Consider the following 55,447-nt stretch of genomic DNA (forward strand, 5'->3'; position numbering starts at 1 on the left):
TTTCTAAGCTGCCTGTACGGCAGTGAACGTTTTTGCTGGGTCCACATCACCTGACCAAAGTTTCTAAGCTGCCTGTACGGCAGTGAACGATTATCACGTAACAGCAAAGGACAGGGAAGCTTTCTAAGCTGCCTGTACGGCAGTGAACACCCACGTTAAAAACGCGTTCCCGAGCTTTTCTTTCTAAGCTGCCTGTACGGCAGTGAACGTTTTTGCTGGGTCCACATCACCTGACCAAAGTTTCTAAGCTGCCTGTACGGCAGTGAACGATTATCACGTAACAGCAAAGGACAGGGAAGCTTTCTAAGCTGCCTGTACGGCAGTGAACACCCACGTTAAAAACGCGTTCCCGAGCTTTTCTTTCTAAGCTGCCTGTACGGCAGTGAACGTTTTTGCTGGGTCCACATCACCTGACCAAAGTTTCTAAGCTGCCTGTACGGCAGTGAACGATTATCACGTAACAGCAAAGGACAGGGAAGCTTTCTAAGCTGCCTGTACGGCAGTGAACACCCACGTTAAAAACGCGTTCCCGAGCTTTTCTTTCTAAGCTGCCTGTACGGCAGTGAACGTTACGCTGACAACTGAGCAGATTAGCGCGCAGTTTCTAAGCTGCCTGTACGGCAGTGAACGCGTATCAAGCGCCGGAGCTGATGAACCTCAATTTCTAAGCTGCCTGTACGGCAGTGAACATGCTCAACTATCCAGAACTGAACGAAATATGTTTCTAAGCTGCCTGTACGGCAGTGAACAGCTCACCGCGTCGTGGCGGATGACGTCCGTTTTTCTAAGCTGCCTGTACGGCAGTGAACGCAGTTGCGCCAGTTACGGGGTTACCACGAAATTTCTAAGCTGCCTGTACGGCAGTGAACGGATCCTGGGCAGCTCACTTGGCTTGATTCTCTTTCTAAGCTGCCTGTACGGCAGTGAACGGTTATAGATGAAATTAAACAACGACAGCGCCTTTCTAAGCTGCCTGTACGGCAGTGAACGCAATGAGGTGTACGGCGTGAGCCCTATCGATTTTCTAAGCTGCCTGTACGGCAGTGAACCGCAGAAACGGCTACGGCGACTGTAAGAGTGTTTTCTAAGCTGCCTGTACGGCAGTGAACTGGAACAATCTACACCTATCTTCTTGTGATATAAAGAAATCCCCCTAAAATTCTCCGTAACCCCTTTTTTCACCCCCTACAATTCACCGTTGTGAAATCAACTACTTAAAACTCACCAATAAAAAAGGGTCCGTAGACCCCTTCTCTCGGAACAGATTCCAACCCCTACCGCCACGCAGGCGCTTTCCCCAGCGCAAACCGCCCTGCGCCTAAAAACGCCACCGCCAGCGAGCCGATAAAGAAGTACACCAGGCTTTCAATCGCCCATGCGCCAACCTTATCAAGGGCGAGCGTTTCCCCCATTCCCACCATCAGCCATGCCACGATCATCGTAAACGCCAGCACCAGCGCGGCCGGGCGCGTAAAGAGCCCGACAATAATCAGGATCGGCGCCACCACTTCGCCAATCAACACGCCGTAGGCAATAAACCCCGGCAGCCCTTTCTCCACCAGCATGCCGCTGATAAAGCCCACCCCACCAAACAGCTTATGCAAACCGTGAAAGAGCATCAGCCCGCCGACGGCAAGTCGTAACAAGAGTTTGCCAAGATCGTCGCACGATAGCTTTTCATTAACAGCAATTAACAATGATTTAACCATTTGAAATGATTCCTGTTTTCACTGAGATATCACCAGATTATGCCGAATAATTACGCATGAAAAGCACCTTTTAATTGGGGGGATTTGACGGGCAATACGGAGACTTTCTTCTAAGCTTGTAAGCGTTATCACAAAAAGGAGACGGACAACCATGAAACAAACCGTGGCTGCATATATAGCGAAAACGCTCGAACAGGCTGGCGTAAAACGTATCTGGGGCGTTACCGGCGATTCCCTGAACGGACTCAGCGACAGCCTTAACAAGATGAAGACCATCGAATGGATGCCGACCCGCCATGAAGAGGTTGCCGCGTTCGCCGCAGGCGCTGAAGCGCAGCTTACCGGGGAACTGGCCGTCTGCGCCGGATCCTGCGGCCCAGGTAACCTGCACCTGATCAACGGTCTCTTCGACTGCCACCGCAATCACGTGCCGGTGCTGGCGATTGCCGCCCACATCCCCTCTTCCGAAATCGGCAGCGGTTATTTTCAGGAGACGCATCCGCAGGAGCTGTTCCGTGAATGCAGCCACTATTGCGAACTGGTTTCATCCCCGGAGCAGATCCCGCAGGTTCTGGCGATCGCCATGCGCAAGGCCGTGCTGAATCGCGGCGTTTCGGTGGTCGTTATTCCGGGCGATGTAGCCCTCAAGGCCGCGCCGGAAGGGGCCAGCACCCACTGGTATCACGCGCCGCAGCCGGTGGTGACGCCAGCCGAGGAGGAGCTGAAAAAGCTGGCGCAACTGCTGCGTTACGCCAGCAATATCGCCCTGATGTGCGGCAGCGGCTGCGCGGGCGCGCACAAGGAGCTGCTGGAATTTGCCGGTAAGCTGAAAGCGCCGATCGTCCACGCCCTGCGCGGCAAAGAGCACGTCGAATACGATAACCCGTACGACGTGGGCATGACCGGACTGATCGGTTTTTCTTCCGGCTTCCACACCATGATGAACGCCGACACGCTGATCCTGCTCGGCACCCAGTTCCCGTACCGCGCGTTCTACCCGACGGACGCCAAAATCATTCAGATTGATATCAACCCGGCCAGCATCGGCGCGCACAGCAAGGTCGATATGGCGCTGGTGGGCGACATCAAATCCACCCTTGCCGCCCTGCTGCCGCTGCTGGAAGAGAAAACCGATCGCAAGTTCCTCGATAAAGCGCTAAGCGACTATCGCGATGCCCGCAAGGGTCTGGACGATCTCGCCAAACCGAGCGACAAAGCCATTCACCCGCAGTATCTGGCGCAGCAGATCAGTCATTTCGCGGACGACGATGCCATCTTCACCTGCGACGTAGGCACGCCAACCGTCTGGGCGGCACGCTACCTGAAAATGAACGGCAAGCGCCGTCTGCTCGGCTCGTTCAACCACGGCTCGATGGCCAACGCCATGCCGCAGGCGCTGGGCGCAAAAGCGACAGCGCCGGAGCGCCAGGTGGTGGCGATGTGCGGCGACGGCGGGTTCAGCATGCTGATGGGCGATTTCCTGTCGGTGGTGCAGATGAAGCTTCCGCTGAAAATCGTGGTCTTCAACAACAGCGTGCTGGGCTTCGTGGCGATGGAGATGAAGGCCGGCGGCTATCTGACGGACGGCACCGAGCTACACGACACCAACTTTGCCCGCATCGCCGAGGCCTGCGGCATCACCGGCATCCGCGTGGAGAAAGCGTCCGAGGTGGATGAAGCCCTGCAGCGCGCCTTCTCCATCGACGGCCCGGTACTGGTGGATGTAGTCGTCGCCAAAGAGGAGCTGGCCATCCCGCCACAGCTCAAGCTGGAGCAGGCCAAAGGCTTTAGCCTGTACATGCTGCGCGCCATCATCAGCGGGCGCGGTGACGAGGTGATCGAACTGGCAAAAACCAACTGGCTCAGGTAAAACATCTGGCATCGCCTTTTTAAATATAAGGACATGCCATGATTGATTTACGCAGTGATACCGTTACCCGCCCGAGTCGCGCCATGCTCGAAGAGATGATGGCCGCCCCGGTCGGGGACGACGTCTACGGCGACGACCCGACGGTAAACGAACTGCAGCGCTATGCCGCAGAGCTGAGCGGAAAAGAGGCCGCCCTGTTCCTGCCCACCGGCACGCAGGCTAACCTCGTGGCGCTGCTCAGCCACTGCGAGCGCGGTGAAGAGTACATCGTCGGCCAGGGCGCGCATAACTACCTCTACGAAGCCGGCGGTGCTGCGGTGCTCGGCAGCATTCAGCCGCAGCCGATTGACGCCGCGCCGGACGGCACTCTGCCGCTCGACAAGGTCGCGGCGAAAATCAAAGCCGATGATATTCACTTTGCCCGCACCAGGCTGCTCAGCCTTGAAAACACCCACAACGGCAAAGTGCTGCCGCGCGAATACCTGAAAGCCGCATGGGAGTTTACCCGCGAACGCAGGCTGGGCCTGCACGTGGACGGCGCGCGCATCTTCAACGCCGTGGTGGCGTACGGCTGCGAGCTGAAAGAGATTACGCAATACTGCGACTCATTCACCATCTGCCTCTCTAAAGGGCTGGGCACCCCAGTGGGTTCCCTGCTCGTCGGCAATGCGGACTACATCAAGCGTGCCAACCGCTGGCGCAAAATGACCGGCGGCGGCATGCGTCAGGCGGGTATTCTGGCAGCTGCGGGGCTGTATGCCCTGAAAAACAACGTGGCGCGTCTGAAGGACGATCACGACAACGCCGCGTGGATGGCGGCGCAGCTGCGTGAAATTGGCGCCGACGTGATGCGCCACGACACTAACATGCTGTTCGTTCGCGTGGGCGATGACCACGCTGCTGCGCTTGGCGAGTTCATGAAAGCACGTGGCGTGCTGATCAACGCCTCGCCTGTCGTGCGTCTGGTCACGCATCTCGACGTCAGCCGCGAGCAGTTGACCGACGTGGTGAAACACTGGCAGGCGTTTTTACAGCGATAAGGAGCAGCACGTGCCGCAACGCATTCTGGTGCTCGGCGCCAGCGGGTATATCGGTCAGCATCTCACCGCGGCGTTAAGCCAGCAGGGGCACCAGGTGCTGGCTGCGGCACGCAACACCGAACGCCTGCAAAAACTCGGTTTAGCGGGCGTTACCTGTCACAACGTTGACCTCAACTGGCCAAAGTCGCTTCCCGCGCTGCTGGACGGGGTCGACACCCTTTACTACCTGGTACACAGCATGGGCGAAGGCGGGGATTTTATCGCCCACGAGCGTCAGGTGGCGATGAATGTCCGCGATGCCCTGCTGCAAACCCCGGTGAAGCAGGTGATTTTTCTCAGTTCACTCCAGGCACCTGAACACGAGCAGTCCGATCACCTGCGCGCCCGCCAGCTGACGGCGGACATCCTGCGGGGGGCAAATATCCCCGTCACCGAACTGCGCGCCGGGATCATCGTCGGCGCAGGCTCTGCCGCCTTCGAAGTGATGCGCGATATGGTCTACAACCTGCCGGTGCTCACGCCGCCGCGCTGGGTCCGTTCGCGCACCACGCCGATTGCGCTGGAGAATCTGCTGCATTATCTGGTGGCCCTGCTGGATCATCCGGCGGAGCAACACCGCGTGCTCGAGGCGGCAGGCCCGGATGTGCTGAGCTATCAGGAGCAGTTCGAACATTTCATGCGCGTCAGCGGACGCCGCCGCTGGCTGATCCCCATTCCCTTCCCGACCCGCTGGATTTCGGTGTGGTTTTTGAATGTCATCACCTCGGTGCCGCCGACGACCGCCAAAGCGCTTATTCAGGGGCTGAAGCATGATTTACTGGCCGACGATCGCGCGCTGCGCGCCTTAATTCCTCAGGACCTGATCCGCTTTGACGATGCCGTGCGCAACACGCTCAAGGAAGAAGAAAAGCTGGTGAACTCCAGCGACTGGGGTTACGACGCCCAGGCCTTTGCCCGCTGGCGGCCGGAGTATGGTTATTACCCGAAACAGGCGGGCTGTACGGTGAAAACCGGCGCCAGTCTGGCCGCGCTGTGGGAGGTGGTGAACCAGATTGGCGGCAAAGAACGGTATTTCTTCGGAAATCTCCTCTGGCAAACGCGCGGGGCAATGGACCTGCTGGTGGGCCACCGACTGGCAAAAGGCCGCCCGGCACGCCCGTATCTTGAGGTGGGTGACGCGGTTGACAGCTGGAAGGTGATTATTGTCGAGCCGGAAAAACAGCTGGCGCTGCTATTCGGCATGAAAGCCCCGGGGCTGGGCCGACTCTGCTTTACCCTGAAAGACAAAGGCGATCATCGTGAACTGGACGTCCGCGCATGGTGGCATCCGCACGGAATGCCGGGTCTGTTCTACTGGCTGTTGATGATCCCTGCCCACCTGTTTATCTTCCGGGGCATGGCGAAACGCATTGCGCAACGGGCAGAACAAAAGACGGAAAAGATCTAAATAAAACTCTCTTTCTTTCACCTTTCCCATTGCATAGCGCCGTAATTCACGAAAGAATGCGCACGAAATTCTTTTCAACACAGTGGATAGCTATGAAGGTACTGGTTACCGGGGCGACCAGCGGCTTAGGCCGAAATGCGGTCGAATTTCTGCGCAATAAAGGCATCAGCGTCAGGGCCACCGGTCGCAACGAAGCGATGGGTAAACTGCTGCAAAAAATGGGCGCAGAGTTCGTCCATGCCGACCTGACGGAGCTCGTCTCCTCGCAGGCGAAAGTGATGCTCGCCGGTATCGACACGCTATGGCACTGTTCCAGTTTTACCTCCCCGTGGGGGACCCAGGAAGCCTTCGATCTCGCCAACGTGCGGGCCACCCGCCGTCTGGGCGAATGGGCCGTTGCCTGGGGCGTGCGTAACTTTATTCATATCTCGTCACCGTCACTCTATTTCGACTATCACCACCATCGCGACGTGCAGGAAGATTTCCGCCCTGCCCGCTTTGCCTGTGAATTTGCCCGCAGCAAGGCGGCCAGCGAAGAGGTCATTGACCTGCTGGCGCAGTCAAACCCGCATACCCGCTTTACGGTCCTGCGTCCGCAGAGCCTGTTCGGGCCGCACGACAAGGTATTTATTCCCCGTCTGGCGCAGATGATGCACCACTACGGCAGCGTGCTGCTGCCGCGCGGCGGCGATGCGCTGGTGGATATGACCTATTACGAAAATGCCGTTCACGCCATGTGGCTGGCCAGCCAGCCGGACTGCGATAAGCTGATCTCCGGTCGCGCCTATAACATCACTAATGGCGAACCGTGCACGCTGCGCAGCATTGTGCAGCGGCTGATCGACGAGCTGCAGATCGACTGCCGTATCCGTTCTGTTCCCTATCCCATGCTGGATATGATTGCCCGCAGCATGGAGCGCTTTGGCAGCAAAACAGCCAAAGAGCCTGCGCTGACGCATTACGGCGTTTCTAAACTCAACTTTGACTTCACGCTGGATATTTCGCGGGCGGAGAATGAGCTGGGGTATAAACCGGTTGTGATGCTGGATGAAGGGATTATGCGCACGGCGGCGTGGTTACGGGATCACGGGAAGCTTCATCGCTAGCCTTTTTGCCCGGTGGCGGCTTCGCCTGACCGGCCCTACAACTGCTCCGTACTGCCCCATCGCTCCATTAGCCTCATGTACGAAAACGGCAACCCGAGGGTTGCCGTTTGCTTTTACAGAGCTGTCCAGGCATCTGCCCACGCCAGGCCAGCGCCTGGTTCGTAGTATGCCGGAGAGTTGTTACACCAGCCGCTGTACGGGAACGGTTTGCACTGGAACAGTTTACCGTGGTTGTTCACGATATCACCTGCGTTGTACTTGCTGTTCGCGCTCCACGCGGCGTAAGAGCCGGAAGTGCCTTCGTCCTTAGACGTGGCTTTCGCTTTCACGTTCAGCAGGTAAGACGTAGTGCTGGTCAGTTCGCCATCGCTGACGGTCAGGCCGATTTCGTACTGCTGAGCCGTTGCAGACTCTGGTGCCTTAAAGGTCACCACCGCCTTGTCCTGACCGGTCACGGTCTGGCCATCCTGGGAACGCCAGGTGTAGGTCAGCTTGTTACCGTCGGCGTCTGTGGAGCCTTCCGCGCTCAGGGAAACCTGCGCACCCGCTTCAACCGCCCCGATTGGGCCCGCAATCTGCGCCACAGGGGCGTGATTCACGGTTGCCGGTTCAACAGGGGTGGTATCTTCCGCTGGCGTGGTATCCGCTGGCGGCGTGGTGTCTGCCGGAGTTTTGTCTTCGCCTGGGGTCACTGCCGAGCCGTCATCGTTAATGATGTTCACGTTATAGAACTTCTTAACGCAGTTGGTGTAGTCACCCTCTTTGAACGCGCTGAACGGCGTCTGGTAACCCACCAGCTGGCAGGAGTAGGTCTTACCGTCCGGCGTATCCGGACTCCATCCCCAGTCCTGCTCCCAGTAGATCTTCAGCGCGCCGGAGCCGCCTTCATCGAACTGCTTCATGTTGGCGCAGCCCAGCACTTCATTCGCCGGAACTGGCACTTTCAGGTAGTTCGCGAACTCTTTGTAGTACTTGATGCGGTTTTCAGACTGGGCAATCTCAGTCGGGCCGCCGCACTCTACGCCACCGTTGATGATCTGGGTGGTCACGCCGAAGCCAGGAACCAGGCCGTTGGCTTTATCGTGATCGTTTGGCTGCCAGGTGCCATCGATAACCTGCAGCATGCTTGGTTTTGGCGGCTGCGGATAGGCGAAGAAGAAGATCGCACTCGCCAGGTTCAGCCAGGTATCCGCCACCAGCTCAGGCTTGTCGAGCAGGGTGCGGACGGTGCCAAACATCGCTTCCGAGAACGGACCGTAGTTGTAGTTGTAAGACAGCTGCTTCGCGCCGCGGCCAAAGTAGCTTACGAAGTCGCCGTCTTTGTCCTTACCGCATGGCCAGGTCTGCCCCTGCCAGATGTCAGGGTTACATTCGCCGTTATAGCCGCCTTTCTGGCCTTCAGTCCAGCCCATTTCACGAACGTGAACCAGGGCCTGACGCCATTCGGCTTCCGGACGCCAGCTTTCATGACCGCCGGTTTCCTGCGCAAAGTGGGCAAACATGGTCGCCAGCTCTTTGCGGCAGATGGCGTCGCTGTCGCGACCATCATTATAGGTCTTACACAGTGCCGGGAATTTACCAACAGCCTTCAGGAAGTTACTGTAGGTGTAAGACTGAGCGCGCAGCGGGAAGAGATATTCCCAGTCGCTGGCCTTCACGATCCCTTCAACGCGCTTGACGTTGTCAGGGTTCGACGCACGACCTGGCTCAATCTGCTCAACGAGGCTGTTGTCCAGAGTCGCAATGGTGTCTTTCACCGAAACCATCAGCGGGAAATTGGTCAGCTCTTTTTCCTTTTTCGCCAGATCGCTGGCTTTCATGGTGTACGGCTCGCTGCTGGCCGCCTGCAGTGATGCAGCCTGCGCCATAAAGGGTGCAATGCATGCTCCCGCCACGAGAACGCTCAGTAATGTCCTTTTCGTCATTTCAAATAATCCTGTATTTAAGCAACTAGGGTGAGTACATTCCCGGCTTATGTATTACTCCCTTAATAAATAAGCCTGAGAGTGTGGTTCTTTTTCATTTTCTGAAGAACACCAAAAGGAATTCTTCAAAAAACAAAAATGACGCTATCGTTATTTACCCGACTTTATTTGCTGATACTTCGCCCACACTTTATGGGCATAACGCATGCGCTGCGGATAATTTTCTTTTTTCAACCCGGCGTTATAGGCGCCTACCGCTTCCCAGTTATAGCCATACACTTTTATCATCCCGGACAGGATGGACGCGCCGACCATAATGGAGGTACAGGGCTCAGTTATAAGCTGGTTCTCATCAATCCCCTGACGCTCTAACTCGCTGAAGTGCGAGCTGTTAATCTGCATCAACCCGACGTCACGCGTGCCGTCGTGGTTCCAGCCTACCGCGTAAGGATTCATTCCGGATTCCACTTTGGCAATCGCATATAACAGCCACGGATCGACGTGATAATAATGTCCGGCGTTATCCCAACAGTTCGCAAATACGCTTTGACTAAACAGCAGTAAAAATAAAATCACGCGTTTCATGAGCACCTGCTCTTAAATACTGAACCTCTTCCTGCTCATAATTAGCGATCATTCTGAAGTGTTGGTCACACCCGAAGTGGGGTGTGACCAACCATTGCGGGTTGATATCATTCCCGCAATTCACGGTTCAGAAGGTTATTTGCAATCGGTTGATGCGCCTTCTTTCACCCATACGTCGCTGTTGGCCGGGTTATCACCCTGCGTCCACCATTTCGCACGGTAAACGTTGCCCTGGTAGGTCGTGGTATCGCCGCCGTTGTATGCCAGGTCAGAGCGCCAGTTCATCTTCACGTTGCTTACCATTTCCCATGCGTCCACGCCGAAGTCAGGCTGGTTGCCCTGCGTCCAGTATTTCGCTTTCCACACCAAATGGTCGAAGCTGACGGTATCGCCCGTGTTGTAGATTTTGCTGGATTCCCACGCCGGATATTTGCTGGCGTTGGCGTCAACAGGCTTATCGCAGCTGCCGGTCGCCGTACCTTCATCAGATGGCGGGGTCACCTCGTCTGACGGTGGCGTCACTTCATCCGCAGGCGGGGTGACGTCTTCTGCCGGAGGCGTCACTTCGTCAGCCGGTTTTGGCGTGACCACGACCTGGACGTTGGACTGAACGCTGGTCTTGCCATCGCTCACCACCACGCTCAGGGTATAGGACGACTCAGAGCTCACCTCAGGCGCGGTGATGTTCACGTTCGCGCTATCGGTACCGGTCGCGTGCATATCAGCCGGTACGCTCCAGGCGTAGGTCAGCGCATCACCGTCTGGATCCGCCGCCTGCGCGTGCAGGGCATAGGTTTCGCCTGCCTGCAGGGTGACGTTCTGCATTGGGTTAATCACCGGCGCCTGGTTCGCTTTTGGCGCTTTGTTAACGACCTGAACATCAGCGGAGTTGCTCAGCCCCTTCGCGTCGGTCACGGTCAGTCGGAACGCCAGCGTCTGGTTGCTGGTGACGGCCGCCACGTTGAAGGAAGCCTTCGCTTTGGTGCTGTTGGTGAGGGTCACCGATGGGCCAGAGATCTGGGTCCATTTGTAGGTAATGGCATCACCGTCTGGATCGGTTGAAGCCGAACCGTCCAGGGTCACGGTAGCCGGACCGGTTACCGTCTGGTCAACCGCGGTGGCAACCGGCGCATGGTTGGTCACGACCGGATCAACTGGCGCAGAGCCGCCCATCAGGCTTTCGTTCATCGCGTTCAGGATGTCGCCGGTATCGGAGTCGATAGACCAGGCGAAGAGGCCGCCCAGGTTTTTCGACAGCACGTACTTCCCTTTTGCCGTGGTAGAGCGTGCATCTTCATAGGAGATCAGATCCCCCGTTGCCTTATTGAAGACGTACGGCGCTTCGGCAGTCGCATCGTAGCCGGATTCCCAGCCTGGCTTGCCTTTGTACTCGTTCATAATCTGACGATAGTCCACTACGCCCGGTTCCCAGGTGCCTTTCACCATGCCGGTTGCGGTACCGGTGAACGGATTGTCGCCGGTGTAGCCATGCACGCCAGTCCAGCCGCGGCCATACATGCCCGCACCCACCACGATCTTGCCTGGCTGTACGCCCTGAGCAAGCAGCGCGTCCACGCCGTTCTCGGTGGTGTAGTTCGTGTCCGGACGCCATGACGGCGCGCGCAGCGCGGCCTGGTGGCCCAGCTCGGTGTTGCTCCAGCCGCCGTAGAAGTCGTAGCTCATCAGGAAGATATGGTCGAGGTCGCGCTGAGCGGTGGTGTAATCCACGTCTTCGATCTTGTCGCGGCCTGCACCCACGGCGCTGGTCAGCTCATAGGTACGACCCGTCTGCGCGGAGAGCTCGTTCAGCATGGTACGCAGATCGTGAATCAGCGCCGTGTAGGTGGCTTTATCCTGCTGCGGGTTGCCTTTGGTTTCAGTCACGCCGCCGCCGCCCGGGAATTCCCAGTCGATGTCCACGCCGTCAAAGAATTTCCAGGTCTGCAGGAACTCCTTCACGGAGGCCACGAAGCGAGAGCGGATTGCCGGGTCGCCCATGTGGTAGAACGGGTCGGACAGGGTCCAGCCGCCGATGGATGGCAGCACTTTCAGGTCAGGATGCGCTTTTTTCAGCGCCATCAGCTGGCCAAAGTTCCCTTTGTACGGGTCGTCCCAGTCGGCGACGCCCGCCTGCGGTTTTTGCAGAGCAGCCCACGGGTCATGGATGGCCACGGTAAAGTCCGGACGTCCGGCGCAGTCGCGCTGCAGCACGGAGAAGCTGTTGCCGCCCTCAACGGTTTTCAGGCCATCGTTAATGCCGTCGCCGCCACAGATTGGAATGAAGCCATAGAGGATGTGGTTAAGGTTTGCAGCCGGGATTTTATCAACCGGGAAGTTACGATCGTAAACGCCCCATTCAGGGAAGTACGCCGCAACCACTTTATCAGGATGTTTGGCGAACGTTTTGTTGTTCTCCTGCAGCGGTGCGTTCAGCGGCAGCAGATGGCTGCCGTCGGTGTCCGCCACGATGATCAGCTTGCTGGCGCTTTTGGTACAGCCGCTGGCGTTACAGGCTTCCACCTGTTCCTGATAACGTCCGCCTTTTTTCACCTTAAAGGTGGCTGAGCCGCTTGCACCGGCTGCACCGGTCCACACGGTTTGACCATCGAGCAGCACTTTTGCAGAGGTTGGCGCGTCGCCGCTCCACACGTTCCACTCGACTTTCACATCCACGCCGTCGTTATGCACCTTGACGAGGCTGTTGTAATCCTGCGCGGCCTGATCCACTTCCACCAGCGCAAATTTGTCATTGCCGTAGCCGATGGTCGGTGCACCTGGCGCAGCTGCGAATGCAGAACCGGTTGCCGCTGCAATAAAGAGCGCCAGATATTTAGGCTTAATAAATTTCATTTTTATTTCCTGATAAATTTATTCGTAAACGTAATTGACCCATGTCTTCCTTTAAAACATGGAATATTATTCACATAGTGCGTTTTTTAAATACGCAGACAGCCGTTACCCAAACCTTAAAGACGCGTTGTATTCCTCCATTAAAAGATACAAGCTAAAACTCCGTGTAGCTTATGCCTTTTACGATACACTGAGGATAAAAGGTCGTCCTTCTCTTTCCCCGTCGAAAAAATTGATAAAAAAACTTGACCCGGTTATTTAATATGTGAGCGAAAATAACTGGCTGGTATAGAGTGCTATTCCAGCAAAAGCCAGATAAGGTCCGAAAGCGATGGTGAGGTTATTTTTATTTAATTTATTTAAAAGCAAATACCCCACGATGCCGCTTAATGCGGCAATTAATTCAATCTCAGGCAGCGCCTGCCAGCCGCACCAGGCGCCCAGCGCCGCCAGCAGCTTAAAATCGCCGTAGCCCAGCCCTTCCCGGCGGGTGAGCAGACGAAACGCCCAGTACACCAGCCAGAGCGAAAGATAGCCCGCCACCGCGCCCAGCAGCGCATCGCGCAGGGGCAGTCCGTGGCTGAAGGCGTGGAACAGCAGCCCGGCCCACAGCAGCGGCTGCGTCAGGCAGTCGGGCAGCAGTTGGTGCTGTCTATCAATCATCGCCAACGGCAGCAGAAAGGCCGCCAGCACCCACAGCGAGAAAAGGGATGCTAAGCCCGGTATCCACCAGGCGGTGACGCCAAAGAACAGCGCCATCACCAGTTCGAGTAAAAATAACCGCAGCGGAATCGCCGACTGACAGCAGCGGCAGCGTCCCCGCAGCGCCAGCCAGCTCAGCAGCGGGATATTCTCCCAGGCGCGCAGCGCATGCTGGCAGACGGGACAGTGCGATGCAGGGAAAAGCAGGTTGCTGCGGCACGCCTCCTCCATCACCATCCCCGGCACGCGGTCCACCACGACGCCGAGAAAGCTCCCCAGGATCGCGCCGAGCACGCCGCTCATCGCGGCAAACCCGACGGGATAACTCTCCCGGACGAGCATCAGCCCGTTCATGCCACTTTTTTCCAGGTCAGCTGGATTTCGGCCTTCACGTCGCTCAGGTGATCCACCGGCGTGAGGTTTATTTTCTCGAGCCTGACGCCGGAGGCGAGGTTCATCTCACGCAGCCAGTTTTTTAATTCATAGACGTTGACCCGGTTCACCACAAAGGCCAGGGTCTGACCATCCTGGCGAATATCGGTCAAGGTCAGGTTAATTTCATGCGCGCTATTCTCCACCACGCTGCGTGGATTATCAGTTTTCACCTGTAGCACCGGCAGATGGTTTTTATCAATTTCTGTTTTCATCCAGTTTACCGTTTCCGTTTGTCGCGCCAGCGTCGCCTGGCTATTTTTTATCATGTTATCCAGGGGTATTACCCCCGCGTAATAGATGACGGCGCCGAATAAGGCTCCCGCGGCTATTTTTAAAATGCGTTGTTCTCTGACGCTGTATTGTTGATAACGAGATTTAAGCTGTGCAATTCGCCCTTTCATTTATATTTCCCTGTAATCATGGCCGTATACGGCGCGTCCTTTGAAATAAGCTGTAACGTAAAATCAAAATTCGCGCTGGCCTGATGAATGAAGTCCTGTAACGCCTGCTCGTTTTGCGCACTCACGCTTAACGTCAGGCCTCCCTGCGTGTCGTCATATTCAAGCAGCGTAATTTCCATTGACGGAACGGACTGACGGATTTTTTCCAGCTCGTCCATCTGCAAAAAAATGCCCTTAGGCTGCTTCTTGATGTTCTGCCCGAAGTGGTACTTGATGTTGGTCTGCTGGCGCATGCTAGGAAAATGGTGCTGATAGAGCTGGACCATCTCCTGCTGGACCTGATTTTCCTGATCGACCAGCATCCACGCCAGGGCGATGCGGGGGCCAAGCAGCAGGCCCAGAGAGAGAAGCCCCATCGCCGCGACGGCGGCCTTCATCCCTTTCGCCGCCCTCGCGCTGGTCGCCTTCGCGCTGAACGCGCCGTGCAGCAGGTTGACGCGGCACGCCTGCCACTGGGGCTGGATCAGCACCAGCGGATGTTCGCCCGCCAGCTGTTCGTCAACGTCAACGCCCGGCGGGATCTCCCCGTAGCAACGCACCTCGCCGTCTCCGGCTTTTTGCATCAGCAGCGGCAAGAGGCCCGCCTCAACGTTACAGGCGGTATGCGGGGATAAGCGCAGCCAGTAGTTCTCCTCCTGCGCGACCAGCGTGCTTCCGCCCGCCGTCACCGGCAGCAGCCAGGCGTCCGGTAGGGCCTGAATCACCTTCAGGCCCGCCTCGTGAAAGCGGGTCAGCCACTGCTGCAGGCGGGCGGTATCTATCGCCACCGCGTCCACCTCGGCGCCTTTTTTGTTCAGCACCGTCCAGTGGAGATCGTCCACCTCGCCGATCAGGGTCTCCTCCGCCATCCACGAGAAGGCGGTCGCCTGCGACGCGACTTTCTTCGGCAGCGTAAAGTGGCGGAAGATCATCTCGCTGGCGGGCAGCAGCAGACAGACACGCGCGGCCAGCGGATGATCGGCAAGGGTATGCAGCGCCTGCGGGGTGTCCAGGGTTGTAACCTGTTCGCTTCCCGACTCACACCACATGATTTTCCCGTCCTCACGGCTGTCGGGACGAACAAAAAGGACCTGTTTCATAGCGTTCTACTTTTCTTATTCAATCATTCGGTAACGACGTTGCCACGTCACAATTTCACCGGCTTCGTTATTCACCTGAAGCTGGCTCACCACGCGAAGCGTTAACTCATCGGTATTGCCGGTATAGTTGACGCGGAAATACCGACTGTTGATGGAGAGAACCTCAGCCACCTGCGGGAGATCGTCCTTAAGCTGCGGGAAGGCCTGTTCCAGCGCTTTGCTGAAGACTTCCATGCTTTCCCAGCCGCTCTCCGGCCGCGACGCAATCAGGCGAACGGCATCGTCCGCGGTCAGTTTTCCCGGGAACAGGGCTGCCAGTAAGGGAGCCTGCTCCGGCGTCAGGGTATTGACATCCACCTTGCTGGCGGAGTCCGGCAGCGCGCATAACAGCTTGCTCACCTTCGGGTACGCCGCAACAGGAAACGCCGGCAGCAGCTTTATCTCGGCAAGGGTGCGCATCATCTGATTCGCTGGCTGACGCGCCGGCACCACGCCAGCCCAGGCGTCCGTCTCCGCGCCCTCTTTCACCGTTGTGGTGTCGCCGTCGAGATAATCCATCAGTTGCTGATAGACCTCTTCCGCCGTCGTCTGGCTGACGCCGCCGTCCGTCAGGATCTGCTCGACAATCTTCTCTTTTCGCGGCTTTTCCGGCACGGCTGACGCAGTTTGATCCTGAGCCACTTTGTCTGCGGCCAGCAGGTTATTGACGTTGAAGCAGTCCTGCGCGTCCTCGACCTGACTGACCACCGTATAGTCTTCACCCTGCGTCTCCAGCGGCTGGTGCCAGTCGCCCTCCGGGTCGAGCGGTTTGCTCTCGCCGCTGGCGTCGCTCTGCAAGCGATCTTTCACCACCTTTTCCTGCGCCTGCATTGCCCAGCGCAGCTGCTGCTGGCTCACCTGATAGTGGGTTTTCTGCAAATTACGGCAGAACTGCTGGCTGATTTTGGCCGCCAGGGCCGACATCATGACCAACAGGATCAGCACAACCAGCAGGGCAACGCCGCGTTGTTGATGTATCCGGCTCATGGCTTCACGTCCGGCGCAGGCGCACGTTGCGGGGCGGGCGTATTTTCCGCCGCCGGTGCCGCCGTTTCGGTGCCCGGCTGCGGTGCCGCCGTTTCCGGCATGTCTCCCGGCGTGGTAAACACCCAGCGCCAGGTCTCGCCATTTTCCATGGTCAGCGTGAGCTCCACGCCGTCTGGCAGATGGGCGGACTCACCCCAGCTTTTTTGCCAGCCCTTGCGATAAAACCGCCACTGCATCGATTTCACCTCGCTGACAATCGGCACTTCATCGGGTTTGACGTCTGCCGGGCTGTCAATGACCGGCCAGACGTCGCGATACAGGCGCCCCTCTTCCAGCCGCCAGCGCACGCGCTCCAGCTGGACCGTGCCGCTCACGCCGTTCAGCGTGGTGAATTCAACCGCATCGCCATCCTGCAAAAACAGATCCGGCTCGTTGCGCGGCGCCCGCGCCTGCAGCTGGAAAAAATCGCGCTCCATGAGGCTCCAGGCACGCTGAAGCTGGTTGAGCTTTGCCGCACTGGCATCCGTGGCTGAACTGGTGCGCATCGCGCCGTCCAGAATTTGCCAGGCCAGGGTGCTGATGACCGCGAAAATGGTCAGCGCAATCATGATCTCCAGCAGGGTAAAACCGCGCTGGCGTCGGATCGTCTTCACTTGCTCTCTTCTCCCGGCCCGATAATCTGAAGCGAAATGACCGGCTGGCTTTCATCACCTTCGGCGTAAACGCGGATGGCATTGGCCCAGCCGCTATTGGCGGTTTTCACCCGCTGCTTGTGCCAGTACCAACTGCGTCCCCCCATAATTTCCGTCCCCTGCTCCTCGGTATCGGGAAAATCGGCTTTAGCAAGCTGGGCTTCTGCCAGCTGATTTTCCGCAACCCAGCTGGCCTGCAGCGTTTCGGCCAGCCCGTGGGTGAAGCGTACGTTCAGGGAGACGGAATTCATCAGCGCCAGCGCGGCGGTGGAGAAAATGACCAGCGCCACCATCACCTCCAGGAGCGTCATCCCCTTTTGCTTAACCTTGCCTTTAGTCATTGTTTTCTACCGATACCGGGGCAGCGCCCTGCGACACCACGCGGAAGTGATGCTGTTTGTCGTAACTTTGCAGCGTCAGCGTAAAACGGCCAATCTCGCCGTCCGGCAGAAAGAGGATCTGGGGGTCGGCCTCGACGGTCGCCGCCAGACGCTGAGGCGAAAGCGATACGTGCATCTCTTCCGGGAAATTGCCCTTCGTGGTAATACGGCCTGCGGATAATGGCACCCAGCGACGTTCGCCGTTTTTATCGTCGAGCGTGACCAGCTGATAGTTATCGGTAGTGATGACCAGCCCGACAATATTTCCGTCCATTACCGCGCGGTCTGAACCATAATCAACGAGGGCTTTTAATTGCTGACCAAATATATCCGCACCGCTGCGTGAGGGTATTGTTGATACAACCATCATGGCGCAGCTGGCAAATATCACCAGCGCCAGAATAATTTCCAGCAACGTAAAGCCGCGTTGACTCTTCATTATTTCTCTTTCTTATCCAGAGACCAGTTCGTAATATCGTCTGCGGTATTGGCTTCGCCATCAGGACCGGCAGAGAAGACGTCTACGGCGCCGTGTTCACCCGGGCTGACGAGCAGATAATCGTTGCCCCACGGGTCCTGCGGCAGGCGGCGAATATAGCCGTCGGCGCGGTAGCCGTTGGGAATAGGCGCGATCTCAGGTTTGGTCACCAGCGCCTGCAGGCCCTGCTCGGTGGTCGGGTAGCGGTGGTTATCGAGCTTATACATATCCAGCGAGCCTTCGAGCGCAACAATATCGCTGGTCGCCTTTTGCGCGTCCGCTTTTTCTTTATTACCCATTAAATTTGGCACCACCATACTCGCTAAAACGCCGAGAATAACGATCACCACCATTAATTCGAGCAAGGTGAACCCCGCCTGGCGAGCCAGACGTTTTGTTTTTATAGCCATGATTTAACCTACCATATTATTAAGTTGCAGAAGCGGCTGTAATATTGACAGCACGATGAATAAAACAATCGTCGCCATGGAGACCACCAGCGCCGGTTCAAATACCGACAGCGTTAACGTAATACGATGCTGTAGCGCCGACTCCTGGTTTTCCGCCGCGCGGTCCATTAAGTTGCCTAATTCGCCGCTCTCTTCACCGGAGGCAATCATGTACAGCATGGTGGGCGGGAATAATTTCGCCTGCTCCAGCGCGGCATAGAGCGATGCCCCCTGGCGCACGGTATCCGCCGCCTGCTCCAGCACCTGCCGGGCGTAGAGATTTTCGATACCGTCCATCGCGATATACATCCCTTCGAGCAGCGGCACGCTGCTCGCCTGCAGGATGCTGAGCGTGCGGATATAGCGGGCGCTGTTGATGGCGCACACCAGCTTTTTAATCGGCGAGCCGTTCACCAGCCAGCTGTGCCAGCGAAAGCGGTTTTTAGCGTTTCTGAGCCAGGCCTTAAAGCCGATAACCCCACCGGCCAGGATCCCGACAATATAGATGCCGTACGCCTGCAGAAAATCGCTCACCGCAATCAGCGTGCGGGTGGTGATCGGCAGCTGCTGCTTCATGTGGGTGAACTGTTCGATCACCTGCGGCACCACCGCCACCAGCAGAATGCTAATGACCGCGATGGCCACCACCGTCAGGGTGATCGGGTAGACCATCGCCTGCGTCAGCTTGCTCTTCATCTTCTGGCGCTGTTCGTTGTACTCCGCCAGCTTCTCCAGCACGTCGCCGAGGTGGCCGGTTTTTTCACCGGCCATCACCAGCGTGCAGTAGAGCTTGTCGAAGGTGCGCGGAAACTGGCTGAAGGCGTCGAACAGCGTATGCCCTTCCACCACCTTCTCGCGGATCTCCACCACCATCGCCGCCAGCTTTTTGTCCTCCGTCTGCTTCGAGATCGCCTTCAGCGCGCTCTCCAGCGGCAGAGCGGCGTTGACCAGCGTGGAGAGCTGACGGGTAAACATCGACAGCACCGGCGTGGAGAGCTTCGCCCCGGTTTTCGCTTTCCCGGACGCCGCCGCCTCGCGCGTTTCGGAGATGCTGACGGGCATCAGCTTTTGCTCACGTAACGTCTGGCGAACCTGCTTTTGCCCTTCGGCCTGCAGCGTGCCGCGCCGGGTTTTGCCCGCCGCATCCGTTGCCGTCCATGCGTAGAGGGCCATTACTCATCCCCCCCACGCTCGGCGGTGACGCGCATCACCTCTTCCAGAGAGGTGACGCCGCTAATCACCTTCAGCAGCCCGTTTTCGCGCAGGCTATAGGCCTGCTTAAAGAGCTGCGTTTCGATGGACATCTCATCTTTATCTTCATGGATGGCGCGACGCATGGCGGTGTCCACCACCAGGAATTCATGAATGCCCGCACGTCCCTGATAGCCGCTCTGGCGGCAATGCTCGCAGCCCACCGCGCGATAGATCGCTTTCGGCGGCGTCTCCATGAAGCTGAACAGCGCTTTTTCATTGGCGTCCAGCGGACTGGTGGTACGGCAGTGCGTACACAGCCGACGCACCAGACGCTGGGCAATGACACCGAGCAACGATGAACCGATTAAAAACGACTCCAGCCCCATATCCCGCAGACGGGTGATAGCCCCGGCGGCGCTGTTGGTGTGCAGCGTAGACATGACCAGGTGACCGGTGAGCGAGGCCTGCACCGCAATTTGCGCGGTTTCGCCGTCGCGAATCTCCCCGATCATCACCACGTCCGGGTCCTGACGCAGGATGGCGCGCAGCCCGCGGGCAAAGGTCATGTCCACGCGCGGGTTCACCTGGGTCTGCCCCACCCCTTCAAGCTCGTATTCAATTGGGTCTTCGACGGTCAGAATGTTGCGTTCATGGCCGTTCAGCGCCGAGAGAATGGCATACAGGGTGGTACTTTTCCCGGAGCCCGTGGGCCCGGTGACCAGGATGATGCCGTGCGGGCGGTCAATCAGCCCTTTTAACTTCTCCAGCTCTTCATCAATCAGGCCCAGCTTGTTGATGTCGGGCTTGAGGTTACTTTTATCGAGCAGGCGCATCACCACGCGCTCGCCGTACTGGGACGGAATGGTCGAGACGCGCACGTCGATGGCCTTGCGGCCAATGCGCAGGGAGATACGACCATCCTGCGGCAGACGTTTTTCGGCGATGTCGAGTTTTGACATGACCTTGATGCGCGACACCAGCAGCGGCGCGAGCTTGCGCGCAGGCTGGAGAACCGGGCGCAGGACGCCGTCAACGCGGAAGCGAATGCTCAGCGTCCGTTCGAATGTTTCAATGTGGATATCCGACGCGCCGTCCTTCACCGCCTCGCCGAGAATGGCGTTGATCAGGCGGATCACCGGCGAGTTTTCGTCGTTATCGAGCAGATCTTCGTTATCCGGGATCTCCTCGGTTAACGCCATCAGGTCGATATCCGCGTCCATATCGTCCACCAGCTGCTGGGAGACGCCGCTGCTCTGCTGCCAGATTTTGGCCAGCATCTCCTCAAAGGCCTCAGGGGCGAGGATCGTCGGCTCGAAGGGGCGTCCCAGTACCCGGCGCATCTCCAGCAGGGCAAACGAGGGAGCATCCTCGCGAATGTAGACGTCGTTGTTGTAAAACAGGACGCCGTTATCCTTTGCGTAACTGCTGCTGCAGAGCGTTTTACTCAGTTCATCCACGTTGCGCCCTCCGCCTTAGTTTTTAAACGGATTGCGCGACGTGCTGGCGCGGGTTGTGGCCGGCGCGGCGCTGGCCGACGGGAAGGCTGGCAGCACCGCGCTGTCGGACGGTTCAATAATACCGAGCTTCTTCTCCTCCACGCGCTGCTGCTGGCGGGCGCGGATCTGGTCATATTTCTCTTTCGACGCCGCGCTGAAGTTATCGTCGTCGCGCAGGACGGTGGTATGGATAAACACCATCAGATTGCGCTTCGAGGTATCCTGCGAGGTGTAGCGGAACAGCTGACCAACCAGCGGGATATCGCCGAGCAGGGGCACTTTGGAAACCGACTGCTTGGTGACGTTTTCCATCAGGCCGCCAAGTACCACCGTCTGACCGCTGTGTACCATCACTTCGTTGTTGATGGTGCGGGTGTTGAAGGTTGGGCCGAGGCTGGCGTCCTCCGTCGCGCTGTTGTCGACGCTGGAGACTTCCTGCTCAATCTTCAGGTGGATCATGTCGCCATCGTTGATCTGCGGCACAATTTTCAGCTTGGTACCGACCGTCTTACGCTCAACGGAGTTAAAGACGTTGTCGCCGCTGGTGGTCTGCGAGCCGGAGAGCACCGGCACATCCTGCCCGACGTTGAACGACGCTTCTTTGTTATCCAGCGTGACCACGCTTGGGGTGGAGAGAATGTCGTTCTTGCCGTCGGTGGAGAGCGCGGTCATCAGGGCACCGAAATCGCCGTTAAAGAAGCCGGTCGCAAGGCCAGTGAAGCTCGCCCCCTTCATGGTGCCGTTTTTAATCTGGCTGATAGGCAGGCCGGTTGAGCCGAACTGTACGCCGCCGTGCTTGCTGGTCCACTGCACGCCGAGATCCAGGCCGTTACCGTCCTGCACTTCCGCGATGATGGCTTCCACCAGCACCTGTGGACGACGGATGTCGAGCTTGTCGATCACCTTCTCCAGAGAGTTCATCACGTTAGGCTGGGCGGTAATCACCAGCGAGTTGGTTGCCTCGTCGGCGGTAATGTTCAGATCGCTGGACGCAGGCGCGGCTTTCGACTTCGGCGCACCCGCCTTATCCTTCAGCTGCTCGCCAATGCCGGTCAGGACCGGAACCACCTTGGTGGCGCTGGCATACTTGAGATAGAAGACGCGGGTATTCCCCTCGTTATTTTGCTCGCGATCCAGCTGATGGATCAGGGAGCGGGTACGCATGCGCGCGTCTTCCGAGCCGCTGATCACCAGGCTGTTGGTTTCGTCATCTGCCACCACTTTGGTGGCCAGCTGCGGCGCGTTCTGCCCCTTCTGCTCTTCATTGTTGAGGTTGTTCAACATGTCGGAGAGCTCTTTAGCGGACGCAAAGCGCAGCGGCACAATCTCGCGGCGCTGAATACCGTCTTTGTCCACGCGCTGAACCAGATCCACCAGGCGATTGACCACCGAGGCTTTACCGGTTAGCAGCAGCACGTTGGACGGCTCGAAGTGCACCACGTTCCCGATGCCGGTGGCATCGTTGAGCTGGCGCAGCAGCGGGGCCAGCTCGCGCACCGGCACGTTTTCCATGCGCACGACGCGGGTGATGATCTCATCACCTTTGCCCGGATTTTTACCGTCGGCCAGCGGCGCACCGGCGGTGCGGGCAATGCTTGAGCGCACCACCTTGACCATGCCGTTATCCATCGGGATCACCGACAGGCCGTACAGGTCCAGCACGCTCAGGAAGAACTGGTAATACTCATCTTCCGTCAGCACGTTATAGGTTCTGACCGACACCGTGCCCTGAACGGACGGATCGACCAGAATGGTTTTGTTCAGATTGCGGCCTACCGTATCAATAAACTCGCGGATATCGGTATTTTTAAAGCTGGCGCTAAAGTTAGCTGCGAGCAGCGAACTGGAATATAACGACAATGCGGTCAGCGCCACGCACGCCCAAGGAAATTTCTTCATGTCTGTACACTTGTTAATTGTTTAGAACATTGACCCGAATATTTTCAAGGTGAGCGTGACGTCTGACGACGACCTCCGCTTCTTTCATTTTCGACCAGTTGGCAATAATATTTTTTGCCTTTGCTGCATCGGTCATATCGACAGAATTGACTTTTACCGCCACATCGCCTTTTTCCAGCCCGGAATGGCTGTAGAAGGCAGAGGCATTCCTTGGATTAATGTTGTAGCCTTCCAGTTGGCCCTTTTCGATAAGTGGTTTTAACACCAGATAATCATCCAGATGCACGCTTTCCGCACCTGCATCTTTCGTCGATTTGGTTACCGGACCGCTGTCTACGCCGCCCTTAAAATAATCAGGTTTATTTAACGCCAGTACCTGCGTAGCACCTTCGTAATTAACCACCACATTGTCTTTGTTAATTTCCTGAATAAAGGCATCGTTAAAACCGGTCAGCGCCTCGCCTTCGCGATAGCTCTTCTGTCCCCCCGGCGTTTTGATCACGGCGAAGGAGAGCCAGGCATCGTCGCTGCGGACGATCCCCTCAATTTCGGCGGCGAGCGGGGCTTTCGCGGCCGCAGGCAGGCTATCCTGACGCACGGCGGCGGTGAAAAGTGAAAAAGCCTTTTCTTCCTGACGTCTTTTTTGCGGTTTCGCCGCTGTGTTCGCCAGCTTATTCGTCACTTTTTTATAATCTTTAAAAATGACGTAGCCTTGCTGACCGCAAAAAATCAGCAATACAAACATAATACAGGGCGTTATCCATCGTGAAAGAAGTGAGAACCTCATTATTCATCTGGCCTTTAGCAAAGCGAAAATAAGCAGCGTCATGCTGCGCCAATATGTGGCATAAATAGTAATTAGCGGCCTGATAATCGACCACCTGCTTCGCCGTTAACTTTGATAAAGAAAAAGATTGACCGTCAAAAAGAGCGGTGTTAGAGGTAGCCAACAGGTTATTTTTACCCTGTCCGTAAATTGACCATGATGCAGCCTTGCCGTACTTTTCCGGACCATTGCTATTCATGTCCAGAGACGGTAAGTCGCTATGTATCAGAGTCATTTTAAATTTAATCACCCGCCTTTTCGAAAAATCACCCGCGCCTCGGGCGATTTCTTCGTGCCGTATCATCAGGATATTTTCAACCTGCTGAAAGAGAAAACCCAACAGGCGGGGATTATTGGGCTCTTTGCTGACGATGCCCCGCTGCTGGGCCAGTTCAGCGACGCCCTGAAATCCACTTCCCCTGGCGTTATTGCTATCAATGCGTTTCCAAAACTGAGTGCCAGTAGCCTGCTGTATAAACTCAACCCGGGAACGAAAGAGAGCAAAAACCGGCTTCAGGCGGTGGATACCATCCTGCACCAGTGGCAGGGAGGGAAAAGCAGGACGAAAGTGCTGGTGATTAGCCATACCGATGCCATGAAAGAAACCTGTCGGGAGGTGCTGGCTCTGCTGCTGACGCGTGCGCAGGAGCTGGAGTTTCGCCTGTCCGTCGTGCTGATGGGGCCAGCGGATCGGGATGCCGCGCTGATGCAGCAGCCTGAACTGCGTGAATATGCGCATACCTGTCACACCCTGCGTCCCCTTACCTGCCGGGAGTTTCTCAGCTACGTTCAGGCGCAGTGTGAAGCGCACGGGGGTGAGCACGCGCCGTTAACCCCGGCGCGGGTGCGTAAAATGCATGCCCTGACTAAAGGGAATATCAGCAAGCTGAACGAGCTGGCGCACCTGTCGATGCTCGCCGCCTGGACCGAACGTGCAGCCCAGGTCAGCCCGCGTCATTTGCGCCTGGCGGCAGGTGAGATCCTGCCTGCGAAAAAATACGGTAAGCGCCTGGCTACCGTGAGCGTATTCGCCTCTGTGCTGTTCGCCGCCTGCGGCTGGTATTTGACCTCTTCGATCGGTGCAAGACTTCCGATTCAACTGCCGGTGCCTGCCAGCTGGAAACAGAAGACGCCAAAAGTCCAGGCGCCGGTGGTGCCGGTTATCGACAACGAGGTGGTTAATCAGCCGGATGCGATGCATCAGCTCTATCTGATGTGGGGATATGACGCCTCGGCGGAGGATGCCCTGTGCCAGAACGCCGCGAAGGTGAACCTGATGTGTAAGCAGGGGAATGCTTCCCCGGATGCGCTGGCACAGGAAGGGTATCCGTGGGTGAGTGAACTGAAAACCGGCAACCACCTTAACTATGCCGTGGTCGCCCGCGTCGGGGATAACTCGCTTGACCTGCTGATGAACAACCGCACCTGGCAGGTAAGCCGTCACTGGTTTAACCAGCATGCCACCGGCAACTATACCCAGCTCCACCGCCTGACGCCGGAAGGCAAAGACGCCATCAGCGCCGCCAGCGACGGCAAAGAGCTGACCTGGCTTGACCAGCAGCTGAGCCAGGCCCTTGCCGAACCGGTAACCCACGCGCAAACCTGGACGGCGGAGATGATGAAACGCACCCGCGAGTTCCAGCAAAAAATGCATCTGCGCGTCGACGGCATTCCCGGGGAAGATACGCTGATGCAGTTAATGCGTGACACCAACACCACGCCGAGCGTGCTGCTTCAGACCACCCACGCCGCGCCGGACGCGAAAACGCAGGAGAAGCATTCCTAATGTCTACCATCTGTCTTGCGGCTCAGCGCAGCTACGTTTCCGGGGAAGCGGTCTGGTTTTCGTACCGCATGCCCAGCCTGAAAAAGATCGTTTCTAACGCCTTGTTAGGAATAGTAAGCCTCTGCGTCATGCTGATGGCGGGGCTGTACGCCCACGTTTACTGGCAACTGCGCCACCCTGCGCCGGAGCCGGTAAAAAAAGTGCACGTGGCGAAGCCTGAAACGCAGCTTTCCGACATGCACTACGTGTATGTGAGTAAGCCGTTCCCGCATCCGCACCCGAAACCCGCGCCGGTGCAGGCCGACGTCCCTGCCATGCAGGATCTGCCGATTAACAGCGACGACGCCGACTGGCAGCAGGCGCCGGACGGCACGGTGCCGCACGATACCTCGCGGGATACCCTCCCCGGCACGCAAGCGCACGACGATGCAGCCCCCGCCCGCACGGACGGTGACGACGGTTCATTAACCGAGCTGTTTAAGCAGGCGTTAAAAGAACAGGAGCAGGATTATTCGCAAGGCAAAATACCCGCGCCGCCGGTTGACGAAACGCAGGATAATGCTCAGGCCAGCACATTACATAAAGAAAATTCCCGGTCTCCGTTAAGTGAAAAAGGAGACCGGCTGGAATAGTTAATATTTTTCAGGCAGGTTGGTGATGTTAAGGAGTCGACCCTTTTCCACCACAATATATTGACCTTTTTTCAGGTCGGAGAGAATTTTGATAATGGTGCTGCGTGCCAGGTTGGTGTATTCCTGAATATAATCATAAACGTTGATATCGCGTTGATGATGGACAATCAGTTCATTAATTTCCAGCAAAAACTCGCGCACAACAGAATAGGCGCTGCGGGCGACCAGCACGTCATCACGCTTGCTCAGCATGCAGATATACCAGGCCAGCACTTTGGTAAGCTCAGGCCATAAGCCTTTCTCCGTCATAAGCTGAGAAAAGGCGTCTTTAGGAATCGAACGCACCACGGTATTCGAGCGGACCAGGCCATACATATGGGATGAATGATAAAAAATGGAAGAGAGTCCAAACACGCACTGCCCCTGCAGGGTGAACATACAGAGCTCGTCGGATTCGCGGCGAAATTCCACTTCACCGCTGACGATAACATGAATAAATTCATTGTCGACGGTGGTAATTTTTTGCCATTTCTTTAACGTTTTTTCTTCATATCCTTCTGTTGCGGAAATAATGTTTTCCATTTCATGATGCGGACGCAATTTTCTGCCGTAAATGCTTAACATTGTTATACCCGAATTAAGATGTTAATTTTAGATAAAAAGGGGCCATGGTGGAACCACCGAACTATTCGTATAATCCTGATAAAAACTTCTGGAAGAAGTGAAGTAAGAGCAATAAGCAGGTGTTATTTTTTGTTATTACTTAGCAAGCTATACGTCTATCTTAAATGAGGGTATTTTTAAGTCAATTAACTAAAAATGAATTGAGAATGTACTTAAGATTAATCTCATAGAAAATAAGGTAATATGACCTGGTCAGGGGGCAGTCCTGAAGGACTACCCCTGCCCGTATTTCTCTAAAAGCGCCTCGGCGATGGCCAGGGTTTCTACGTCAGCCACACCGTTCCACAGCGCGGGGCGGAAGTGCATCTGAAACGCGCAGATCACCCTCTTCTGCTGCTGTTCCGTGGCGTTGTCCGGCACCTCGTAGCCATAGCGCTTCAGCACATCGAGCAGCGCCTCTCGTTCGACCTCCTGATAGCGCGGCCGTCCATTGATATAGAACGCCACGCGGGCAGGATCGGGCCAGGCACCTATCCCCTGCTGAGCCAGGTGCTGCCACGGAAACAGCGGACCGGGATCGTCTTTACGCTGCGGGGCGATATCCGAATGGGCCACCACATTTTCAGGTCTGATGTTGTAGCGGGTAATAATGTCTTTGGCGAGCGGCACCAGCGCCGCAATCTGCGCAGGGGCAAACGGAGTAAACGTTTTCACGCCGTCGCGCATTTGCCAGCCGCGGTTCTCGAGCTCAATGCCGACAGAGGTATCGTTGATGCGGTTTGTACCGCGCCAGAAGCTGATGCCCGCATGCCAGGCCAGCTCGCTCTCGGGCACCAGCTGCCAGATGCGCGGCTTGCCGTCCGCCGCCGGGGGGCTGGCAGGGATCAAATAGTGAGAGCTGACGTTTTTATCCGTCAGCGTGGCCAGCGAGCTGTCAAAATCATCCGCGGTGTAGTGGATCACCAGCACCTTGATGCGCGGGTAAGCCGCCTGCGCCTGATGACGCGTATCCAGCTCGTAGGCGCCTTTATCAACGATCCCCTTTTCCGTGACGCATCCTGCCAGCAGCAGCGCCAGCAGGAAGGTGGCAAACAAACGCGTCATCGCAGGGTTTTCACCGCCGTACCGCTCACGCTCACCATCAGCATGCTGGCATCTTTACCGACCGTTTCGTAGTCGATATCAATCCCCACGACCGCATCCGCGCCGAGGGCTTCCGCCTGCTCGCCGAGCTCTTTGAAGGCGATTTCGCGGGCTTTGCGCAGCTCTTTTTCGTATGCACCCGAGCGGCCACCCACGATATCGCGGATACCGGCAAAAAAGTCACGGAAGATATTGGCGCCGAGAATCGCTTCGCCGGTGACCACGCCGCAGTACTCGGTAATTGTCTGCCCTTCCAGGGTTGGCGTTGTTGAAAACTGCATGGTTTCTCTCCTTCTTTAGCGTTCAATGCCTTAGGCACAGCATTATCGGTTCGTTACGCTATGATTGAAAGGATAGTTAATAAATAAGGAAATCAACATGCGCTATTCAGCTTTAACACTTTTCGTGCCCTGCGCGCTGGTGCTCAGCGCCTGTACCACCACGGTCACGCCTGCCTTTAAGGATATTGGTACCCGCAGCGGCCCCTGCATTGAGGGCGGCCCGGACACCGTGGCGCAGCAGTTCTATGATTATCGCATCCAGCACCGCAGCAACGATCTCACCGGCCTGCGCCCGTATCTGAGCGATGGCCTGGCAAAACTGCTTAATGATGCCACCCGCGATCCGCAGCACAACGCGCTGCTGAAATCCGATCCCTTCTCCAGTCGCACCACGCTACCGGACAGCGCCGAAGTGGCCAGCGCGTCAACCATCCCGAACACGGATGCCCGTAATATTCCGCTGCGCGTGAAGCTGACGCAGGGCACCCAAACCTGGCAGGACGAAGTGCTGATGATCCGTGAAGGACAGTGCTGGGCGGTGGACGACGTACGCTACGTGGGCGGCAGCGTTCATGCCCCGGCAGGCACGCTTCGCCAGTCGATTGAGAACCGCTGATTCATCAATGATAAAAATGTTACCCCCGTAAAATGTCCGGCATTTCTTGCGGAATGCCGACATTTATACTCGCCGACCTTGCCGTTCGCTATTTTGTGCTATGTTTAAGAGGAAATACGGGTTATATTTAACTTTTAACGCAGAAATATTGCATAACTATTCTGTCAACGGTACTATCTGCGGCCTCAATTGCTATAGATTGCCTGGATGAGTAAAGACTGCCCCGATGAGTATTAAACTAAACGGCATTAACTGCTTCTACGGCGCACACCAGGCGCTGTTTGACATCACGCTAAACTGCCCGGAAGGCGAAACGCTGGTTTTGCTTGGCCCAAGCGGTGCAGGTAAAAGCTCCCTTCTGCGTGTTCTTAATCTGCTTGAGATGCCCCGTTCAGGTACGCTGGCGATTGCCGGAAACCATTTTGATTTCGCGAAGACGCCGTCTGATAAGGCGATTCGCGAACTGCGTCAAAACGTCGGCATGGTCTTCCAGCAATACAATCTCTGGCCGCACCTAACCGTGCTGCAGAACCTGATTGAAGCCCCTTGCCGCGTGCTGGGGTTAAGCAAGGATCAGGCCATTGCGCGTGCCGAAAAGCTGCTGGAGCGTCTGCGCCTTAAGCCCTACAGCGACCGCTACCCGCTGCACCTGTCCGGTGGTCAGCAGCAGCGCGTGGCCATTGCCCGTGCGCTGATGATGGAACCCGCGGTGCTGCTGTTTGATGAACCAACGGCGGCTCTGGATCCGGAAATCACCGCCCAGATCGTGAGCATCATTCGCGAGCTGGCGGAAACCAACATTACGCAGGTTATCGTCACCCACGAAGTGGAAGTGGCGCGCAAAACCGCCAGCCGTGTGGTCTACATGGAAAATGGGTATATCGTTGAGCAAGGTGATGCGAGCTGCTTCGCTAACCCGCAAACCGATGCCTTCAAAAACTATTTATCTCATTGATTGTGTCAGGGGAAATATAATGAAAAAAGTATTACTTGCCGTGCTGCTTGCTGGCGTTACCCTTTCTGCTACCGCAGCCCAGACCATTCGTTTCGCGACGGAAGCCTCTTACCCTCCGTTTGAGTCCATTGATGCGAACAACAAAATTGTGGGCTTCGACGTGGACCTGGCTAACGCCCTGTGTAAAGAGATCGATGCAACCTGTACCTTCAGCAACCAGGCGTTCGACAGCCTGATCCCAAGCCTGAAGTTCCGCCGTATCGACGCCGTGATGGCCGGTATGGACATCACCCCCGAGCGTGAAAAGCAGGTGCTGTTCACCACCCCTTACTACGACAACTCCGCCCTGTTCATTGGTCAGAAAGGTAAATTCACCTCTGTCGATCAGCTGAAAGGCAAGAAAGTGGGCGTGCAGAACGGCACCACGCACCAGAAATTCATCATGGATAAGCATCCGGAAATCACCACCGTTCCGTATGACAGCTACCAGAACGCGAAGCTGGATCTGCAAAATGGCCGTATCGACGGCGTATTTGGTGATACCGCGGTGGTGACCGAGTGGCTGAAAGCCAACGACAAGCTGGCGCCAGTGGGCGACAAAGTGACCGATAAGGATTACTTCGGTACCGGTCTGGGGATTGCCGTTCGTCAGGGCAACACTGAGCTGCAGCAGAAATTCAACGCTGCGCTGGAAAAAGTGAAGAAAGACGGCACCTACGAAACCATCTACAAAAAATGGTTCCAGAAGTAATTCCTGATGAATGAAATTTTTCCTTTAGCAAGCGCCGCCGGGATGACCGTCGGCCTTGCCGTTTGCGCACTGATTATCGGCCTCGTGCTGGCGATGTTCTTTGCGGTGTGGGAATCCGCGAAATGGTTCCCTGTCGCCTGGACAGGCTCCGCGCTGGTCACCGTGCTGCGTGGGCTACCGGAAATTCTGGTGGTCCTGTTTATCTATTTCGGCTCCTCACAGCTGCTGCTGACGCTGTCGGACGGCTTCACCCTTAATCTCGGCTTTGCGCAGATCCCGGTGCAGATGCAGATCGAAAACTTCGACGTCAGCCCGTTCCTGTGCGGCGTGATTGCCCTCTCCCTGCTCTACTCCGCGTACGCGTCGCAAACCCTGCGCGGTGCGCTGAAAGCCGTGCCGCAGGGACAATGGGAGTCGGGCCAGGCGTTAGGGTTGTCGAAATCCGCCATCTTTTTCCGTCTGGTGATGCCGCAGATGTGGCGTCATGCCCTGCCGGGGCTCGGCAACCAGTGGCTGGTGCTGCTGAAAGATACCGCGCTGGTGAGCCTGATTAGCGTTAACGATTTGATGCTGCAAACCAAAAGCATCGCCACCCGTACCCAGGAGCCGTTTACCTGGTACATTGTGGCGGCGGCGATCTACCTGGTGATCACGTTGCTCAGTCAGTACATCCTCAAGCGTATTGACCTGCGAGCGACGCGCTTTGAACGGAGACCAGGCTGATGCTTGAATACTTTCCCGAGTTGATGAAAGGGCTGCACACCAGCCTGACGCTGACCGTGGCGTCCATTATCGTGGCGCTGATCCTGGCGCTCATCTTCACCATCATCCTGACGCTGAAAACGCCTGTTCTGGTGTGGATTGTGCGCGGGTACATCACCCTGTTTACCGGTACGCCGCTGCTGGTGCAGATCTTCCTGATTTACTACGGCCCGGGCCAGTTCCCGTCGCTGCAGGCGTATCCGGTTATCTGGCATCTGCTTTCTGAGCCGTGGCTGTGTGCCCTGATTGCCCTTTCGCTGAACAGCGCGGCCTATACCACCCAGCTGTTCTACGGGGCGATCCGCGCCATCCCGGAAGGCCAGTGGCAGTCCTGCGGGGCGCTGGGCATGAGCAAGAAAGACACGCTGGCAATCCTGCTGCCGTACGCCTTTAAGCGCGCCCTCTCCTCCTATTCCAACGAAGTGGTGCTGGTGTTCAAAAGTACCTCGCTGGCCTACACCATCACCCTGATGGAAGTGATGGGACACGGACAGCTGCTGTATGGACGCACCTATGACGTAATGGTGTTCGGCGCGGCGGGCGTGGTGTATCTGGTGGTGAACGGTCTGCTGACGCTGATGATGCGCCTGATTGAGCGTAAAGCGCTGGCGTTTGAGCGCAGAAATTAACCACGCGAATGCATAAAACGGTATTCATAAAGCGGGTAACCTAATGGGTTATCCGCTTTTTTTTGCGATAAAAATAATACTTAATCATTTTTATTGCATATAAATTCATTAACTGGCATTGTACATCCAGGCCGCAGACACGGCGCATCAATAAGACAGACGGGAGCATTACAATGAAAAAGTTAGTTCTGGCCGCATTACTCGCCACCTTCGCCGCTGGCGCATCCGCTGCGGAAAAAATCAATTTCGGCGTGTCCGCCACCTATCCGCCGTTTGAGTCGCTGGATGCCAGCAACCAGATCGTCGGTTTCGATATCGATCTGGCGAAAGCGCTGTGCAAACAGATGCAGGCCGACTGCACCTTTACTAACCATGCTTTTGACAGCCTGATCCCGTCGCTGAAGTTCAAAAAATACGACGCGGTGATCTCCGGGATGGACATCACGCCTGAGCGCAGCAAGCAGGTGGCGTTCACCGACCCGTACTACGCCAACTCGGCGGTGGTGATTGCGAAGAAAGGCGCGTATACCTCTTTCGATCAGCTGAAAGGCAAACGCATCGGGATGGAAAACGGCACCACGCACCAGAAATACCTGCAGGACAAACATCCTGAAGTGAAGACCGTGGCCTATGACAGCTACCAGAACGCGATTATCGACCTGAAAAATGGCCGTATCGACGGCGTCTTCGGCGACACCGCCGTGGTGAACGAGTGGCTCAAAACCAACCCGCAGTTGGGCACCGCAACGGAAAAAGTGACCGATCCGCAGTACTTCGGCACGGGCCTCGGCATCGCGGTACGTCCGGATAACAAAGCCCTGCTGGAAAAACTGAACGGTGCGCTGAAAGCGATTAAAGCGGACGGTACGTACCAGAAAATCAGCGATCAGTGGTTCCCGCAGTAATGTCTTTTGCCGGGTGGCGGCTTCGCCTTACCCGGCCTACGGGGGGGATTTGTAGGCCGGGTAAGCGCAGCGCCGCCCGGCACTCTCTCATAACGGCACAAAGAACCTGAACCGTGCCCCGCTCACCGACTCCATTAGCCTGATCCCGCCCCCGTGCAGCTCCAGCATCCGTTTCACGATTAATAGCCCCAACCCGCCGCGATTCTCCCGCGAGGCCTGGGTATTGAGCGCCGACGGCCGCTGGAACAGATCGTCGCGCAGCGAGGCATCCACGCCCGTTCCGCTGTCGGACACTTCGACCTGCAGCTGTTCATTTTCCTGCCACACCGCCAGGCGAATTTCTCCGCCGCCCGGCGTATGGCGCATCGCGTTATCCAGCAGGTTGGTCACCACGCGTTCAATCATCGACACATCGGCGTTTACCATCGGCAGCGGCCCCGGTACGTCAATATGGAGATTGACCTCTCGCGTGCGGGCCGTGAGCTCAAACTTCTGCGCCACGTCGGAAATCAGCTCCGCCATCGCGAACCGCTCGCGCTGGGGTTTAATGCCGCCGTGCTCCAGGCGCGCCAGCTCAAACAGCTGCTGCGAAAGATGCCGGACTTTTTGCCCCTGACGCAGCGCGGTTGCGAGATACTGCTGGTGTTCCTGCGGCGTCAGGGTGGCGGATTTGAGCGACAGAGTTTCGAGATAGCCCAGCAGTGAGGTCAGCGGCGTGCGGAGATCGTGCGAAATATTAGCGATAAACTCCCGACGCTGGCGATCGCTGTCGGCCAGCCGATCCCACTGTTGGGTGATTTTGCGCGCCAGCTCGATAAAGCTGTTGCGCAGGATCGCCACTTCATCTTTTGCCGCCGCGTCCGGCGTCTGTGCCGCCAGCAGCCTGATTGCGCTCATGCTGTCCTGCTCCAGCCCGGCGACCTCCACCGTCAGCTGTTTGACCGGACGCGTGACCCAGTACCAGACCAGCAGCCCTGCCAGCAGCCCAAACAGCGCGACCCACAGCAGTGACCACAGGACGGTACTCCACAGCGCCTTGTGCCAGGCCATTTCCGCCAGAGCGTTTGACTCCTCGCCCTGCAAGATGATGTACAGATAGCCTTTTAGCTCGCCGTCCTGCCGCAGCGGCGTGGCGCTGAAGACTTTTTGATTTTGACTGCGCGGATCGTCGCCCAGTACCGGCATGGCGGTGCCGCTCAGGAAGCTCTGCACCGGCGCCAGGTCGATTTTTTGCCGCTGAATATGGCCCGGCGGTGCGGCGTCGGCGAGGATATCGCCGTCAGGAGAGATGACGTACAGCTCAACGCTCGGATTGAAGGTCATCAGCCGGCCAAACAGCGGTTTCAGCGCGCTGCGGTCGACCCGGCCCTGCGCGTCAAGAATCGGTTCGCGCTGGACGATCTGCTGCGCCAGCCCACCCGACAAACGCTGCACCATTGCATTACCGTACTGCATGCTGCTGTAGAGCTGTACCGCGCAGGCGACGGCGGCGCAGAGCATCATCAGCAGGATGAAGAGCAGCGTCAGGCGCTGGCTCAGGCTAAAGCGACGCATCATGCTGCGGCTCCGCAAATTTGTAGCCCTTGCCCCAGACGGTGCGAATGATCTCCGGCTCGGCGGCGTCCTTCTCTATCTTGATGCGCAGGCGGTTGATATGGGTGTTGACGGTGTGCTCGTAGCCTTCATGCTGGTAGCCCCAGACCTGCTCCAGCAGCGCCAGACGGGAGAACACCTCGCCGGGATGACGGGCAAAGAAGTAGAGCAGTTCGAACTCGCGCGGGGTGAGGTCCACCACCTGGCCGTGAAGCAGCACGCTGCGCGCCAGCGGATCGATGGTCAGTCCGTGCGCCTGAATGTGTCCGTCGGTTTGCGCCTGCCCCATCGCCTGCTGGCGACGAAACAGTGCTTTGATACGCGCAATCAGCTCCTGCACGGAGAACGGTTTTGCCAGATAGTCGTCGGCGCCGGTTTCCAGCCCGGTGATGCGGTCGGTTTCGCTGCTGCGGGCGCTGATGATGATCACCGGCAGGTAGCGCGTCATCTGACGGATGCGGCGGCAAATCTCCAGACCGTCCACGTTGGGTAGCATCAGGTCGAGGATCACCGCATCCCACGTCTGGGCTTCAAGACGCTGCAGGGCGTTGCCCCCGTCGGGCTCGTGGGTGATGGCGTAGCCTTCGTCTTCTAAATTGAGTCGCAGAAGCGCCGCGATATCGTGGTCGTCTTCCACCAGCAGGATCTGCTTCATGGGTAAGCCTTCATTCATTTCTTATGACGTAAGCTTACCTGATTTCGCCGGGATGAAGAGTTCACATTTTGTTGAAGATTTGGAAGGTAACAAACCAACATACTGAGGATGTTTATATGTCGATCGTCTCGTCTTTTTCAGACACACTTCTCACACTTCCTGTTAATCACAATACCGATTTCACCGATCTGGCCGACAACTGCCAGCGCTACTGCGAAGCGCTGGTTGAAGAAACCGATCCTGCCAGAAAAATCGCGCTCTGTGGCCGCCTCGCCACCTGTCTTGCCTTGCTCCGCCCGATGCTGCTGGAACCTGTGCCGGAGCATTTGTATGAACGATTAACGGTGGACGTTTTCCCAGAAAGAGAACCTGCATTCAACGCGGAGCCTGATCAACTGTGCCGTTATTGTGAGGAGATTACGCAACTCTTAATAGGGGGGGTACTTGCGCCGGAGTCAGCCCGCGTGATGGGTGATCTGCTCTTTGAGCTGACAGGCTATTTTGCCGACCAGTTGAAAGCGCCACGCTGGCTTAAAACAGAGGCGGGAGTCGCATTCCTGGGTTGAGCAAACAAAGCCGGGTGGCGGCTACGCCTTACCCGGCCTACTCCGGATCGTAGGCCCGGTAAGCGCAGCGCCACCGGGCAATGTTGAGGATTAGTGCGTTTTCACCAGCAACGTCAACACTTCATAATGCGCGGTATGCGGGAACATATCAAAAAGCTGAACGCGTTCAACGCGATAGCCCGGTAGTTGATCGATGTCTTTCGCCATGGTCTGCGCGTTGCAGCTGGAATAGATGATGTACTCTGGCGCCATCTGGCTCAGGTAGTCGCACAGCGCATTGCCGATGCCGCGGCGCGGCGGGTTGACCAGCACCAGCTCCGGCACGTTGCCCTGGCCGGTTGCGAATTGCGTGGAGTCCAGCGCCTGGAAGTGCAGATTCGTTAACCCCAGTTCGGCGGCGGACTGCTTCGCGCAGGCAATCGCTTCGGCAGAGATCTCAATGCCGGTGAGCTGCATCTCCGGCGTGGCGCAGTGCAGACCAAACCCGCCCACGCCGCAGAACAGATCCCACATGTGGTGAACGTTCAACGCACGCACCCAGTCGCGGGCGGTGGCGTACAGGCTGCTTGCCACGGTCGGGTTGGTCTGGAAGAAGCTTTGCGGGCGGATCCACAGCGGCACGCCGTTGAAGCTCTCAGCCAGCGCGTGCTGGTCGGTGAAGAAAATCTCTTTCTCCCCTTCCATGATCGCCATATGCACCGGCTGAATGTTCGCCGTAATGACCTTCAACTGCGGAAGCTGTTCCTGCAGCCACGGCAGCGCCGCGCGCAACTGCGACAGCTTAGTTTCAGAGCGCAGCACGAAGCGCAGCATCATGCCGCCGTCTTTCTGGCTTTCCGTCAGCAGAAGGTATTTCAGCTCGCCGCGCTTGCGGGCCACGTTATAGGGCGTTAACCCTGCCCGGGCAATAAACGGCTTGAGTGCGGCAAAGACCGGCGCAAAGGAAGCGGGATAGAGCGGGCAGTCGGTTAAGTCTTCCGGCGTGCCGTCGCGGTGCAGCATCCCCAGCAGCGGTTTTTCTACGCTGCCGCTGACCACCATTTTGGCTTTATTGCGAAAGCCCTGCTCAGGGCCGCTGACGGGTGCGCACCACTCGCCCACCGCGTGTTCTGCCAGCAGCTGTTGCAGGTCGGCCATTTTGGCGGTGAGTTGTTGAGAGACCGGTTGTTCTATCCACTGACAGGAGCGGCAGCGTCCGGCGTCATAGAGTGCGCACTGCATATGAAAACCTTAAAAATCACGAGGGCTGCGATTATATACACAAAATCATTCAAGTTGTATCAAGGCGGCAAGTCTGAGAATCCCCAGGAGCTTACTCAAGTAAGTGACTGGGGTGAACAGACGCGGCCAACGCAGAGACGGCTTGAAGGATGACGTGTATACACATTATTGCAGGCGGAAGAACCGTCGACTGGAGGCCGGAACGAAGAGAAGAAAGAGCACCAGCATGTCCGGCAGTTTCTGCATAAACAGCGCGCGCAGGATCTCGCGTTTGGACTCACCGGCAATACTGAACAGCTCCGGGTAGCCATACCCCAGCGAAGCGGCCCACAGATAGCTCGCCGCGGTAATCTGCGTCAGCATATAGACCCAGCGCGCCCAGTTGCGCCCTTTAACCAGCGAAAACGCGCAGTAGATCTCGATAAACACCAGCACCAGACTGCTCAAAAAGACCAGCGTTAGATTCCACGTCTGCACGCTGCGGTGAATGAATTCACCGATGCCGCGCACACCCAGGGTATTCAGAATCATCAGCACGTCCAGGCAGCGGATCATAATAATGGCGAGCGCCGCCACCTGAACCAGTGCAGGTACGTTAGGACGCGCATGCGTAATACGTGATTTTTTTAATAATCCCAATGTTTTACTTCCCTGAAAAACAGTGCCGCGTCATGCGCGGCACATCACTGGAAATTTTAAATCCTTCAGCCGCGTCTTGCACGCTGGATATCGCGCACGCGCTGTTTTTCCGCGCGCGCCATCAAATACCAGGCGATAAATCCGACAATTCCGACCACGCCGAGGATGATAGAGGCCAGGGCGTTGATCTCCGGGTTGACCCCCATGCGCACGCTGGAGAAAACCAGCATCGGCAGCGTCGTCGCCCCCGGGCCGGAGACAAAGCTGGCGATAACCAGATCGTCGAGCGACAGGGTAAACGCCAGCAGCCAGCCGGAGATCACCGCCGGCATAATCATCGGCAGCGTGATGATGAAAAAGACCTTCAGCGGCGTCGCGCCGAGATCCATCGCCGCCTCTTCAATGGAGCGATCCAGCTCGCGCAGGCGCGAGGCGATCACCACCGCGACATAGGCGGTACAGAAGGTTACGTGCGCCAGCCAGATGGTGAGCATCCCGCGGTCCGCCGGCCAGCCGATGGCGTGCGCCAGGGCCACGAACAGCAGCAACAACGCGAGACCGGTGATCACGTCTGGCATAACCAGCGGAGCGGTGATCATAAAGGCGAAGCCGTTTGAACCGCGAAAACGCCCGAAGCGCACCATCACCAGCGCGGCGATCGTGCCCAGCACGGACGCCATGGTCGCCGCCAGCGCCGCAATGGTCAGGCTCAGCCCCACCGCGCTCATCATCGCATCATCGTGGAACAGCTCGCTGTACCAGCGCGTCGACCAGCCTGCCCAGACCGTCACCAGCTTGGAGCTGTTAAACGAGTAGATCACCAGCATCAGCATCGGCGCATACAGGAAGGTAAAGCCGATGACCAGGATCGCAATTCGCCACGGGGAGCGCACTACCGGTAAGTTGTTCATCCGTGATCTCCCATCTGTTTCTGCTGATGCTTGTGGAACCACATGATCGGCACGATCAGCAGCAGTAACATCACGATCGCCACCGCCGAGGCCACCGGCCAGTCGCGGTTATTGAAGAACTCCTGCCACAGCACGCGGCCAATCATGATGCTGTCAGGCCCGCCGAGCAGTTCCGGGATCACAAACTCCCCCACCGCCGGGATAAAGACCAGCATCGACCCGGCGATAATCCCGCCCTTGGTCAGCGGGACAATGACGCTGAAGAAAGTTTTCAGCGGACGGGCACCGAGATCGAGCGACGCTTCTACCAGCGAGTAGTCGATACGGGTCAGCGCCGTGTAGATCGGCAGCACCATAAACGGCAGATAGGCGTACACAATGCCGATATAGACCGCGAGATTGGTGTGCAGGATCGTCAGCGGCTGATCGATAACCCCGAGCCACATCAGGAAGTTATTCAGCACGCCGTTGTTTTTCAGGATCCCCATCCACGCGTAAACGCGGATCAGGAACGAGGTCCACGACGGTAAAATCACCAGCAGCAGCAGGATATTTCGCGTCGACGGCTTGCTGTGCGCCACCGCCCACGCCAGCGGGTAGCCCATCACCAGACAACAGAGCGTCGAGATCGCCGCCACCTGCAGCGACTGCAGATAGGCTTCGAAATAGAGCGGGTCGTCGGTGAGCTGCAGGAAGTTACCCAGGTTTAAGGTCAGCGTCAGCTGCCCGTCGGCCCAGTCCAGCAGGTTGGTGTAAGGCGGGATCGCCCGCGCCATTTCCGCCAGGCTTATCTTGAAAACAATCAGGAACGGCAGCAGGAACAGCAGGATCAGCCACACGTACGGCATGGCGATCACCAGCTTGCGGCCGTGCTTCATCTGCATGCGCGTCAGCCAGTGGGCAAAGCCGCCCGGCTTTTCGACGCGGGCTGGAGGTTCAAGTGTACTCATTGGCCGCTCCTTATACCGTCAGCACAACGCAACTGTCTGCATCCCAACACAGGCGCACTTCGTCGCCCCAGGTCGGCTGTCCCTTGCGATAGCGATGTTCGTTCTGTAACTGCGCGCTGAGCATCTGCCCGCTTTTCAGGCGCACGTGATAGATAGAGAGATCGCCCAGATAGGCAATGTGCACCACTTCCCCGACGGCAAAGTTATAGCCATCAGCAGGCGGGTCTTCACAGAGCATGATCTTCTCCGGACGCAGCGCGACGTAGACCGGCACGTTATCCACCACCGAGTTATCCGGATCAACCTTAAGCGGATGCTGCAGCCCCGGCGATTCGATGACCAGACCGTCTTCCTGACGATCTTTCAGCAGCCCTTCGAAAACGTTAACCGAGCCGATGAACTCCGCGCTGTAGCGGGTGGTCGGATGCTCATAAATCTCTTCCGGCTCGCCAATCTGCACGAACTTGCCGCGGTTCATGATGGCGATACGTCCGGCCATGGTCATGGCCTCTTCCTGGTCGTGGGTCACCATCACGCAGGTCACCCCCACGCGCTCAAGGATATCGACCACTTCGAGCTGCATACGGTCGCGCAGCTTTTTATCCAGCGCGCCCATCGGTTCGTCGAGCAGCAGCAGTTTCGGGCGTTTTGCCAGGCTGCGGGCCAGGGCCACGCGCTGGCGCTGGCCGCCGGAGAGCTGGTGCGGCTTACGCTTCGCGAACTCCTGCATGTGCACCAGGCTCAGCATCTCGGCCACGCGCGCGGTAATTTCGGCTTTCGGCAGCTTGTCCTGCTTCAGACCGAAGGCGATGTTCTGCTCCACCGTCATGTGCGGAAACAGTGCGTAGGACTGGAACATCATGTTGATCGGGCGCTGATACGGCGGCACGCTGGAGAGATCCACGCCGTCGAGCACGATCTGCCCGGCGGTGGGCTGTTCAAAACCGGCCAGCATGCGCAGCAGGGTCGATTTACCGCAGCCAGAGGCCCCCAGAAGGGCAAAAATTTCGCCTTTATAGATCGTCAGGCTGACGTCGTCCACGGCATGCTGGCCATCAAAAGATTTGGTGAGGTTACGAATTTCAAGCAGCGGGGTCAGCGCTTTACGGACTTTCGCCTGCGGGCGGGGGATCGCGTCATTCACGGGGTGTTCTCCGGTAGAGATCAAAACTGGTGCAAACGCACCGTCAGGGTGCGCATCGCCGGGCGGCGCTAACGCTTGCCCGGCCTACGGGTTGTAGAGGCCCGGTAAGCGATAACGCCACCGGGCAGCAATACCAAACGCCGTTATTTACCGCTTTTCACCTTGGTCCACGCGCGGGTACGCACGCGGTCAATTTTTGGATCCTGAACTTTCAGGGTGAAGAGCTTGGCGAACACATCCGCTGGCGGATAGATAGCCGGGTTATTACGGATCTCTTCGCTCACCAGCGGCACGGAGGCCTTGTTACCGTTCGCATAGTAAACGTGGTCGCTGATGTGGGCGATAACCTCAGGACGCATCAGGTAGTTGAGGAACTGATACGCTTCGTCTTTGTTTTTCGCGTCAGCCGGCATCGCGAAGACGTCAAAGAAGGCCAGCGCCCCCTCCTTCGGAATGAAGTAAGAGACGTTCACGCCGTTTTTCGCCTCTTTCGCACGGTTAGCCGCCTGCCATACGTCCCCTGCCCAGCCAATCGCGACGCAGATGTCGCCGTTCGCCAGGTCGTTAATGTACTGGGAAGAGTGGAAGTAACGAATATTTGGACGCAGCTTCAGCAGCAGATCGGTCGCCGGGCCGGTGTAATCATCCGCCTTATTGCTGTTCGGGTCTTTGCCCAGGTAGTTCAGCACGGTCGCGAAAATCTCTTCCGGCGCATCGAGGAAGGAGACGCCGCAGCTTTTCAGCTTCTCAAGGTTTTCCGGCTTCAGCACCACGTCCCAGCTGTCCAGCTTCACGTCCGGGCCCAGCGCCGCCTTCACTTTATCAACGTTAAAACCGATACCGGTGGTCGCCCAGAGATACGGCATCGCGTATTTGTTGTCCGGGTCATGCTTGGCCACCAGCTTCAGCACTTCCGGATCGAGATTTTTCCAGTTCGGTAATTTGCTCTTATCCAGCGGCTGGAAGACGCCTGCGGTCAGCTGGCGCTCGAGGAAGCTTGCGGAAGGCACCACGAGGTCAAACCCGGTGCTGCCCGCCATCAGTTTTCCTTCCAGCACTTCGTTGGAATCGAACACGTCGTAGACCACTTTAATGCCGGTCTCTTTTTCAAAATTTGCGACCGTGTCCGGCGCAATATAGTCAGACCAGTTATAAACGTGCAGCGTTTTTTGTTCCGCAGCGAGCGTGCCGGCAGAGACGGCCATCAGAGCACCCGCAACCAGACCCGATAACCATTTTTTATTCAAGGCGATCATAGTGTTATTCCTTCTGAAAGCTCGTTAACAAACGAACTAAAACTGTGCAATCTGGATATATGCAAAAATCATGCATAGTTTGTCGCTCTGCTCAAAATAAAAAGAAACCTCTTTACCCGGCAGCTTCCGCTCGCTTTTTGAAGCATCGCAAGAATAACTGTAGCCCGTGTCTCCGGCTATAGCCCAGACGAAAAAACGCCTTTTATCAATTTTTTATGCAGGTTAAGTCTACGTGATAAGCCGAAACGGCCTTCAGGGAGGTGAATAATTCTTTAAAGGAAGGTTAAAAGCAGCAGAAAAAATGGCCTTCTGCAGCCGCCATGGCAGCGACTGCGCAAAAGTCAGACAGGCTTAGTGAAGAAAATTGGGAGATGCATCATTATTCTCTGCATCATCTTCCGCGCTATACAGCAGATGATGTGCATTGGCTTCCATCATGACCATCGAAATTTGCTCTTCGCTCAGGCGCATAAACCAGGCGAACTGCTTGAACGACAGCCCTGCCCCGGAGAATAAAGACTGGCAAACGACCAGTTTTGGCAGATTATCATCCTGTATGTCGAGAAATGCCTTCACCGTCAAAGAACTGGCATTGATGGCCGACAGGTCGGAGGCCAGCGCCAGCAGCGCGGAGGGCTTCACTTCGGCCAGCGCGGAGAAAAGGATCACGTCGTTAATCAGATCGATTTTGGCATCGAAAATGCCGTCGAAATTCTGCATATGAGGCAGATGCAGCGCCTGGCAGGAATCGCATTCGAAGAATGTAATTCCGGCATCATCAAGCCATTGACGTAACGTATCCAGTGTAGGTACGACCTGTAAATCCATCGCTGTGCAGCCTCTTTAATAAAAACTTCGCATAGGGTACTTAAAAAGCGCGCGGTAATCCATTTAACCACCCGTTTTCAGACAGTAGCCCGGCGTCGCATGACGCTCGATCCATAAGATCATTTTACCCGCAATATCGACCCCTGTGGTTTTTTCCACGCCTTCCAGTCCGGGCGAGGCGTTCACCTCCATGACCAGCGGCCCGCGCGTTGCGCGCAGCAGGTCTACACCCGCCACGTCCAGCCCCAGGGTTTGCGCCGCTTTCACCGCAATTTCCCGCTCCCGGTCGCTGATATCGGCTACACGCGCGACGCCGCCGCGGTGAAGGTTAGAGCGGAAATCGCCCTCTTTGGCCTGACGCTCAATGGCTGCCACCACCTCGTTTCCCACGACGAAGCAGCGGATGTCGCGCCCTTTGGCCTCTTCGATATACTCCTGCACCAGAATGTGGGCATTCAGCCCGCGGAAGGCATCAATCACGCTCTCCGCTGCCTGACGCGTCTCCGCCAGCACCACGCCAATGCCCTGGGTGCCTTCCACCAGCTTGATCACCAAAGGGGCGCCACCCACCATGTCGATCAGATCGCTGGTGTCGTCCGGTGAATGGGCAATTCCGGTGACGGGGAGATCGATCCCCTGACGGGCAAGGAGCTGCAGCGAGCGCAGCTTGTCGCGGGCGCGGGAAATGGCGACGGATTCGTTGAGCGGATAGCTGCCCAGCATCTCGAACTGGCGCAGCGCGGCGGTGCCGTAGTAGGTAATCTGGGAGCCGATGCGGGGGATGACCGCATCAAAATGCGGCAGCTTGCGACCTTTGTAGTGAATCGACGAGGCGGCCGGGTCGATGTTCATATAGCAGGACATCGGGTCGAGGATCTCAACCTGATGCCCGCGTTTCGCCGCCGCTTCTCTCAGGCGCTTACATGAATAGAGCGTTCCATCCCGGGACAATATGGCAATTTTCACCCTGCACCTCTCTGAAGACATGGAAAAAGCCTGCGTATCATATACGCAGGCAGGCGCAGGATAAATGGACTATCGCGTCGCCCAGCCCTGTTTGTGCAGATAATCAAGAATAAACGGGCGATTTTCTTTAATGATGGTGCGACGAATATGGTCAGTCCAGGTATCGCGACGGTTATTGCTACCGCGCGTCAGGTAGTAGTTTGCCAGCTCTTCATCGTATTGATTCAGGACATCCTGATCGACCGGCTGATAGTGGTTTTCATGCACCAGCATCGCCGCAGGAATGCGCGGCTTCAGATCCGGGTTATCCGCAGGCCAGCCGAGGCACAGGCCAAACAGCGGCAGCACGTGTTTTGGCAGCTTCAGCAGCTCGGTCACGCTTTCAATGTTGTTACGCAGGCCGCCGATGTAGACACCGCCTAACCCCAGCGACTCCGCCGCCGTGAAGGCGTTTTGCGCCATCAGCGCGGTATCCACCACGCCCAGCAGCAACTGTTCGGCCAGCCCGAGCTCGGCCTCAGGGCAGATCTGCAGATGACGGTTGAAGTCGGCGCAGAACACCCAGAACTCGGCCGCCTGAGCCACATGCTTCTGCCCGCCGGTCAGCGTCACCAGCTGCTCGCGCATGGCCGGGTCGGTGATGCGGATAATGGAGCTGCACTGCAGGAAGCTGGAGCTGGAGGTCGCCCTGGCGCTGTCAATAATCGCGGCACGCTGCGCCTCGGTAATCGGCTCATCGGTGAAGTGGCGAATGGAACGGTGGGAACGGAGCAGGTCAATCGTGGGTGTCATCTTGTCTCTCTTTGTCTTGCTTAATACGTATTGCAGCCAGTATAGGCAATGATTTGCGCGATGTAATTGGCGAAACATAGCCTGACTGTATCAAAGCGACAGGCGAAACCTTCTTTAATGGCGGCAGGTTATCGGGCACTATATGTCTTATTCGCCGTCAGGCTTGTTTTTTGAGGAGAGAGAAATGTTTGCAGTAATTTTTGGTCGTCCAGGGTGCCCATACTGTGTACGCGCGAAAGAGCTGGCTGAGAAACTGACCGAAGAGCGCGATGACTTCAACTTCCGCTACGTGGATATCCACGCGGAAGGCATCACGAAGGCGGATCTCGAAAAAACCGTCGGCAAGCCGGTTGAAACCGTACCGCAGATCTTCCTCGATCAGAAACACATCGGCGGCTGCACGGACTTTGAAGCGTACGCCAAAGAGCATCTGGGCCTGTTTGCCGCCCAGTAATGTGAAGACGCCCTCACCGAGAGGGCGTTTTTATTTGTGGTGCCGTCGGTGCCGAAGCAGACTGCGCACAAATAAGTAGCAGAGCGCGCCAAGGGCGCACCAGAATACAGCGCTCATCAACCATGCCAGCTCCTGCCAGAAACTCCGCGTTGAGATATAGAGCAAGCGCATCAGCAGCAAACAGAGCGGCGCGGCCAGCATGGCACCCAACAGCGGCTTCACCACCTCCCCTTTACGGGAGAGAAAACTGGCAGCAGCCCCCGGCAGCGTAAAAAAGAGCAGCCCCAGCTCCGGATGACCCGATGCCCTGAATGCCCCTTTCACGTTAAAAGCAAGCGACATGCATACGACCGTGAACAGCAAAAAGCAGCTGATCACCCCCGCCCAGTTTCGTTTAATGTTCAAACTATCCTCCTGACTTATCTCTATCAAATACACTTTCGTCGGGTAGACGCCCAGTCAGATAAAGCAATGCGGCAATCCTTGCCAAAGTACGCACAGGGTGATGCGATAATCAGTAGCTGTCAGTAGCTAATACGATTAAACTACACGCCAGCTAATGTTTTAGGGAATAAAGCAGGAAACAGGGAGCGTTAACGCCTTTCCCTGACCCAGAAAACAGTAGCCCAAAAAGTCCTTTCATTCAACAACTTACTGGTAAACAAGAAGTTAGCCTCCGTGAATATAAACGTCGCAGACTTGTTAAATGGGAATTACATCCTGTTATTATTTGTGGTACTGGCGCTGGGCCTTTGCCTGGGTAAATTGCGCCTGGGTTCAGTTCAACTTGGTAATTCCATTGGCGTTTTAGTCGTCTCCTTATTATTAGGCCAGCAGCACTTCAGCATTAACACGGACGCGCTCAACTTAGGTTTTATGCTGTTTATTTTTTGCGTTGGCGTGGAAGCAGGACCGAACTTTTTTTCAATTTTCTTCCGCGACGGCAAAAATTATCTGATGCTGGCGCTGGTAATGGTCGGCAGCGCGCTGCTGATCGCCTTAGGGCTGGGTAAACTGTTTGGCTGGGATATCGGGTTAACGGCCGGTATGCTGGCAGGCTCCATGACGTCCACCCCTGTGCTCGTGGGCGCCGGTGATACCCTGCGCCATTCCGGCATGGCCGGCGCGCAGCTTTCTACCGCACTCGACCACCTGAGCCTCGGCTATGCCCTGACCTATCTGATTGGTCTGGTGAGCCTGATTGTCGGCGCACGCTACCTGCCCAAACTGCAGCACCAGGATTTGCAGACCAGCGCCCAGCAAATCGCCCGCGAGCGCGGTCTGGATACCGACTCCAAACGTAAAGTCTATCTCCCGGTGATCCGCGCCTATCGCGTCGGGCCAGAGCTGGTTGCCTGGGCTGACGGCAAAAATCTGCGTGAGCTGGGGATTTACCGCCAGACGGGCTGCTACATCGAACGCATCCGCCGCAACGGCATTCTGGCGAACCCGGACGGCGACGCGGTGCTGCAGATGGGCGATGACATCGCTCTTGTAGGTTACCCGGACGCCCACGCCCGTCTCGACCCGAGCTTCCGTAACGGCAAAGAGGTGTTTGACCGCGACCTGCTCGACATGCGCATCGTCACCGAAGAGATCGTGGTGAAAAACCATAACGCCGTGGGCCGCCGCCTGGCGCAGCTGAAGTTGACCGACCACGGCTGCTTCCTCAACCGCGTGATCCGCAGCCAGATTGAGATGCCTATCGACGACAACGTCGTGCTCAACAAAGGCGACGTGCTGCAGGTCAGCGGCGACGCCCGCCGCGTGAAAACCGTGGCCGACCGCATCGGCTTTATCTCCATTCACAGCCAGGTCACCGACCTGCTGGCCTTCTGCGCCTTCTTTATCGTTGGCCTGATGATCGGGATGATCACCTTCCAGTTCAGCAACTTCAGTTTCGGCATCGGTAACGCCGCCGGGCTGCTGTTCGCCGGGATCATGCTGGGCTTCCTGCGAGCGAACCACCCGACCTTCGGCTACATTCCGCAGGGCGCGCTGAACATGGTGAAAGAGTTCGGTCTGATGGTCTTTATGGCGGGCGTGGGCTTAAGCGCGGGCAGCGGGATTGGTCACAGCCTCGGCGCCGTCGGCTGGCAGATGTTGGTTTCCGGACTTATCGTCAGCCTGGTACCGGTGGTGATCTGCTTCCTGTTCGGTGCCTACGTGCTGCGCATGAACCGCGCCCTGCTCTTCGGGGCGATGATGGGGGCGCGTACCTGTGCGCCTGCCATGGAAATCATCAGCGATACCGCGCGCAGCAACATCCCGGCGCTGGGCTATGCGGGCACGTACGCTATCGCTAACGTGCTGCTGACACTGGCGGGTACGCTGATTATCATCATCTGGCCCGGACTCGGATAACTCCTAAGTTTGCGCGTGGTTGAAAAAATTTTCGTTACGCGCAGAACTTTTTTATCAGGGGGCAGTCATAACTAGTGCCACTGCTTTTCTTTGATGTCCCCAATTTGTGGAGCCCATCAACCCCGCCGTTTTGGTTCAAGGTTGATGGGTTTTTTGTTGCCTGCTATTATAACCCCTTCTAATCAATCAGTTAGGAACTAACAATTGCGACTGTGGCGGCAAAGTGGCGACAGCGCTCTACTTCCCGTTCCTTAGGCCTGTATCATGTCATCAAAAAATCAATCCCAGTATTTTTCAATTGCTGTATACATTCCTGAGGAGTTGAAGCAGACTTTTGTAGAAGAATGCAGTATTGTCGGCATTGACGCCAAAAGAGTACAATGTTTCTCCTCCAATCCAGGCATACGTGAATATCTGAGCATTTTAGTTGAACGTGGGCAGAAGTTTGCGCCATACCTTCTTAAGGTACTGAACTTGTTGCAGTCAAAATCCAAAATAAGAATTGAAGTCGCAGCCGATAGAAAAATCATAGACTTACAAGGTGTAAGTGTTGATGATGCTCTAAAGTTGATTCAAGCTGCTGATGCCATTCGGGTAATTGACCAGCAAGAACCGGAAGATATGAACAGTGATTCCGCAAAACACACAATCTGACAAATTGAGAATTCCAGTGAACTATATAGATCAATTTATCAATTTTGTTTCTACCTTGTACACTCCTAGAAGAGCCTGCACAACATTATTTATGATATGTGGTGGAGTCCTATCCTTATGTATAATATTACCGCTTCTACATTTATGGCTAACGCCTGCAATAAAACCGATAGCACAAAACTATGAAACTTATATTTTATTAATTTCACTTGTAATAGGTGTTTCATTAGGAATTGTTGTTTTCAGCATAGTTGATTTGATTGTATTAACAATCTATGAACACCTCATTTCTAAAAATAAAAAATCCCAAAGTGAATTAAAAGCTATTAAGGAAAAGAATATACGTGACGAAGTAATATTTTCAAATTTTAAAACTGCTTACTTCCATCTCAGTATTGATAAGATTAATATTATTAGAAGCTTAATCACATTCCCTTCCCTTAGCTTTCATAGCGAACATGAAGATGTAAAATTCCTTGAAAAATCAGGGTGGATTGAAGCGTTAACTTACATCAGTGATGAGGAGAAGGTATATCAACTTAATCAAACAATCAGGTTATATGCTGATGATAGATGGAACGAGGAAGTAAATTTCAACACGGATCATTTTCATAGCTTTGACGCAGAAACAGCTATATCCATTATTAATGCCATGTCCGATGTAAAAATCAAGGCAGAATTAGATGAGTTCAACTTTTCATTTTATATGAGCGACATTGAAAAATGTTTTGAAGTAAGTGAGTTTACCGAGACGCTTTACTCTTTAAGATTCAAAGAAAGATATGAAAAAAAGTTTTCCGAGCTACACCTCAAACCTTTCAGAAGTGAGCGATTATTTTCTATAAAGGTTCGTGAAAACATTCCAGATTTAGACATTCCTTTTTAGGGTAACAGTGATTTTTTAAAAGTTCCTAATTGTCACTTTTTTCAGTGCATAAATCTTCTCAATATGCTGTCTGGCTTGTCCTGACTGACATACAAACATATCCATCTAAGAGGCAAATAAATACGGCTCTTGCTTCAAACACACTTAAATCCACTCTTAGTCTTAATTATCAATAAGTTACCAAAGAAGCAAGAAATTTGTTATATCTTCAAAAATGAAAAACACTGAAATTCTTTTCAACCTTTTCAGTTTTGGATTTCTGCTTAACCGCCAGCACTGGTGCGGCCAAGCGGTCTGGTTTGAAGAAAAATAAAACTGAAAAATTTTTATGATCTAAAAACCGCAGGCGGGTGCGGTGTAGTGCAATTTTGGTCTGCGAAAGATTTTTTTTGCCATGCTGTGACGCGCCAGCGCCCTGCTGTACACATGATCTGTTTTAAGGGTGGCTCTGAGTGGCTTAAAAGGCTGAACGCGGCAGAGCGCCGCTGGCAGCGCGTAGCGATAGCCGCCTGTGAGGTAAGAAAAGAGATATCCCCGCCAGGGGATGAAGGGCATAAAAAAACCCGCTTTCGCGGGTTATGTTCTGGACAGGTTTACTTGCTAATCACCGGGGAATATTTGCCGTTCAGCGTGTCCGCTTTCGTTCCGGTGTTCCGTATGGCTCCCGCGTTGGTCGGTGCTCCCGTATTGCTGTGCGTGTGGCTTGCCGTTTGCTCTGCCAGCTCTTTCACCACTTCGAGTGTGTCGAGCATCAGCTGCGCCACGTTGATTGTGCCGGAGCCAATCCACACTACCGGGGCAATAATCTGCTGTTGTACGGCCGCCACGCTTTTACGTATCTGGCCAATTTTCTCGATCAGGTCTTTACCCGTTGTGACTGTCTGGCTCCCGGCTATGTCCGTTTCATCATTGCCGCCGATACTCGCCACGCGGTTATTTACTGCCTAGCTGTAATCACACCTGCTGAATGGCTCCGGCCAGTAGTGTGGACGTGCCCAGCACGGTAATTTTATCCGTGGCCTTAACCGTGGTTTCGCGGCTGACCAGCTCCCGCTGTTCTGTATCGGCCTTAACCACCCGTGCCATAGAAGTTTCACTGGTCGTCTGGTCTGTCTGCCTCACCCAGTCACCCGCCTGGGTGACGCGCTGCGACACTTCCGCACGCTGCTGTTGCAGCTGTTCGCCTGGCTGGATATCCGGGAGGCTAGTTCCGTCCGGCACGGTCTGTCGCACAAACGGCTTATCCGGACGTCCGCCAGTGAAAGCGATCTCTACCAGCGTCCCTTCTGGCGGAAACTGGAACATCCCCGAATCATTACCCGCTATAGGAACCGGTAGCGGTACAGCAGAGTAATATGGCCACGTTTTTTTCACGTCATAATCCGCGTTTTCCCTGAACGCACAGCGGATAAGGTTTTCAATCCCTTTCTTCAGCGTGTCCTGCTGCTCCGCTTCAGTGGCGTTATTGACCGGAACGGAGGGCAAGCAGTTAATCTGCCCCAGCATTCCATCCAGCAAACGGGCATCTTCCGTGTAATCGGTGATAGCCAGCAGCTCGTCACAGGTCAGGCGGTGCTGTTGAACCGGGTTCAACTTATTACGGAGGATCTGCGGACGCATACCAACGGCAGCTGCCACATCTTCAAGATTGTGCGTCAGCGCAAACGCTCTGCAAGCTGCATCAAAGTGAGCATGTTTAGAGGTTTGATAATCAAACATAGCAACCTTCTCTTTTAGATTTCAAAATTGAACTAAATGATGTTTAAGTTGCAGCTGGAGAGCGCATCCACTGTCATGGCTGCGATATTGATCATTACCTTTTCGCGCTTTTTGTCTTTGCGGAGACGATTACGAATCAAACGACCACCTGTCAACATGTCATGAATGGTATCTATAGATAACCCTGTGAGTTCACTGTATTTTTCTATAGAGATTGAAGGTACGGTTAATGAGATTGAAATGTAAGGTGTCATGATGCATGACTTCTTGTTTAACTACCTTGAACTGTGATAAGTTCCCAATTGGGAACAAGGTGCATACCAGGATCGCATAAGAGATATGTCAACATCAAAGTACCCAAATGGGAACTCATTGAATTTTGAGACGGGTGGCCGTGAGGCGATTGAGCGTCTTGTTGAGGCATACGGTTTCACAACAAGGTAGGCACTAGCAGATCATTAAAAGGTATCTAAAAGCACTTTGGCTAATAGATATCTTCATGACACATTTCCTTCAGACTGGATAATTAGATGTGCTCTTGAAACTGGTACTTCATTAGCTTGGCTAACGACCGGAAATGGCCCCGTATTTGACGATATAAAAAATGATATTGTTACAATTTCTCGTAAAAAATTGTAGATGGAAAATTGTTCGATTCTAATTTGCTACCTACTAGATAAAGCTTTGCTCCCTGATACAATTCAACCACCGTTAATTGTAAGAGACTCAGAAAAAATGTTCTTATGCGAGCAAAAATTTGATGAAATTACAGATGGCCAATGGTTAATTTTAGTTGAAGGAAAAATAAATATCCGTACAATAACCAGAATACCTATTGCTAGAGTTAAAGTTTCCGATAAAAATTCTTTCTTTGAATGTAACATTCAAGATATCAAAGCTATCGCTAAGTGCAAATTTTCCTTGATGGAATATCTATAAGGAACTAAATTAATGAGTGATTCAACTGAACATAACGACTTCAATTCAAGAAGATATAGACTGGAGCGTGCGAGGAATTTTATTTCTTCAGATACCTATGAAGTATTACTTAATCTTTTAAACTCGCGAAACTACTCTCAATTTGATCAGGTAATAAATTCATACGATATTTCCAGCTCTAGCAGAGAATACTTTAGTAATATTCCCGGACCTCACGGAAATGTTGTAAGATACCCAGAAGTAGAGTCATCATATTCATTAATCAAAGACCTCGAAAGGAAAGTAGCGGAATCTGTAGCTACTTCTGATAAGTTATATGAGCAGATTGCTAAATTAGAATTAGAATTAAGATCCACTTTAGATAGCAAAGAAAAAATATCGCTCCAACTCAAGAATCAACATAATAAAAACCGTGATCTATTTGAACAAAACCAAGAACTACTTAGTAAATTCCAACAAAAGAAAATAGATGAAAAAGTTCCTGAGTATGTCCAAGGAGTTAAAGAAAAACTTCAACAAGATGATAAAGATTTCACTGAAATGTCTTATAACTGGGCTATAGCAGGAGTAATATTTGCACTAGCAGCAATTATTGCCGCCTTTATGACATTTTTCTTTAAGATAGAAATTAAAGACACCACACTTACTGAGCTTTTATATTATTACACGCGCGGATTACTTGGTGTGGCTTTACTCTCATGGCTTTCTTATTTTTGCCTTAACAACTCCAAAAAATATACGCATGAAGCTATAATACGTAAAGATCGTCAACATGCATTAATGTTTGGCGAAGTATTCCTTCAAATCTACGGTTCCACAGCTACAAAGCAGGATGCGATTGATGTTTTCAAAGATTGGAATATGTCAGCGAACTCTGCTTTTTCAGATAAAACCCAGCAACCTCCGAGTTTATTTAACATATTAGGTTCCGTTTTAGATAAAAAACCAGCTGCAAATGATGATAAGTGATCCAGCGAACTCGTGTGTTTAGAACGCTAAATATCAAACATTAACACTGGTTATATACAGTAAAAATACCCTCAAAATGGAGGGTGTTGAATATGACAGTACGAAAAGCAAACACCGGAAAATGGATTTGTGAATGTTATCCTACAGGGCGTAGCGGACGGCGTGTGCGTAAACAATTCGCCACTAAAGGTGAAGCTTTGGCCTTTGAGCGTCACACAATGAATGAAGCAGAGGCTAAGCCTTGGCTGGGCGAATCGATAGACAGTCGTACTTTAAAAGATATAATTGATCTTTGGTTCAAACTGCATGGCAAATCCCTGACAGCTGGCGAGCATGTTTACGACAAGCTCATCCTGATGGTCAATGCACTCGGAAACCCGCTAGCTATAGATCTCAGTTCCAAATTATTCGCGCATTACCGTGATAAACGTCTGACGGGTGAAATCTACTATAGCGAGAAGTGGAAGAACGGAGCCAGCCCGGTAACCATCAATCTGGAGCAAAGCTATCTGAGCGGAGTATTTAGCGAGCTAACCCGACCTGGTGAATGGACAGCACCTAATCCGCTGGAGAACATGCGCAAGTTCACGATTGCCGAAAAAGAAATGGCCTGGCTAACGCATGAGCAGATCACAGAACTACTATACGACTGTCAACGCCAAAGCACCCTACTCGCTTTGGTCGTTAAAATCTGCTTGAGTACCGGAGCGCGCTGGCGCGAAGCGGTGAACCTTACCCGCTCCCAGGTCACAAAGTAACGAATCACGTTTGTCAGGACCAAAGGCAAAAAGAACCGCAGTATTCCGATCAGCAAAGAGCTGTATGAGGAAATCATTGCCCTGGACGGCTTCAAGTTCTTTACGGATTGCTACTTCCAGTTCTTGTCAGTGATGGATAAAACCTCCATTGTGCTTCCGCGCGGGCAACTTACCCACGTTCTGCGTCACACGTTCGCCGCACATTTCATGATGTCCGGCGGGAACATCCTTGCGCTGCAAAAAATCCTGGGCCATCACGACATAAAAATGACGATGCGCTATGCTCACCTGGCTCCTGACCACCTTGAAACAGCTCCACGCTTTAATCCGTTGGCTACAATGGCAACATAAATTATTTAGTTGGGTAGTAAATTGTCACCAGTAAAATCGCTACATTTATGTATTGAGCCATCTTGTAAATTCTTTGATCAATTCTCTCAGAGAGGGTATTACCATCCCACGTTTGTAGGCTCCAGCCCCCCCGCCCCACGGTGACTGTCAATGCTATGTATGAAGAAACTGCTTTAATAGCATTAACCCATGAAAATTCGAACCGCCAAAAATACCAGATGACAATCATTGCAGCTGAGAAAAAGAAGAAATTATACGTTGCAGCAGCACGTAGTTTTTTCCTTAAGTGACATGAGGATTCGATGAAGCTAGGGACAATGTAATCATTTGGGAAAAATTTCCTGACGAACCACTCAAACCCTTTGCGGGGGGAAAATAGCATCAGTATTGAGGCAATAAAGAGTTTCATGGCTCATTCCAGTAGCCCTGTAGTAGGAAAGCCATTATAAACTTCACCGAAAGCAATGACTAAGTAACAAATGCCAAGTGGCGACAAAGTGGCGGCAGCGGTTGGCATTGCCCCGTAATCGCCACTCCTTACCAATAACCTAACTTGTTGATTATTTTACAAGTCATTGTTTTTGCTAACCCGTTTACATAAATGGGTTTTTTGTTGTCTGAAATTCTCTGCTCCATCATCCCCCTCTTCCCTCCCCCGCCTCAAACATATATGATTAAACAAATATGTATCAACTATCCACAGGGTTCGACCATGCTCCACCCGCTCCAGCTTTTCAAAACCCTCTCCGACGAAACGCGGCTCTCCATCGTCATGCTTCTGCGTGAAGCCGGCGAGCTGTGCGTCTGCGATCTCTGCTCCGCAACCACGGAGTCACAGCCGAAAGTCTCGCGCCATATGGCCTTACTTCGTGAGTCCGGGCTGGTTATCAACCGTCGTGAGGGAAAGTGGGTCTATTACCGTTTGTCTCCGAACATGCCTGCGTGGGCAGCCGTCATTATCGATAACAGCTGGAACTGCCTGCGGGAAGAAACGCGTGCCAGGCTAAAGAACAGCCTTCCAGGGTTGTGTTAAACACATTCACAAAAACAGATATAACGGAGTAGAAGATGTTTCTGGCAGGGGCAATTTTTCTGTTTACGCTGGTACTGGTCATCTGGCAGCCCAAAGGGCTCAGTATCGGCTGGAGCGCGACGATTGGCGCCGGGCTGGCGCTGGCCAGCGGCGTGATCCACCTTAACGATATTCCGGTGGTGTGGAATATCGTCTGGAATGCCACGGCGACGTTTATCGCCGTTATTATCATCAGCCTGCTGCTGGATGAGTCCGGCTTTTTCGAGTGGGCGGCGCTGCATGTCGCCCGCTGGGGAAACGGTCGGGGGCGTTTGCTGTTTACTTATATCGTACTGCTGGGTGCGGCCGTCGCGGCGCTGTTTGCCAATGACGGTGCAGCGTTGATCCTGACACCTATCGTCATCGCCATGCTGCTGGCGCTGGGGTTCAGCAAGCAGGCCACGCTGGCGTTTGTGATGGCGGCTGGTTTTATCGCCGATACCGCCAGCCTGCCGCTGATTGTGTCGAACCTGGTCAACATCGTCTCGGCAGACTTCTTCACGCTGGGGTTCAGCGAATACGCTTCGGTGATGATTCCCGTTGATATCGCTGCGATTGCCGCAACGCTGGTCATGCTCCATCTGTTCTTCCGCAAGGAAATTCCGCCGGAATATGACCTGGCGAAACTGCGTGAGCCTGCACGCGCGATAAACGATCTTCCGACGTTCAGAACCGGCTGGATCGTGCTGCTCCTTCTTCTCGTCGGTTTCTTTGTGCTGGAGCCTCTGGGTATTCCGGTCAGCGCCATTGCGACTGCGGGCGCGCTGGTTTTGTTTGCCGTTGCAAAACGCGGACATGCGATAAATACCGGAAAAGTGCTGCGCGGCGCACCGTGGCAGATCGTGATCTTCTCACTGGGGATGTATCTGGTGGTGTATGGCCTGCGCAATGCCGGGCTAACGGAGTATCTCTCAGGCGTGTTAAATAGCCTGGCCGGGCACGGATTATGGGCCACCACGCTGGGTACCGGGTTCATCACCGCGTTCCTGTCATCCATAATGAACAATATGCCCACGGTGCTGATTGG

The 55,447-nt window shown here is 55.1% G+C and carries 55 protein-coding genes, 4 pseudogenes and 1 CRISPR repeat array (1 of these 60 cut by a window edge); of the genes and pseudogenes, 23 read left to right on the top strand and 36 right to left on the bottom strand.

The genetic code is table 11. The annotated features are described in order from the left end of the window. A CRISPR array of direct repeats spans positions 1-1,109; the repeat unit is 28 nt; unit sequence TTTCTAAGCTGCCTGTACGGCAGTGAAC. A 165-nt stretch (positions 1,110-1,274) separates the two neighbouring features. Next, a complete protein-coding gene (locus BMW97_RS06780; RefSeq protein WP_045908406.1) occupies positions 1,275-1,709 on the bottom strand; it encodes a DoxX family protein in 435 nt (144 codons plus the stop codon). Between the two features lie 151 nt (positions 1,710-1,860). Between BMW97_RS06780 and poxB the strand changes: the two genes are divergently transcribed. The 4 genes from poxB to BMW97_RS06800 all read left to right on the top strand — a co-directional run bounded on the left by poxB (position 1,861) and on the right by BMW97_RS06800 (position 7,172). Continuing rightward, a complete protein-coding gene (gene poxB / locus BMW97_RS06785) occupies positions 1,861-3,579 on the top strand; it encodes a ubiquinone-dependent pyruvate dehydrogenase (RefSeq protein WP_045908407.1) in 1,719 nt (572 codons plus the stop codon). Between the two features lie 38 nt (positions 3,580-3,617). After that, positions 3,618-4,619: a low-specificity L-threonine aldolase gene (gene ltaE, locus BMW97_RS06790; protein WP_045908408.1), complete on the top strand. Its 1,002-nt coding sequence runs from the start codon at positions 3,618-3,620 to the stop codon at positions 4,617-4,619. 10 nt (positions 4,620-4,629) lie between these two features. After that, positions 4,630-6,066 (top strand): SDR family oxidoreductase, encoded by a 1,437-nt coding sequence (locus BMW97_RS06795; protein ID WP_045908409.1) that lies wholly within the window; start codon positions 4,630-4,632, stop codon positions 6,064-6,066. Between the two features lie 92 nt (positions 6,067-6,158). Further along, on the top strand, positions 6,159-7,172 hold the full coding sequence (locus BMW97_RS06800; RefSeq protein ID WP_045908410.1) for an NAD-dependent epimerase/dehydratase family protein: 1,014 nt from the start codon (positions 6,159-6,161) through the stop codon (positions 7,170-7,172). Between the two features lie 113 nt (positions 7,173-7,285). Here the strand turns inward: BMW97_RS06800 and BMW97_RS06805 are convergent, their stop codons facing one another. The 16 genes from BMW97_RS06805 to BMW97_RS23810 all read right to left on the bottom strand — a co-directional run bounded on the left by BMW97_RS06805 (position 7,286) and on the right by BMW97_RS23810 (position 23,848). After that, positions 7,286-9,097 carry a chitinase gene (locus tag BMW97_RS06805; protein WP_045908411.1) on the bottom strand — a complete coding sequence of 604 codons (1,812 nt, stop codon included), beginning with the start codon at positions 9,095-9,097 and terminating at the stop codon, positions 7,286-7,288. 150 nt (positions 9,098-9,247) lie between these two features. Next, the gene (gene iagB, locus BMW97_RS06810; RefSeq protein ID WP_045908412.1) at positions 9,248-9,682 is read right to left on the bottom strand and encodes a type III secretion system invasion protein IagB; all 435 of its coding nucleotides are present in this window, start codon (positions 9,680-9,682) and stop codon (positions 9,248-9,250) included. A gap of 135 nt (positions 9,683-9,817) precedes the next feature. Beyond that, on the bottom strand, positions 9,818-12,532 hold the full coding sequence (locus BMW97_RS06815) for a glycosyl hydrolase family 18 protein (RefSeq protein WP_090392608.1): 2,715 nt from the start codon (positions 12,530-12,532) through the stop codon (positions 9,818-9,820). Between the two features lie 258 nt (positions 12,533-12,790). After that, positions 12,791-13,588, bottom strand: coding sequence for a prepilin peptidase (locus BMW97_RS06820; protein WP_090392610.1), 798 nt, complete (start codon positions 13,586-13,588; stop codon positions 12,791-12,793). After that, entirely contained in the window at positions 13,585-14,070 is a 486-nt protein-coding gene (gene gspM / locus BMW97_RS06825; protein ID WP_045908415.1) for a type II secretion system protein GspM, read from the bottom strand. The genes BMW97_RS06820 and gspM overlap by 4 nt, the downstream gene beginning before the upstream one ends. Then, positions 14,067-15,209, bottom strand: coding sequence for a type II secretion system protein GspL (gspL, locus tag BMW97_RS06830; protein WP_045908416.1), 1,143 nt, complete (start codon positions 15,207-15,209; stop codon positions 14,067-14,069). Before gspL ends, gspM begins: the two co-directional genes overlap by 4 nt. Positions 15,210-15,224: 15 nt before the next feature. Next, positions 15,225-16,235: a type II secretion system minor pseudopilin GspK gene (gene gspK, locus BMW97_RS06835; RefSeq protein WP_045908417.1), complete on the bottom strand. Its 1,011-nt coding sequence runs from the start codon at positions 16,233-16,235 to the stop codon at positions 15,225-15,227. Beyond that, the gene (gene gspJ, locus BMW97_RS06840) at positions 16,232-16,888 is read right to left on the bottom strand and encodes a type II secretion system minor pseudopilin GspJ (RefSeq protein WP_045908418.1); all 657 of its coding nucleotides are present in this window, start codon (positions 16,886-16,888) and stop codon (positions 16,232-16,234) included. Before gspJ ends, gspK begins: the two co-directional genes overlap by 4 nt. Continuing rightward, positions 16,885-17,268 carry a type II secretion system minor pseudopilin GspI gene (gspI, locus tag BMW97_RS06845; protein WP_045908419.1) on the bottom strand — a complete coding sequence of 128 codons (384 nt, stop codon included), beginning with the start codon at positions 17,266-17,268 and terminating at the stop codon, positions 16,885-16,887. Before gspI ends, gspJ begins: the two co-directional genes overlap by 4 nt. Beyond that, the gene (gene gspH, locus BMW97_RS06850) at positions 17,261-17,746 is read right to left on the bottom strand and encodes a type II secretion system minor pseudopilin GspH (protein WP_090392612.1); all 486 of its coding nucleotides are present in this window, start codon (positions 17,744-17,746) and stop codon (positions 17,261-17,263) included. Before gspH ends, gspI begins: the two co-directional genes overlap by 8 nt. After that, positions 17,746-18,195: a type II secretion system major pseudopilin GspG gene (gene gspG / locus BMW97_RS06855; protein ID WP_008500018.1), complete on the bottom strand. Its 450-nt coding sequence runs from the start codon at positions 18,193-18,195 to the stop codon at positions 17,746-17,748. Before gspG ends, gspH begins: the two co-directional genes overlap by 1 nt. Positions 18,196-18,198: 3 nt before the next feature. Beyond that, positions 18,199-19,407 (bottom strand): type II secretion system inner membrane protein GspF, encoded by a 1,209-nt coding sequence (gene gspF, locus BMW97_RS06860; protein ID WP_045908421.1) that lies wholly within the window; start codon positions 19,405-19,407, stop codon positions 18,199-18,201. Then, positions 19,407-20,885 carry a type II secretion system ATPase GspE gene (gene gspE, locus BMW97_RS06865; protein ID WP_045908422.1) on the bottom strand — a complete coding sequence of 493 codons (1,479 nt, stop codon included), beginning with the start codon at positions 20,883-20,885 and terminating at the stop codon, positions 19,407-19,409. Before gspE ends, gspF begins: the two co-directional genes overlap by 1 nt. A gap of 15 nt (positions 20,886-20,900) precedes the next feature. Further along, the gene (gene gspD, locus BMW97_RS06870) at positions 20,901-22,823 is read right to left on the bottom strand and encodes a type II secretion system secretin GspD (RefSeq protein WP_045908423.1); all 1,923 of its coding nucleotides are present in this window, start codon (positions 22,821-22,823) and stop codon (positions 20,901-20,903) included. Positions 22,824-22,836: 13 nt separating this feature from the next. Then, positions 22,837-23,568 carry a type II secretion system protein GspC gene (gspC, locus tag BMW97_RS06875; protein WP_045908424.1) on the bottom strand — a complete coding sequence of 244 codons (732 nt, stop codon included), beginning with the start codon at positions 23,566-23,568 and terminating at the stop codon, positions 22,837-22,839. Further along, a complete protein-coding gene (locus tag BMW97_RS23810) occupies positions 23,519-23,848 on the bottom strand; it encodes a hypothetical protein (protein WP_145983619.1) in 330 nt (109 codons plus the stop codon). Before BMW97_RS23810 ends, gspC begins: the two co-directional genes overlap by 50 nt. A 21-nt stretch (positions 23,849-23,869) precedes the next feature. Here BMW97_RS23810 and BMW97_RS06880 point away from each other — a divergent pair, with 21 nt between their 5' ends. Both BMW97_RS06880 and BMW97_RS06885 read left to right on the top strand, forming a co-directional pair. Continuing rightward, positions 23,870-25,435 (top strand): ExeA family protein, encoded by a 1,566-nt coding sequence (locus BMW97_RS06880; RefSeq protein WP_045908425.1) that lies wholly within the window; start codon positions 23,870-23,872, stop codon positions 25,433-25,435. After that, positions 25,435-26,067, top strand: a complete 633-nt coding sequence (locus BMW97_RS06885) for a hypothetical protein (RefSeq protein ID WP_045908426.1) — start codon at positions 25,435-25,437, stop codon at positions 26,065-26,067. Before BMW97_RS06880 ends, BMW97_RS06885 begins: the two co-directional genes overlap by 1 nt. On the opposite strand, the gene BMW97_RS06890 is transcribed toward BMW97_RS06885, so the two are convergent. From BMW97_RS06890 to BMW97_RS06900, 3 genes are all read right to left on the bottom strand, one after another. Next, positions 26,068-26,691, bottom strand: a complete 624-nt coding sequence (locus tag BMW97_RS06890; protein WP_045908427.1) for a helix-turn-helix domain-containing protein — start codon at positions 26,689-26,691, stop codon at positions 26,068-26,070. Positions 26,692-26,964: 273 nt separating this feature from the next. Beyond that, entirely contained in the window at positions 26,965-27,795 is an 831-nt protein-coding gene (locus BMW97_RS06895; protein WP_045908428.1) for an N-acetylmuramoyl-L-alanine amidase, read from the bottom strand. After that, entirely contained in the window at positions 27,792-28,115 is a 324-nt protein-coding gene (locus tag BMW97_RS06900) for a heavy metal-binding domain-containing protein (protein WP_023310944.1), read from the bottom strand. The genes BMW97_RS06895 and BMW97_RS06900 overlap by 4 nt, the downstream gene beginning before the upstream one ends. 97 nt (positions 28,116-28,212) lie before the next feature. Between BMW97_RS06900 and BMW97_RS06905 the strand changes: the two genes are divergently transcribed. The 6 genes from BMW97_RS06905 (at position 28,213) to artJ (ending at position 32,733) form a co-directional block, all read left to right on the top strand. Beyond that, a complete protein-coding gene (locus tag BMW97_RS06905) occupies positions 28,213-28,731 on the top strand; it encodes a lipoprotein (protein ID WP_045908429.1) in 519 nt (172 codons plus the stop codon). A 226-nt stretch (positions 28,732-28,957) separates the two neighbouring features. Next, complete coding sequence (gene artP / locus BMW97_RS06910; RefSeq protein ID WP_008500030.1) at positions 28,958-29,686, top strand: arginine ABC transporter ATP-binding protein ArtP; 729 nt, start codon at positions 28,958-28,960, stop codon at positions 29,684-29,686. Between the two features lie 19 nt (positions 29,687-29,705). Further along, positions 29,706-30,437: an arginine ABC transporter substrate-binding protein ArtI gene (gene artI / locus BMW97_RS06915; protein WP_008500032.1), complete on the top strand. Its 732-nt coding sequence runs from the start codon at positions 29,706-29,708 to the stop codon at positions 30,435-30,437. Positions 30,438-30,443: 6 nt separating this feature from the next. Next, positions 30,444-31,160, top strand: a complete 717-nt coding sequence (gene artQ, locus BMW97_RS06920) for an arginine ABC transporter permease ArtQ (RefSeq protein ID WP_025756069.1) — start codon at positions 30,444-30,446, stop codon at positions 31,158-31,160. Continuing rightward, complete coding sequence (artM, locus tag BMW97_RS06925) at positions 31,160-31,828, top strand: arginine ABC transporter permease ArtM (protein WP_028012513.1); 669 nt, start codon at positions 31,160-31,162, stop codon at positions 31,826-31,828. The genes artQ and artM overlap by 1 nt, the downstream gene beginning before the upstream one ends. Positions 31,829-32,001: 173 nt before the next feature. Beyond that, on the top strand, positions 32,002-32,733 hold the full coding sequence (gene artJ / locus BMW97_RS06930) for an arginine ABC transporter substrate-binding protein ArtJ (protein ID WP_045908430.1): 732 nt from the start codon (positions 32,002-32,004) through the stop codon (positions 32,731-32,733). A gap of 87 nt (positions 32,734-32,820) precedes the next feature. Here artJ and BMW97_RS06935 read toward each other — a convergent pair whose 3' ends face one another. Both BMW97_RS06935 and BMW97_RS06940 read right to left on the bottom strand, forming a co-directional pair. Further along, the gene (locus tag BMW97_RS06935) at positions 32,821-34,290 is read right to left on the bottom strand and encodes a sensor histidine kinase (RefSeq protein ID WP_045908431.1); all 1,470 of its coding nucleotides are present in this window, start codon (positions 34,288-34,290) and stop codon (positions 32,821-32,823) included. Then, entirely contained in the window at positions 34,274-34,981 is a 708-nt protein-coding gene (locus BMW97_RS06940; RefSeq protein ID WP_025912904.1) for a response regulator transcription factor, read from the bottom strand. Before BMW97_RS06940 ends, BMW97_RS06935 begins: the two co-directional genes overlap by 17 nt. A 116-nt stretch (positions 34,982-35,097) precedes the next feature. Here BMW97_RS06940 and BMW97_RS06945 point away from each other — a divergent pair, with 116 nt between their 5' ends. Further along, positions 35,098-35,547: a hypothetical protein gene (locus BMW97_RS06945; RefSeq protein ID WP_045908432.1), complete on the top strand. Its 450-nt coding sequence runs from the start codon at positions 35,098-35,100 to the stop codon at positions 35,545-35,547. 90 nt (positions 35,548-35,637) lie between these two features. Here BMW97_RS06945 and rlmC read toward each other — a convergent pair whose 3' ends face one another. The 9 genes from rlmC to nfsA all read right to left on the bottom strand — a co-directional run bounded on the left by rlmC (position 35,638) and on the right by nfsA (position 44,254). Next, positions 35,638-36,768 (bottom strand): 23S rRNA (uracil(747)-C(5))-methyltransferase RlmC, encoded by a 1,131-nt coding sequence (gene rlmC, locus BMW97_RS06950; RefSeq protein ID WP_045908433.1) that lies wholly within the window; start codon positions 36,766-36,768, stop codon positions 35,638-35,640. 165 nt (positions 36,769-36,933) lie between these two features. Further along, entirely contained in the window at positions 36,934-37,407 is a 474-nt protein-coding gene (locus BMW97_RS06960) for a YbjO family protein (protein ID WP_045908434.1), read from the bottom strand. Between the two features lie 65 nt (positions 37,408-37,472). Next, complete coding sequence (gene potI / locus BMW97_RS06965) at positions 37,473-38,318, bottom strand: putrescine ABC transporter permease PotI (protein WP_008503447.1); 846 nt, start codon at positions 38,316-38,318, stop codon at positions 37,473-37,475. Further along, complete coding sequence (gene potH, locus BMW97_RS06970; protein ID WP_024907854.1) at positions 38,315-39,268, bottom strand: putrescine ABC transporter permease PotH; 954 nt, start codon at positions 39,266-39,268, stop codon at positions 38,315-38,317. The genes potI and potH overlap by 4 nt, the downstream gene beginning before the upstream one ends. 10 nt (positions 39,269-39,278) lie before the next feature. Next, positions 39,279-40,412, bottom strand: coding sequence for a putrescine ABC transporter ATP-binding subunit PotG (gene potG / locus BMW97_RS06975; protein WP_021240929.1), 1,134 nt, complete (start codon positions 40,410-40,412; stop codon positions 39,279-39,281). 143 nt (positions 40,413-40,555) lie between these two features. After that, entirely contained in the window at positions 40,556-41,668 is a 1,113-nt protein-coding gene (gene potF, locus BMW97_RS06980) for a spermidine/putrescine ABC transporter substrate-binding protein PotF (protein WP_045908435.1), read from the bottom strand. Positions 41,669-42,019: 351 nt separating this feature from the next. Further along, the gene (locus BMW97_RS06985) at positions 42,020-42,496 is read right to left on the bottom strand and encodes a YbjN domain-containing protein (RefSeq protein WP_003858385.1); all 477 of its coding nucleotides are present in this window, start codon (positions 42,494-42,496) and stop codon (positions 42,020-42,022) included. 63 nt (positions 42,497-42,559) lie between these two features. Then, positions 42,560-43,462 (bottom strand): 30S ribosomal protein S6--L-glutamate ligase, encoded by a 903-nt coding sequence (gene rimK / locus BMW97_RS06990; protein ID WP_045908436.1) that lies wholly within the window; start codon positions 43,460-43,462, stop codon positions 42,560-42,562. A gap of 69 nt (positions 43,463-43,531) precedes the next feature. Next, positions 43,532-44,254: a nitroreductase NfsA gene (gene nfsA, locus BMW97_RS06995; RefSeq protein ID WP_045908437.1), complete on the bottom strand. Its 723-nt coding sequence runs from the start codon at positions 44,252-44,254 to the stop codon at positions 43,532-43,534. Between the two features lie 184 nt (positions 44,255-44,438). On the opposite strand from nfsA, the gene BMW97_RS07000 reads away from it, so the two are divergent. Continuing rightward, positions 44,439-44,708 carry a GrxA family glutaredoxin gene (locus BMW97_RS07000; RefSeq protein WP_006809455.1) on the top strand — a complete coding sequence of 90 codons (270 nt, stop codon included), beginning with the start codon at positions 44,439-44,441 and terminating at the stop codon, positions 44,706-44,708. Positions 44,709-44,738: 30 nt separating this feature from the next. Here the strand turns inward: BMW97_RS07000 and BMW97_RS07005 are convergent, their stop codons facing one another. Further along, positions 44,739-45,113 carry an inner membrane protein YbjM gene (locus BMW97_RS07005; protein ID WP_024907859.1) on the bottom strand — a complete coding sequence of 125 codons (375 nt, stop codon included), beginning with the start codon at positions 45,111-45,113 and terminating at the stop codon, positions 44,739-44,741. 273 nt (positions 45,114-45,386) lie between these two features. On the opposite strand from BMW97_RS07005, the gene BMW97_RS07010 reads away from it, so the two are divergent. The 3 genes from BMW97_RS07010 (at position 45,387) to BMW97_RS07020 (ending at position 48,612) form a co-directional block, all read left to right on the top strand. After that, a complete protein-coding gene (locus BMW97_RS07010) occupies positions 45,387-47,072 on the top strand; it encodes an aspartate:alanine antiporter (protein ID WP_014169303.1) in 1,686 nt (561 codons plus the stop codon). 264 nt (positions 47,073-47,336) lie between these two features. Then, complete coding sequence (locus tag BMW97_RS07015) at positions 47,337-47,726, top strand: hypothetical protein (RefSeq protein WP_032657859.1); 390 nt, start codon at positions 47,337-47,339, stop codon at positions 47,724-47,726. Between the two features lie 16 nt (positions 47,727-47,742). Further along, on the top strand, positions 47,743-48,612 hold the full coding sequence (locus BMW97_RS07020; RefSeq protein WP_139177189.1) for a hypothetical protein: 870 nt from the start codon (positions 47,743-47,745) through the stop codon (positions 48,610-48,612). 593 nt (positions 48,613-49,205) lie between these two features. Here BMW97_RS07020 and BMW97_RS24285 read toward each other — a convergent pair. The 3 genes and pseudogenes from BMW97_RS24285 to BMW97_RS07035 form a co-directional block, all read right to left on the bottom strand. Next, a pseudogene (locus tag BMW97_RS24285) lies at positions 49,206-49,965 on the bottom strand (hypothetical protein); the annotation flags it as partial. A gap of 84 nt (positions 49,966-50,049) precedes the next feature. Then, a pseudogene (locus BMW97_RS07030) lies at positions 50,050-50,331 on the bottom strand (phage regulatory CII family protein); the annotation flags it as partial. 32 nt (positions 50,332-50,363) lie between these two features. Continuing rightward, positions 50,364-50,585 (bottom strand): hypothetical protein, encoded by a 222-nt coding sequence (locus BMW97_RS07035; protein ID WP_045908440.1) that lies wholly within the window; start codon positions 50,583-50,585, stop codon positions 50,364-50,366. Positions 50,586-50,808: 223 nt separating this feature from the next. Here BMW97_RS07035 and BMW97_RS24290 point away from each other — a divergent pair. The 4 genes and pseudogenes from BMW97_RS24290 to BMW97_RS07050 all read left to right on the top strand — a co-directional run. Further along, positions 50,809-50,970, top strand: a pseudogene (locus tag BMW97_RS24290) (helix-turn-helix domain-containing protein); the annotation flags it as partial. Continuing rightward, positions 50,971-51,270 carry a S24/S26 family peptidase gene (locus tag BMW97_RS24295; RefSeq protein ID WP_248060135.1) on the top strand — a complete coding sequence of 100 codons (300 nt, stop codon included), beginning with the start codon at positions 50,971-50,973 and terminating at the stop codon, positions 51,268-51,270. Between the two features lie 12 nt (positions 51,271-51,282). After that, a complete protein-coding gene (locus tag BMW97_RS07045; protein ID WP_090392615.1) occupies positions 51,283-52,239 on the top strand; it encodes a hypothetical protein in 957 nt (318 codons plus the stop codon). A 92-nt stretch (positions 52,240-52,331) separates the two neighbouring features. Next, positions 52,332-53,348, top strand: a pseudogene (locus tag BMW97_RS07050) (tyrosine-type recombinase/integrase). Between the two features lies 1 nt (position 53,349). Here BMW97_RS07050 and BMW97_RS07055 read toward each other — a convergent pair. Further along, positions 53,350-53,757: a hypothetical protein gene (locus BMW97_RS07055; protein WP_045908441.1), complete on the bottom strand. Its 408-nt coding sequence runs from the start codon at positions 53,755-53,757 to the stop codon at positions 53,350-53,352. Positions 53,758-54,060: 303 nt separating this feature from the next. Between BMW97_RS07055 and BMW97_RS07060 the strand changes: the two genes are divergently transcribed. Continuing rightward, entirely contained in the window at positions 54,061-54,381 is a 321-nt protein-coding gene (locus BMW97_RS07060) for a metalloregulator ArsR/SmtB family transcription factor (RefSeq protein ID WP_045908442.1), read from the top strand. A gap of 35 nt (positions 54,382-54,416) precedes the next feature. Next, on the top strand, positions 54,417-55,447 hold the 5' portion of the coding sequence (locus BMW97_RS07065; RefSeq protein ID WP_045908443.1) for an arsenic transporter. It continues 259 nt past the right edge of the window; 1,031 of the gene's 1,290 nt are visible here — the first part of the coding sequence; it begins with the start codon at positions 54,417-54,419; its stop codon lies beyond the right edge, outside the window.

Origin of the sequence: Enterobacter sp. NFIX58 (genome assembly GCF_900110475.1) — a bacterium.
Classification (GTDB): domain Bacteria; phylum Pseudomonadota; class Gammaproteobacteria; order Enterobacterales; family Enterobacteriaceae; genus Enterobacter; species Enterobacter quasiroggenkampii.

Excerpts from the sequence above, each read along its gene's own strand:
- BMW97_RS06905 (WP_045908429.1), top strand. The coding sequence starts at position 28,213 with ATGCGCTATTCAGCTTTAACACTTTTCGTGCCCTGCGCGCTGGTGCTC.
- BMW97_RS06800 (WP_045908410.1), top strand. The coding sequence starts at position 6,159 with ATGAAGGTACTGGTTACCGGGGCGACCAGCGGCTTAGGCCGAAATGCG.
- BMW97_RS07060 (WP_045908442.1), top strand. The coding sequence starts at position 54,061 with ATGCTCCACCCGCTCCAGCTTTTCAAAACCCTCTCCGACGAAACGCGG.
- BMW97_RS07045 (WP_090392615.1), top strand. The coding sequence starts at position 51,283 with ATGAGTGATTCAACTGAACATAACGACTTCAATTCAAGAAGATATAGA.
- ltaE (WP_045908408.1), top strand. The coding sequence starts at position 3,618 with ATGATTGATTTACGCAGTGATACCGTTACCCGCCCGAGTCGCGCCATG.
- nfsA (WP_045908437.1), bottom strand. The coding sequence starts at position 44,254 with ATGACACCCACGATTGACCTGCTCCGTTCCCACCGTTCCATTCGCCAC.
- BMW97_RS06935 (WP_045908431.1), bottom strand. The coding sequence starts at position 34,290 with ATGATGCGTCGCTTTAGCCTGAGCCAGCGCCTGACGCTGCTCTTCATC.
- BMW97_RS06885 (WP_045908426.1), top strand. The coding sequence starts at position 25,435 with ATGTCTACCATCTGTCTTGCGGCTCAGCGCAGCTACGTTTCCGGGGAA.
- BMW97_RS07055 (WP_045908441.1), bottom strand. The coding sequence starts at position 53,757 with ATGAAACTCTTTATTGCCTCAATACTGATGCTATTTTCCCCCCGCAAA.
- iagB (WP_045908412.1), bottom strand. The coding sequence starts at position 9,682 with ATGAAACGCGTGATTTTATTTTTACTGCTGTTTAGTCAAAGCGTATTT.
- gspC (WP_045908424.1), bottom strand. The coding sequence starts at position 23,568 with ATGTTTGTATTGCTGATTTTTTGCGGTCAGCAAGGCTACGTCATTTTT.
- potF (WP_045908435.1), bottom strand. The coding sequence starts at position 41,668 with ATGATCGCCTTGAATAAAAAATGGTTATCGGGTCTGGTTGCGGGTGCT.
- gspI (WP_045908419.1), bottom strand. The coding sequence starts at position 17,268 with ATGACTAAAGGCAAGGTTAAGCAAAAGGGGATGACGCTCCTGGAGGTG.
- BMW97_RS23810 (WP_145983619.1), bottom strand. The coding sequence starts at position 23,848 with ATGAATAGCAATGGTCCGGAAAAGTACGGCAAGGCTGCATCATGGTCA.
- BMW97_RS06890 (WP_045908427.1), bottom strand. The coding sequence starts at position 26,691 with ATGTTAAGCATTTACGGCAGAAAATTGCGTCCGCATCATGAAATGGAA.
- BMW97_RS06985 (WP_003858385.1), bottom strand. The coding sequence starts at position 42,496 with ATGGATTTACAGGTCGTACCTACACTGGATACGTTACGTCAATGGCTT.
- BMW97_RS06880 (WP_045908425.1), top strand. The coding sequence starts at position 23,870 with ATGTATCAGAGTCATTTTAAATTTAATCACCCGCCTTTTCGAAAAATC.
- BMW97_RS07000 (WP_006809455.1), top strand. The coding sequence starts at position 44,439 with ATGTTTGCAGTAATTTTTGGTCGTCCAGGGTGCCCATACTGTGTACGC.
- gspG (WP_008500018.1), bottom strand. The coding sequence starts at position 18,195 with ATGGCTATAAAAACAAAACGTCTGGCTCGCCAGGCGGGGTTCACCTTG.
- BMW97_RS06895 (WP_045908428.1), bottom strand. The coding sequence starts at position 27,795 with ATGACGCGTTTGTTTGCCACCTTCCTGCTGGCGCTGCTGCTGGCAGGA.
- BMW97_RS06900 (WP_023310944.1), bottom strand. The coding sequence starts at position 28,115 with ATGCAGTTTTCAACAACGCCAACCCTGGAAGGGCAGACAATTACCGAG.
- gspD (WP_045908423.1), bottom strand. The coding sequence starts at position 22,823 with ATGAAGAAATTTCCTTGGGCGTGCGTGGCGCTGACCGCATTGTCGTTA.
- BMW97_RS06940 (WP_025912904.1), bottom strand. The coding sequence starts at position 34,981 with ATGAAGCAGATCCTGCTGGTGGAAGACGACCACGATATCGCGGCGCTT.
- gspK (WP_045908417.1), bottom strand. The coding sequence starts at position 16,235 with ATGAGCCGGATACATCAACAACGCGGCGTTGCCCTGCTGGTTGTGCTG.
- rlmC (WP_045908433.1), bottom strand. The coding sequence starts at position 36,768 with ATGCAGTGCGCACTCTATGACGCCGGACGCTGCCGCTCCTGTCAGTGG.
- BMW97_RS06805 (WP_045908411.1), bottom strand. The coding sequence starts at position 9,097 with ATGACGAAAAGGACATTACTGAGCGTTCTCGTGGCGGGAGCATGCATT.
- gspF (WP_045908421.1), bottom strand. The coding sequence starts at position 19,407 with ATGGCCCTCTACGCATGGACGGCAACGGATGCGGCGGGCAAAACCCGG.
- potH (WP_024907854.1), bottom strand. The coding sequence starts at position 39,268 with ATGAGTACACTTGAACCTCCAGCCCGCGTCGAAAAGCCGGGCGGCTTT.
- gspM (WP_045908415.1), bottom strand. The coding sequence starts at position 14,070 with ATGAAAGGGCGAATTGCACAGCTTAAATCTCGTTATCAACAATACAGC.
- BMW97_RS06945 (WP_045908432.1), top strand. The coding sequence starts at position 35,098 with ATGTCGATCGTCTCGTCTTTTTCAGACACACTTCTCACACTTCCTGTT.
- artI (WP_008500032.1), top strand. The coding sequence starts at position 29,706 with ATGAAAAAAGTATTACTTGCCGTGCTGCTTGCTGGCGTTACCCTTTCT.
- BMW97_RS06820 (WP_090392610.1), bottom strand. The coding sequence starts at position 13,588 with ATGAACGGGCTGATGCTCGTCCGGGAGAGTTATCCCGTCGGGTTTGCC.
- artQ (WP_025756069.1), top strand. The coding sequence starts at position 30,444 with ATGAATGAAATTTTTCCTTTAGCAAGCGCCGCCGGGATGACCGTCGGC.
- BMW97_RS24295 (WP_248060135.1), top strand. The coding sequence starts at position 50,971 with ATGGAAAATTGTTCGATTCTAATTTGCTACCTACTAGATAAAGCTTTG.
- BMW97_RS07015 (WP_032657859.1), top strand. The coding sequence starts at position 47,337 with ATGTCATCAAAAAATCAATCCCAGTATTTTTCAATTGCTGTATACATT.
- artP (WP_008500030.1), top strand. The coding sequence starts at position 28,958 with ATGAGTATTAAACTAAACGGCATTAACTGCTTCTACGGCGCACACCAG.
- potI (WP_008503447.1), bottom strand. The coding sequence starts at position 38,318 with ATGAACAACTTACCGGTAGTGCGCTCCCCGTGGCGAATTGCGATCCTG.
- gspH (WP_090392612.1), bottom strand. The coding sequence starts at position 17,746 with ATGAAGAGTCAACGCGGCTTTACGTTGCTGGAAATTATTCTGGCGCTG.
- BMW97_RS06780 (WP_045908406.1), bottom strand. The coding sequence starts at position 1,709 with ATGGTTAAATCATTGTTAATTGCTGTTAATGAAAAGCTATCGTGCGAC.
- artJ (WP_045908430.1), top strand. The coding sequence starts at position 32,002 with ATGAAAAAGTTAGTTCTGGCCGCATTACTCGCCACCTTCGCCGCTGGC.
- artM (WP_028012513.1), top strand. The coding sequence starts at position 31,160 with ATGCTTGAATACTTTCCCGAGTTGATGAAAGGGCTGCACACCAGCCTG.
- BMW97_RS06815 (WP_090392608.1), bottom strand. The coding sequence starts at position 12,532 with ATGAAATTTATTAAGCCTAAATATCTGGCGCTCTTTATTGCAGCGGCA.
- gspL (WP_045908416.1), bottom strand. The coding sequence starts at position 15,209 with ATGAAACAGGTCCTTTTTGTTCGTCCCGACAGCCGTGAGGACGGGAAA.
- poxB (WP_045908407.1), top strand. The coding sequence starts at position 1,861 with ATGAAACAAACCGTGGCTGCATATATAGCGAAAACGCTCGAACAGGCT.
- BMW97_RS07035 (WP_045908440.1), bottom strand. The coding sequence starts at position 50,585 with ATGACACCTTACATTTCAATCTCATTAACCGTACCTTCAATCTCTATA.